This window comes from Extensimonas perlucida, from assembly GCF_007655255.1.
GTDB lineage: Bacteria > Pseudomonadota > Gammaproteobacteria > Burkholderiales > Burkholderiaceae_C > Extensimonas > Extensimonas perlucida.
In genome coordinates, this window is sequence record NZ_VMYE01000023.1 from 1 (window position 1) to 52,616 (window position 52,616).

Consider the following 52,616-nt stretch of genomic DNA (forward strand, 5'->3'; position numbering starts at 1 on the left):
GAGGCCACCATACCCGTTTACAAAGCGAACAGGAAAGTCAATGAAATCAACGGTCTACCCAGACCACCCCCGCGCCAGTGCTAGCTTTGCGTACCGTCACTTATTGCACTGAAAACGAGGAGACCCCCCGGTAGCGCTGCTGCTCGAAACTGCGGTCGCGGATTTCACCCAGGCGGTTGAAAAACACTGCCCTGGCCAGCGCATTGCGCGCCTCGCCCTTGTTCAGGCCGGCATGCACGCGGCGGCGCAGTTCCACGCTTTGCAGCCAGTCCAGGATGAACAGCGTGCGCTCGATGCGGCCCAGCTCGCGGAGCGCCACGGCCAGGCCGTTCTGGCGTGGGTAGCTGCCGAGCTTTCGGAGCATCAGGGAGGCCGTCACCGTGCCCTGCTTGATCGAGGTGGCCAGCCGCAGGATTTCGTCCCAATGGGCGCGGACGTGCTTGATGTTGAGCGTGCCGCCGATCATGGGTTTCAGCGCGTCATAGGCGGCGTCGCCCTTCGGGATGTAGAGCTTGGTGTCGCCCAGGTCGCGGATGCGCGGCGCGAAGCGGAAGCCCAGGAGGTGCATCAGGGCGAAGACGTGATCGGTGAAGCCCGCCGTGTCGGTGTAATGCTCCTCGATCCGCAAGTCGGACTCGTGGTACAGCAGGCCGTCGAGCACGTAGGTCGAATCGCGCACGCCGACGTTCACGACCTTGGTGTGAAATGGCGCGTACTGGTCAGAAATGTGGGTGTAGAACGTCCGCCCTGGGCTGCTCCCGTATTTCGGGTTGATGTGGCCGGTGCTCTCGGCCTTGCTGCCGGTGCGGAAGTTCTGGCCGTCCGACGATGAGGTGGTGCCGTCGCCCCAGTGCTCGGCGAAGGGATGGCGGAACTGTGCGTTGACCAGATCGGCCAGCGCCGCCCCGTAGGTTTCGTCGCGGATGTGCCAGGCTTGCAGCCAAGCCAGCTTGGCGTAGGTCGTGCCGGGGCAAGACTCCGCCATCTTGGTCAGGCCCAGGTTGATCGCGTCGGCGAGGATCGTGGTCAGCAACAGGTTCTTGTCTTTGGCCGGGTCGCCCGATTTCAGATGCGCGAAATGCCGAGTGAAGCCCGTCCATTCGTCCACCTCCAGCAGCAGTTCGGTGATCTTGACGTGCGGCAGGATCATTGCCGTCTGGTCGATCAGCGCTTGGGCGGTGTCGGGTACCGCCGCGTCGAGCGGCGTGATCTTCAAGCCTGACTCGGTGATGATGGCGTCCGGCAGCTCGTTGGCCGTCGCCATACGGTTGACGGTGGCAAGCTGTGTTTCCAGCAGCGTCAGCCGGTCGTTCAGGTACCGGTTGCAGTCGGTGGCCACGGCCAGCGGCAATTCGCTGGCCTGCTTGAGGCTGGCGAATTTCGCGGGCGGCACCAGGTAGTCCTCGAAGTCCTTGAACTGGCGCGACCCCTGCACCCAGATGTCGCCGGAACGCAACGCGTTCTTCATCTCCGACAGCGCGCACAGTTCGTAGTAGCGCCGGTCGATGCCGGTGTCGGTCATGACCAGCTTCTGCCAGCGCGGCTTGATGAACTCGGTCGGCGCGTCGGCGGGCACCTTGCGGGCGTTGTCGCTGTTCATGCCGCGCAGCACCTCGATGGCGTCGAGCACGTCCTTCGCGGCGGGAGCGGCCCGCAGCTTGAGCACGGCAAGGAATTCCGGCGCGTAGCGGCGCAGCGTGGCGTAGCTTTCGCCGATGCGGTGCAGGAAATCGAAGTCCTCGGGCTGCGCAAGCTTCTGCGCTTCGGTGACGCTCTCGGCGAAGGCATCCCAGGACATGACGGCCTCGATGGCGGCGAACGGATCGCGGCCCGCCTGCTTGGCCTCGATCAGCGCCTGGCCGATGCGGCCGAACAACCGCACCTTGGCGTTGATCGCCTTGCCGGACGCCTGGAATTGCTGCTGATGCTTGTTCTTGGCGGCGTTGAACAGCTTGCCCAGGATGCGGTCGTGCAGGTCGATGATTTCGTCGGTGACGGTGGCCATGCCCTCGATGGCAAGCGCCACCAGGGTGGCATAGCGTCGCTGCGCCTCGAACTTGGCCAGGTCGGCGGGCGTCATCTGGCCACCCTCACGGGCGATCTTGAGCAGGCGGTTCTGGTGCACCGACCGCTCGATGCCAGAAGGCAGGTCGAGCGCCTGCCACGCTTTGAGGCGTTCGATGTGTTCCAGCATGTGCCGCGAATTCGGTTTGACGGGCGATTGGCGCAGCCAGGCCAGCCAGGTCGTTTTGCCGTTGTCCCGACGCTTGAGCAGATCGTCGAGGCGGCGGCGATGCGCGTCCGACAGCGGTTCGGCCAAGGCATCGTAGATGCGCCGGTTGGCGCGGGTGATTGCTTCGGCGCTCGCCCGCTCGACGGCGTTGAGGGCAGGCAGAATGACCGACTGCTGCCGCAGGTGCTCGATCAAGGTGCTGGCCAGCACGATGCCCTTGTCGGTCTGCAAGGCCATCTCGGTCAGCAACTGGACGGCCTGCCGGTAGTGGCCCATGGTAAAGGGCTGGAAGCCGAACACCGTTTGCAGTTCGACCAGGTGCTCGCGCCGGGTCTGCTCCCGCTGCCCGTATTCGTCCCAGCTTTCGACGCTGACCTTGAGCTGGTCGGCGACCAGTTTCAACAAGGGCGGAAACGGCGGCTCATCGACGCCCAGGATGACACCAGGAAAGCGCAGGTAACAGAGCTGCACGGCGAAGCCCAGCCGGTTGGCCGGGCCGCGCCGCTGCCGGATGATGGAGAGGTCGGTTTCGCTGAACGTGTAGTGACGGATCAACTCATCCTTGGTGTCCGGCAACGCCAGCAGGCTTTCGCGCTCGGCGGCGGACAGGATTGAACGACGTGGCATATTTACTGATCCGTTCTCAAGTATTGATACAGGGTTTCGCGACTGATTCCGAATTCACGAGCCAGCTTGGTCTTTTGCTCGCCAGCCTCGACACGTTGGCGCAGTTCGGCAATACGCTCAGACGACAGGGATTTCTTCCTGCCACGGTAGGCCCCGCGCTGCTTGGCGAGCGCGATGCCCTCGCGCTGCCGCTCGCGGATCAAGGCGCGTTCGAACTCGGCGAACGCGCCCATTACCGACAGCATCAGGTTCGCCATCGGCGAGTCCTCGCCGGTGAAGGTCAAATGCTCCTTAAGGAACTCGATGCGTACGCCGCGCTGGGTGAGGCCCTGCACCAGGCGGCGCAGGTCGTCGAGGTTGCGCGCCAGACGATCCATGCTGTGCACCACGACCGTGTCGCCTTCGCGCACGAAGGCGAGCAGCCGTTCCAGTTCGGGCCGCCGTGTGTCCTTGCCCGACGCCTTGTCGGTGAACACTTTATCCACCTGGATCTGTTCGAGCTGCCGTTCTGGGTTCTGGTCGAAGCTGCTGACGCGGACGTAACCGATGCGCTGACCGTGCAAGGTATCCTCCTGAGGGAAATGTGTCAGGAAGAAATCTATGACCCTTGACGGCGCATGTCAATCAATTCGGAAGGCAACTCTATTCTGACGATTTAGCGCCGGATGGTCTGACGCCAAGTTAGGGTATGCCTCAATCTGACGGTAGCGAGTCGCAGGCGTTCGGATCGGCATCGGTTTCGTTCCCTGTCTTGGCACGCGCTTCGAAGCGTTGATAACACTCCAACCCGCAGAAGTGCTCGACGTATTCCGCGCCTTCCGGGGTGAAGGCGGCATCGAGCGGGATTTCCTTGCAGCACACGCAGCAACTGGTGGTGGTCGAGTCACTTGCATTCATGGTGGCACCCCTCCATTGACTGACGAAGACGGCGAATGCCGCCGCCGGCATTGGCTTCGCGAACAGGAAGCCTTGTCCTGTGTCGCAGTCCGCTTGTCGCAATAGATCAAGACTCGCCGATGTTTCCACGCCTTCAGCCACCACATCCATGCCCAGCCCGTGCGCAAGCTGAATCACGGTGTGCACGATGGTTTGGTCGCGGCGGTCGTTGGCGAGCCCGGCGACAAACGATTGGTCGATCTTGAGCGTGCTGATTGGGCAGCACTTCAGATGTTGCAGACAGGAATACCCCGTCCCGAAGTCATCGGCGGCGAAGCGCACACCGATCTGCCGCAAGGCGTCCAGGGCGGGGAAGATCGCCGGATCACCAAACGCGACCGATTCGGTCAGCTCGATTTCGAGATACTCGGCGGGCAACTCGGCATCAGCCAGCACGCCCTTTACCCACCCGTCGAAGTCCGGTCCCACTTGGCTCGCCGAAACATTGACGGCCAGCCGGAACGGTCGCCATGCCAGCATTCGCCAGTCACGCATCTGGCGGCAGGCTTCGCCCAGCACCCAAGCGCCGATTTCAGGCATCAGGCCGGACGATTCGACCACGGGCAGGAACTGGCCCGGTGGCAATAGTCCAAGCGTCGGATGACGCCAGCGCAACAGGGCTTCCGCGCCGACAATCCCACCACTGCGCAGATCGACGACGGGCTGGTAGTGCAGTTCAAGCTGCCCGCGCTCGACCGCTTGGGCCAGTTCCGGCGTCGTCCATCCATCCGGCCGGAAAGCGCTCATTCTCTTTCCCTGAATGCCCGCAACGCCCGCGACAGGGACAGAAGGAACAGGCCGGTCAAACCGAGCGCCGCGATGACCCAATGCTCGCCGAGGAAAGCACCGGCGGTTGTGCCGGCCAGCACGACAGCGAGGATGGGCAGGTGGCAGGGGCAAGTCAGCACAGCCAGTCCGCCCCACAGGTAGCCGGTGATCGGTTTGTGCGTCTCGGACGGCAAGCGCTCGGGGTTGTTCATGGCAGACTCTCCGCGTGCTGTGCCGGCTCGGTCGGCAGGGTGGCCAACTGCACTTCCAGATCGGCCAACGCTTCGCGCCGACGCTCGACGAACTGACGCAGCAGGGCAAGCTGCGCGGCCGCTTCGTCGCCGTCCGCCGCATCCAGCGCCCGGCACAGCCGCGCCAGCGCGTCGAGGCCGATGCCCGCCTCGAAGGCCGCCCGCACGAAGCACAGCCGTTGCAAGGCGGCGTCATCGAACAAGCCGTAGCCGCCTGGTGTGCACGCCACCGGGCGCAGCAATCCGCGCAGCAGGTAGTCGCGCACGATATGCACGCTCACCCCGGCATCAAGAGCCAGCCGGGACACCGTGTAGGCGTTCATTGAACACCTCCTTTTTCTCACCCGGCGCAGCAGGAAAGCTGCTTCACATCCTTGTTGAAGGTCTGCGCCGCGAGCTTCAACCCCTCGACCATCGTCAGGTAGGGGAACAACTGGTCGGCCAGTTCCTGCACCGTCATGCGGTTGCGAATGGCCAGAGCCGCCGTCTGGATCAGTTCACCCGCTTCCGGCGCGACCGCCTGTACGCCGATCAGCCGATGGCTGCCTTCCTCGATAACCAACTTGATGAAGCCGCGTGTGTCGAAGTTGGCGAGCGCACGCGGCACGTTGTCCAAGGTCAAGGTGCGGCTGTCGGTCTCGATCCCGTCGTGGTGGGCTTCCGCCTCGCTGTAGCCCACGGTCGCCACTTGCGGATCGGTGAACACCACGGCCGGCATTGCGGTCAGGTCGAGCGCCGCATCGCCGCCGGTCATGTTGATCGCGGCACGGGTGCCGGCCGCTGCCGCCACATAGACGAACTGCGGCTGGTCGGTGCAGTCGCCGGCCGCGTAGATGTTCGGGTTGCTCGTGCGCATGCCTTGGTCGATGGCGATGGCACCTTGCGCATTGACAGTGACCCCCGCTGCGTCCAGCGCGAGGCTGCGCGTGTTCGGTGTCCGACCGGTGGCAACCAGCAGTTTGTCGGCGCGCAATTCACCGTGCGTGGTGGTCAGCACGAATTCACCGTCCATATGGGCGACCTGGCTGGCTTGCGTGTGCTCCAGCACCTCGATGCCCTCGGCACGGAAAGCGGCTGTCACCGCCTCGCCGATGGCCGGGTCTTCACGGAAGAACAAGGTATTGCGCGCCAGGACCGTGACCTTGCTGCCCAGCCGGGCAAAGGCTTGCGCCAGCTCCAGCGCCACCACCGACGAGCCGATTACGGCAAGGCGTTCGGGAATGGTGTCGCTCGCCAGGGCCTCGGTGGAAGTCCAGTAGGGTGACTCTTTCAAGCCCGGAATCGGCGGGACCGCCGGGCTGGCACCCGTGGCGACCAGGCAGCGGTCGAACATCACGACGCGCTCGCCACCCTCGTTCAAACGGACGGTAAGGCTCTGGTCGTCCTTGAAGCGCGCCTCACCGTGCACAACGGTGATGGCCGGATTACCGCCCAGGATGCCTTCGTACTTGGCGTGCCGCAGTTCGTCGACGCGGGCCTGCTGCTGGGCCAGCAGCTTACTGCGGTCAATCGTAGGCACAGTTGCCGCAATACCGCCATCGAACGGGCTTTCCCGGCGCAGATGGGCGATGTGGGCGGCGCGGATCATGATCTTGGACGGCACACAGCCGACATTGACGCAGGTGCCGCCGATGGTGCCGCGCTCGATCAGCGTGACCTGCGCGCCTTGCTCGACGGCTTTCAGCGCCGCCGCCATCGCGGCTCCACCGCTGCCAATGACCGCTACCTGCACCGGGGGCTCGTTGCCACTGTGCTTTTCGGCGGCGGCCATCCATCCCCGCACCTTGTCGAGCAGTCCGACGCGGTTGTCCGCCAGTGGCGCATCGGCTAGCGTTGCCTTGTAGCCCAGTCCGGCCACGGCGGCAGTCAGCGCGTCCGGCGATGTGCCCGGCACGATGGCGAGTTGCGCTGTGCCCTTCGGATAGGACACCAGCGCCGACTGCACGCCTGGCACTTTTTCCAGCGCTTCCTTGACGTGCGCCGCGCACGAGTCGCAAGTCATGCCGGTGATTTTTAGATGGGTCATGCAACAGATCCTTTATCGTTTGTGGCGCCAGACAATGACGTCCGTTGTGCTGCGGTGCCGTTTTCAGTGACTCACTGCTTGACGCTGGACGGATAGCCCGCGTCTGCGGTTGCCTTGGTCAGCTTCTGCACGCTGGTCTTGGCATCGTCGAAGGTGACGACCGCTTGGCGTGTCTCGAAAGTCACGTCAACTTTGCTGACGCCTTCGACCTTGGAAATCGCCTTCTTGACAGTGATCGGGCAGGCGGAGCAGGTCATGCCCGGTACGGACAGCGTGACGGTCTGGGTGGCGGCCCAGACGGGGGCAACAACGGCGGCGAGGGCGAGGGAGGCAAACAGTTTCTTCATGGTGAACTCCGATCAGTAGAAAAATGGCATGACGTAGGGAAATCCGAGCGCGACCAGAACCAGCGCGGCCACGATCCAGAAAATGAGCTTGTAAGTAGCTCGCACTTGGGGAATCGCGCAGACCTCACCCGGTTTGCAGGCCGCTGCCTGCCGGTAGATGCGCCGCCAGGCGAAGAACAACGCCACCAGCGCCACGCCGATAAAGATGGGGCGATAGGGTTCCAACACCGCCAAGTTGCCGATCCAAGCGCCGCTGAACCCCAAGGCGATCAGAACCAACGGCCCGAGGCAGCAAGCCGAGGCGAGGATGGCGGCAAGCCCTCCAGTGAAGAGCGCGCCGCGCCCGGTTTTTGGTTCAGACATGCGCTTGTCCTTTCGAATTGAAATTGGATAGCGTAACCTTACTTCCGTACTCATGTACGGAGTCAAGCGATATGGAAAACAATTTGGAGAACCTGACCATTGGCGTTTTCGCCAAGGCGGCCGGGGTCAATGTGGAGACCATCCGTTTCTATCAGCGCAAGGGCTTGTTGCTGGAGCCTGACAAGCCCTATGGCAGCATCCGCCGCTATGGCGAGGCGGATGTAACGCGGGTGCGCTTCGTGAAATCAGCCCAGCGGCTGGGCTTCAGCCTGGATGAGATCGCCGAGCTGCTGCGGCTGGAGGATGGCACCCATTGCGAGGAAGCCAGCAGTCTGGCCGAGCACAAGCTCAAGGACGTGCGCGAGAAAATGGCTGACCTGGCGCGCATGGAGGCCGTGCTGTCTGAGTTGGTGTGCGCCTGCCATGCGCGAAGGGGGAACGTTTCCTGCCCGCTGATCGCGTCACTACAGGGTGGAGCAAGCTTGGCAGGTTCGGCTATGCCTTAGCGTGCTTTATTTTCCGTTTTCTGAGACGACCCCTGCCTCGCCGGAAGTGGCGATGCTCGAGAAAAAAAGCCGCCTCGATCTCGGGCGGCTCCAGGGGAGGGCAGGGGGGCGATCACCGCTTGCAATGCACCAGGTCGTCGTTCACCCACGCACTTTCGACCAGGCCGTTTTCGCGCAGCTCGTCGCACGCTTCGCCTACCTGCTCGCGCCACTTCTTCGGCCGGGTGGAATCCGAGCCGCACATCAGCCGGAACGTCTCCAGCTTGAGCGGGTACGGCTCCTTGTGGGTGGCGAAGTAGTCGAACATGCGCCGCGCGGTGGGCGACAGCTTGCGGTACTTCTCCCACACGAATTTCGTGTAGTGGTCGCCGGCGAACAGCACCACGATTTCGGCGTCGATCTCGACCTGGCAGCGCGACGTGCGCTTGCCGCGATCCAGGACGCGGAAGCGCCGGATCAGCGACACCGATTCGAGCCGGCCGATGCGTTGGGATGAGAACTGCATGGCCGACGCCTGGAGCCGCGTCAGGCATTCCTCGGCCCTTGTGTAGTACCGACCGTTGATTGACCAGTCCAAGTCCTGGCAAAGCTCGTAGAACGTGAAGGAAACCGGCTCTCCGAGCGCGGTGCGCTTCGCGTACTCCAGCACCTGGGCGAATACCAGCTCGTCGTCGTCGGCGCGCAGCTCGATCCCGGTGTAGGTGATCTCCACGTCTTTGTTGACGTGGTAGATCGACTGGCCTTGCAGCGCGGCGCGCGGCACCTTCTTGTTGCGGACGGTGAAGATCGCCGACCGCCCGAAGTCGTTGGGCAGTGCCCGCATGTGATCCGGCCAGGGAGCCAGGTCGAACAGCGAGAGCTGCATGTCCTTGATCTGCTGCTTCGTGTGCTTGAGCAAGGCCGTCTGCTTGGCCTCGCTGACCTTCTCGGCCAGCTCACCGCCGGCCGTTCGCTTCTTGGTCGCCATCGCACTACTCCGTTTGTCCTGGGCCAGCGCGCCGATCTGCTCGGCCATCTTGTTCACGGCGGTGCGCGGTTCGGGCGGCAGGCCCATCGTGCGCGCAAGCTCGGCCGATTCCTGCGCCATGCGCTCGGATCGCTCGACGGCGGCACTTGCCGGCGTCGGTAGCTTCGGCGGCAAAGCCGCCTCGTTGTCGCCGGCCGTGGCCGGCAGCTCGAAGAGGGAACCGGCGGGGCGGAAGGCCCCGCCGGCGCTGCCCGAGTCCCTGCGAGCGGCGGCGGTACGGGCGGCAAGGTCGGTGGCGTCGGCTTCGCTAAGCCCGCCCTCGATGAGCTTGCGCCTGTATTCCTGCTCGTTGAACTCGTTCTGCATCTAATCTCCCTCCTAGCATACTGCCCGGCCGTGGCCGGGCCTGGCCTTACTGGCCGCCGCCTGGCGCTTTGGTGTCCAGGTATTCGATTTCCTCGGCGATGAAATCGAAGCCGTATTCGGTCTTGCCGTCCTTCTCGTACTTCGTCGGCTCGATGCGGCCCTGGACGAACACCTTGGAGCCTTTGCCCAGGTACTTGCCCGCGTTCTCGGCCAGGCCGCCGAACGACTTGATGCGGAAGAAGTCCGTCTGCTCCTGCTTCGCACCGGCTGCGTTGCGCCACACGCGATTGACAGCCAGGTCGAAAACGGCGCGGGCGCTGTTTTCGCTATGGCGAACGTCGGTATCGCGGGTAAGATTACCGATAAACTGGAACAGGTTGTGGCTCATTCGTCATGCTCCTTTCGCTAATGGAGTCGTCAGTTTAGCTAAACCTGCGTCCGTGGTCAAGAACTTTAGCGGCTAAAATTTTCTGCCGCCCGCACCGAGAAGGCATACGGGCCTTGTACAACTACATCTTCTTCACGAACGTGCTCCGGCTGCTCGATGAGCGGCACATGACGAAAAAGGAGCTATCGGACAGGTCGGGGGTTTCGATCTCCTTCCTGTCCGATCTCACTACTGGCAAAGCCAACCCCTCCCTAAAGGTGATGGAGGACATTGCGCAGGCCCTTGAAACTCCCCTGCCGCTCCTGCTTGAATCGACCGACCTGGACAAAGAAGCCCTTGACACCCTGGCCGGCGGCAAGGCACCCCGAAGCCTGCCGCCAGGCTTCGAGCGCGTGGCGGCCGTGCTGCCAGAACACCAGGCGTTCATCGTCAAGAAGTGGGGCGAAGCGACAAGGAAGAAACTTAGAGGGAGTTGACGCCAGGATGTGAGAAGGGAAGGGAAGCGGCGCGGAACTGAGCCACAAGAGCCAGCCAAGTTTTAGCCGCTAAAGCCCGCCGGGGTGGCTCAACCCCCGGACAACCCATAACGCAAACGCCACGGGTTCGGCGCGAGGGCGCACGGAGCATGCGCCGCGTTGTCGCCTCTTTCGCCCCTGCAATCCGCGATGCAACGTCGCGGCCGAAGTCACCCTTGTGCGCTTCGGTGTTGCGGTCGAAATTAGTTCGGTATATCGTATGAACCTGTGTAGAATGCGCGAAACGCAACGGCATACAGGGCATACGGAATGACCGACCAGAAACCAGAACACAACAGCATCAAGGAACGGGCGAAGAAGAAGCTCGAACGCGACATGGGGCCGGAGCTGCTGGCCGCCCTCAACGATCCCAAGACCGTTGAAATCATGCTCAACGCGGACGGCAAGCTCTGGCTCGAACGCCTGGGCGAGCCGATGAAGTGCATCGGCACGCTGCGCGTCGCGCAGGCGCAAGCCATCATCGAAACCATCGCGGGCTACCACGGCAAGGAAGTCACGCGCTCCAAGCCGATCCTGGAAGGCGAGCTGCCCCTTGATGGCAGTCGCTTCGCCGGCCAGCTCCCGCCGGTTGTGCCCGCACCCACCTTCGCCATTCGGAAGAAGGCCGTCGCCATCTTCACGCTCGATCAGTACGTCGAACGCGGAATCATGACCGCGCCGCAGCGCGAGGCATTGATTGCAGCGGTGCGCGCGCACCGGAACATCCTTGTGATCGGCGGCACCGGCTCGGGCAAGACCACGCTGGTGAACGCGATCATCAACGAGATGGTGATTCAAGACCCGACCGAGCGGGTTTTCATCATCGAGGACACCGGCGAAATCCAGTGCGCCGCCGAGAACTACGTCCAGTACCACACCAGCATCGACGTGAACATGACGGCGCTGCTGAAAACCACCCTCCGCATGCGCCCCGACCGAATCCTGGTCGGCGAGGTGCGCGGCCCCGAAGCCCTTGATCTGTTGATGGCCTGGAACACCGGGCACGAAGGAGGTGCTGCAACCCTGCACGCAAACAACGCCAAAGCTGGATTGGATCGGCTCGCCATGCTCATCAGCATGCACCCCGATTCCCCGAAACCCATTGAACCGCTTATCGGCGAGGCGGTTCACGTGGTTGTTCATATCGCCCGCGTCGAAGGCTCGCGGCGCATCCAGGAAATCTTGGAGGTTTCCGGGTTCGCCAACGGCCAGTACATCACCAAAACCCTCTGACTAGGAGTTACGACCAATGCAAGCAACCTTCCCGGCATTCCGCCTCAACCGCAACGCCCTGTTCTACATGGGCCTCTTCGCCCTCCTGGCGTTCTTCCTGCTGGCCCCCCAGCACGCATTCGCCTCCGAGGGCACCGGCGGCTCTCTGCCGTATGAGAGCTGGCTGACCAACCTCCGCAACTCCGTCACCGGCCCGGTGGCCTTCGCGCTGTCGATCATCGGCATCGTGGTCGCCGGCGGCATCCTGATCTTCGGCGGCGAACTCAACGGCTTCTTCCGCACGTTGATCTTCATCGTCCTGGTCATGGCCCTGCTGGTCGGCGCGCAGAACATGATGAGCACGTTCTTCGGCCGTGGCGCGGAAATCGCCGCCCTGACCGATGGCGCGCTGCACCAGGTCAAGGTCGCCGCGCTGGACGTGGCCGGCTTCCCCGGCGAAGCCGTCATGCGCTGGGCCGAGCGCGGCCACATCGCGGGGTAAGTCATGGCTCTGCGCGCGATCCCCATCCGTAGGGCCGGCAACCGAGAAAACCTGTTCATGGGCGGGGATCGTGAGCTGGTGATGTTCTCGGGCCTGCTGGCCGGCGCGCTGATTTTCAGCGCCCAAGAAGTGAGGGCAACGGTGTTCGGCATCGCCTTGTGGTTCGGCGCGCTCTTCGCGCTGCGCCTCATGGCGAAGGCCGATCCGAAGCTGCGACACGTGTACCTGCGGCACCGCCGGTACAAGCCGTACTACCCGGCTCGCAGCACGCCCTTCCGTGACAACACGCCGAGTCAAGGGAAGCAATACAAATGATCGAAGCAATCGCAATTGCCATTGCTGTGCTCGGTGCGGTTCTGTTGCTCATCCTCTTTGCCCGCATCCGGGCTGTCGATGCCGAGCTGAAGCTCAAGAAGCATCGCGCCAAGGATGCCGGCCTGGCCGATCTGCTCAATTACGCCGCCGTGGTCGATGACGGCGTGATCGTGGGCAAGAACGGCTCCTTTATGGCCGCCTGGCTGTACAAGGGTGATGACAACGCCAGCAGCACCGAGGAACAGCGGGAAATGGTGTCGTTCCGCATCAACCAGGCCCTGGCGGGCCTGGGGAACGGCTGGATGGTGCATGTCGATGCTGTGCGTCGGCCTGCGCCGAACTACTCGGAGCGGGGCGTGTCATCGTTCCCCGACTCCGTTTCCTTCGCCATTGACGAGGAACGCCGGCGCTTGTTCGAGGGCCTGGGCGCGATGTTCGAGGGCTACTTTGTCCTGACCGTCACGTGGTTCCCGCCAGTGCTGGCCCAGCGCAAGTTTGTCGAACTCATGTTCGATGACGATGCGGTGGCTCCCGACCATACGGCGCGCACTACGGGCCTGATTGCGCAGTTCAAGCGCGAGATCACCAGCCTGGAATCGCGCCTGTCCTCGGCGGTCAAGATGACGCGCCTGCGCGGCCAAAAAGTCGTGTCGGAAGAGGGCAGGGAAGTCACGCACGATGACTTCCTGAGCTGGTTGCAGTTCTGCGTGACGGGCCTCCATCACCCGGTCATGCTGCCCAGCAATCCGATGTACCTCGATGCGGTAATCGGCGGGCAAGAGCTGTGGGGCGGCGTCGTGCCCAAGATCGGGCGCAAGTTCATCCAGGTGGTCGCCATCGAAGGCTTCCCCTTGGAGTCAACGCCTGGGGTGCTCTCGGCCCTGGCCGAGCTGCCCAGCGAATACCGCTGGTCGAGCCGCTTCATCTTCATGGATCAGCACGAGTCCTTGAAGCACCTGGACAAGTTCCGCAAGAAGTGGAAGCAGAAGATTCGCGGCTTCTTCGATCAGGTGTTCAACACGAATACCGGCTCGATCAACCAGGACGCGGCCGCGATGGTCGGCGACGCCGAGGCGGCCATCGCCGAGGTCAACAGCGGCTTGGTGGCGGCCGGCTACTACACCAGCGTAGTCGTGCTGATGGACGAGGATCGGGAGCGCCTGGCGGCCTCCGCGCTCCTGGTCGAGAAGGCCGTCAACCGCCTGGCCTTCGCGGCCCGTATCGAGACGATCAACACGCTCGATGCGTACCTGGGCAGCTTGCCCGGCCACGGCGTCGAGAACGTGCGCCGGCCGCTCATCAACACGATGAACCTGGCCGACCTGCTGCCGACAAGCTCGATCTGGACGGGCAGCGCCACGGCTCCGTGCCCGATGTACCCGCCGCTGTCGCCGGCGCTCATGCACTGCGTGACGGTGGGCGCTACGCCGTTCCGCCTGAACCTGCACGTGCGCGACCTGGGCCACACCTTCATGTTCGGCCCGACCGGCGCAGGCAAATCGACGCACCTGGGCATCATCGCCGCGCAGCTCCGTCGCTACGCCGGCATGTCGATCTACGCCTTCGACAAGGGCATGTCGATGTACCCACTCGCGGCCGGCATCCGCGCGGCCACGAAGGGCAAGAGCGGCCTGCATTTCACGGTGGCCGCCGACGATGACCGCCTGGCGTTCTGCCCGCTCCAGTTCCTCGAAACGAAGGGGGATAGGGCCTGGGCGATGGAGTGGATCGACACCATCCTGGCGTTGAACGGCGTCAACACCACGCCGGCGCAGCGCAACGAGATCGGCAACGCGATCATGAGCATGCACGCCAGCGGCGCGCGCACGCTCTCCGAGTTCTCGGTGACGATTCAGGACGAGGCGATCCGCGAGGCCATCAAGCAGTACACGGTGGACGGCTCGATGGGCCACCTGCTCGACGCCGAAGAGGACGGCCTGTCGCTGTCCGACTTCACGGTGTTCGAGATCGAAGAGCTGATGAACCTGGGCGAGAAGTTCGCGCTGCCGGTGCTGCTCTACCTGTTCCGCCGCATCGAGCGCGCACTGAAAGGCCAGCCCTCCGTCATCATCCTGGACGAAGCCTGGTTGATGCTGGGCCACCCCGCGTTCCGCGCCAAGATCAGGGAATGGCTCAAGGTGCTGCGCAAGGCCAACTGCCTTGTGCTGATGGCGACGCAAAGCCTCTCCGACGCGGCCAACTCGGGCATCTTGGACGTGATCGTGGAATCGACCGCGACCAAGATTTTCCTGCCTAACGTCTACGCCAGGGATGAGGACACATCGGCGCTCTATCGCCGTATGGGCCTCAACGCGCGTCAGATCGAAATCCTGGCGACTGCCATTCCGAAGCGTCAGTACTACTACGTCTCGGAGAACGGCCGCCGTCTCTATGACCTTGCCCTGGGGCCGATGGCCCTGGCCTTCGTCGGTGCGTCCGACAAGGAATCGGTCGCCACCATCAAGAGCCTCGAAGCCAAGTTCGGCCACGAATGGGTGCATGAGTGGCTGGCCGGCCGTGGGCTGAATCTCAACGACTACCTGGAGGCCGCATGAGCATCGCCGACACCCTCAAGGGCTTGATCTTCAAGAAGCCCGCCAACTCCGCCGAGCCGCGCGATCCGCGCCGCTCGAAGGAACCGCTCGCCGGCGGCCGCCGTGCGGGCGAGGCCGAGAACCCCTACCTGGCCGCGCGCCGCACCTGGAACGATCACGTGGGCGGCGTCGTCTCGCAGCGCCAAACCTGGCAGGTGATCGGCATCCTGTCGCTGTTGATCGCGCTGGCCGGCGTGGGTGGCGTGATCCACATCGGCAGCCAGTCGAAGTTCATCCCCTACGTGGTCGAGGTGGACAAGCTGGGCCAGACGGTGGCCGCCGGCCCGGTGCAGGCCGCAGGGAAGGCCGATCCGCGTGTCATCCACGCCGCCGTTGCGGACTGGATGAGCTGCGCGCGCATGGTGTCGCCTGACGTGGCCTTGCAGCGCAAGTGCGTGTTCAAGGCGTACTCGATGCTCGCCCCCAACGATCCGGCGACGCCAAAGATGAACGAGTGGTTGAACGGCACGCCCGATTCCAGCCCGTTCAAGCGCGCCGAGAAGGAAATGGTCAGCGTCGAGATCAAGACCGTCATCCCGCAAACGCCCGACACCTGGCAAGTCGAGTGGGTGGAAACCACGCGCGACCGCCAAGGCACGCTGAAAGGTCAGCCCGTCACCTGGCGCGCGCTCGTGACTACCTACATCGCCGAGGTCACGCCCAACACCACCGATGAGCAACTGCGGAACAACCCGTTGAGCATCTACGTGCGTGATTACTCCTGGTCCCGCATCCAATGAATTCGAGGTCATCCACCATGAAGAAAACCCTCTCCGCTTTGATCGTGGGCGCTGCTGTGGCGGTGCCCTCCCTGGCTCTGGCCGCCCCTGGCGACGACATTGCCGACAAGTATTTCAACAAGACCAACCCGACGCTGACCGCTCAAGAGCGCGCGGCGCTCGCCATCGCCAAACGGTGGGAAGCGGGGTCGGCGACGGGCATCAAGCCGGTGGCCGGCTCGGGCGGTGCCATCAAGTTCGTGTACGGCGCGCAGCAGCCGAGCATCGTTTGCGCGGTGCTCCAGGTGTGCGACGTGGCCTTGCAGCCCGGCGAACAAGTGAACTCGATCAACCTGGGCGACACGGCCAGGTGGACGGTGGAACCGGCCATCACCGGCAGCGGCGCGACCGAGGTTCAGCACCTCATCATCAAGCCGATGGACGTGGGCCTCGAAACCAGCCTGGTTGTGACCACGAACCGCCGCAGCTACCACTTCCGCCTGCGCTCGCATCGCACCGAGTACATGCCGCAAGTCTCGTTCACGTACCCCGAGGAAGCGCAAGCCAAGTGGGACGCGATCCAGCGCCGCGAGAAGCAGGAACGCACCGACAACACCCTGCCGGCGACGGGCGAGTACCTGGGCGATCTCTCGTTCGACTATGAGCTGTCCGGGTCGGCGAGCTGGAAGCCTGTGCGCGTCTACAACGATGGCCGCAAGACCATCATCGAAATGCCCGGCACGATGCAGCAGACCGAAGCGCCGACGCTCCTGGTCGTGCGCAAAGAGGGCGGCTTGTTCACCGACGACGAAACGGTGCTGGTCAATTACCGCGTGCAGGGCAATCGCTACATCGTGGACACGGTGTTTGACCGCGCGATCCTGATTGCCGGTGTTGGCAGTAGCCAAGACCGCGTGACCATCAGCCGGAGGAAGTGACCATGCGCAAGATCGTCTCTCTCGCGCTGCTCGCCCTCGCCCTGGGCCTCGGCGGCTGCGCAACCACCAGCCAGTACGGCAACTTCGTCCAGTCGGCCGCGCTCGATCAGCAGAAGCTCGCCACCGACGCGGTGCAGCAGCTCGCCACGCTGTACGCGCCGGCGCGCACGCGCCTGGAGCTGCAACAGCCGACGCCCGATCCGTTCGGCCAGGCGCTCGTCAAGTCGCTGCGCGACAAGGGCTATGCCCTCCTGGAGTACGCCCCGGCCGGCGCTTCCACGCAGGCCCCGGCCTCGGCGGCATCGCAGGCGAGCGCACCGGCCACCACGGCCGCGTCGGGCGGCCTGCCGTTGCGCTACGTGCTCGACCAGGCTGGCGACTCGAACCTGTACCGCCTGACCTTGATGGTCGGCAATCAATCCATCACCCGCCCTTACCTGGCGCAAAACGGCACGTTCGCGCCGGCCGGGTACTGGGTGCGCAAGGAGTGACGCCATGACAGAAAACGCCGATCAGATGGCACCTGACGCTTCGCCTGGCGAAGTGTCCAAGAAGGCGGGCGTCCGTCGCGTCAACAACATGCCCATGTACATCCTCGGCGGCGTCCTGCTGTCGTTCGTGCTGGTCATGGCCCTGGTCGCGGCGGATCGCGCGGCCAAGCAGAACGCGCCGGCGGACGGCCCCAAGGAGAAGGCCGGCAACACGTCGATGTTCGCCAAGGAGATCGCAGGCGACAAGACCGGCGGCTTGATCGAGCCGGCAAGCCCGCTCAAGGTGCCCGACATGCCGACCGGCCCGGCGTCGGCTCCGCTGGAGATCGCGCGGCCGTCCAACCCGGACGCGCCGCCGGCCCCGCCGGCCAACCCCGGCAACCCGGGCCAGCCGGTGAACGACGACGAGGCCCAGCGCATCCGCATGGCGAAGATGCAGATGTTCGGCGAAGCCGTGAAGGCCAAGACCACCGTGCGCGTGGATGCCCCGCGTAGCAACGGCTCCGCGCCGGGTGGCCCGAGCACCTACACCGGCACGCCGCAGACGCGCGATGAAATGCTGAACCGCATCGCAGCGGTGCAGCAGCAAATCGACGCGCAGCGCAGCAACGATCCGACCGCCGCCTATCAAGCACGCCTGGCGCAGATTCGCGGCATGGGCGTCGGTGGTGGCGGCGCGGCTCCGGCCGCCGGCGGCATGGGCGCGGGCGGTGCGCCGCAGCTCCTGCAAACCTCGACCAGCGGCGGCGGGCGCAACAGCATGGCGCAGTTCGGCCAAGGTGGGCAGGGCGACCGCTGGAAGCTGGATTCGCAGCCGGAAGCGCCGCGCACACCGTTCGAGCTGCGCGCGGGCTTCGTCGTGCCGGCCACGCTCATTTCGGGCATCAACTCCGATCTGCCGGGCCAAATCATGGCCCAGGTCGCGCAGGACGTGTACGACACACCGACCGGCAAGCACCTGTTGATCCCGCAGGGATCGCGCCTCGTCGGCTCGTATTCGAGCGACGTGGCCTACGGCCAAGCGCGCGTGCTGGTTGCGTGGCAACGCATCGTGTTCCCCGATGGCAAGGCGATGGACATTGGCGCGATGCCAGGCGCGGACAGCGCGGGATACGCGGGCTTCCACGACCAGGTGAACAACCACTATGTGCGCCTGTTCGGCTCGGCCTTCCTCATGTCCGGCGTGACAGCAGGCATCACCTACAGCCAACGCCAGAACCAGGCCACAAACACCTATGGCGCACCGAGCGCCAGCAGTGCCCTAAGCGAAGCCCTCGGCCAGCAGCTCGGCCAGGTTACGGCGCAACTCATCGCCAAGAACCTGAGCATTTCGCCGACGCTGGAAATTCGGCCGGGGTATCGCTTCAACGTCGTGGTCACGAAGGACATGACGTTTTCCAAGCCGTACCGTTCCTTCGATTACTAACGCCATAGGAGAAAAGCACCATGAAGCCGAAGTTTTTAGCCGCTAAATTGGCCCTCGTCATTGCTGTTTCGAGCACGCTGGCTGTCGTTTTCAGAAGACGGCTGCACTGAACGTCAGAAGCCGACTGCACTATAGCAGCGGAGGGGTTGGATCCATCAGGCAACGACGGGCTGCTGCCGGCCATCAGCGGACGCAGGGAGGACTTTCCGCAACCGGCCGTTCGATGCGGCACCGATGGCCTTCGCGCAGGGGTAGTGAATCCGCCAGGATTGACTTGCGCTGCCCTACCTCTCACTAGTGAGGGGCGGCAGCGCATCAAGCGGTGAGCGCACTCCGGCACCGCCAACTTTCAGCACATGCGTGTAAATCATCGTCGTAGAGACGTCGGAATGGCCGAGCAGATCCTGCACGGTTCGAATGTCGTAACCGCTGCGGAGCAAGGCCGTCGCGAACGAGTGGCGGAGGGTGTGCGGTGTGGCGGGCTTCGTGATGCCTGCTTGTTCTACGGCACGTTTGAAGGCGCGCTGAAAGGTCTGGTCATACATGTGATGGCGACGCACGACACCGCTCCGTGGATCGGTCGAATGCGTGTGCTGCGCAAAAACCCAGAACCACGGCCAGGAATGCCCGGCGCGCGGATACTTCCGCTCAAGGGCGTCGGGAAGCGCAACGCCGCTGCGGCCCTCGGCCTGGTCCTTCAGCCACCATGCCCGTGCACGCGACAGCTGCTCGCGCAGGCTGGGTGCCAAGCTCTCGGGTAACATCAAGGCCCGATCCTTGGAGCCCTTGCCCTCCCGCACGATGATCGTGCCGTGATCGAAATCCAGATCCTTGACCCGCAGTTGCAAACCCTCACTGATCCGCATGCCCGTTCCATACAGAAGCTGGGCGAACAAACGATGCTCGCCTTCCAGAAAACCGAGGATGCGAACCACTTCATCCGGGGTCAGCACCACCGGCAAGCGCCGCGACGGCCGAGGTCTTCCGATCTCCTGAAGCCAGGGCAGATCCGTGCACAGCACCTTGCCGTAGAAGAACAGCAAGGCCGCCAATGCCTGACGATGCGTGGAGACCGAAACCTTGCGCTCGTTCGCCAGCCAGGACAGAAATGCCTCGACTTCGCTGCTGCCCAAGGTTGCCGGGTGACGCACACCGTGGAAACGGATGAAGGCACGAACCCAGTGGACATAAGCCTGTTCGGTTCGTAAGCTGTAACCCCCTCTGTCAGGATAGATGTCGCGTCACTTGAATCACTTTAATCCATCCGGGGGCGGAGCAAAGACGCGCAGTGAATCAGTACCCAGCAGAACGCAAGGAAGCCATTCTTCGGCAAATGATGCCACCGGAGAACAGGCCGGTATCGGCCCTGGCGAAGGAGAGCGGCATCTCGGAACAGACACTTTATACTTGGCGACGAAATCTACAGTCTCAGGGAGTGCCGGTGCCGGGAAATGGAAAGAATGCGGTCGTGTGGTCGTCGGCCGACAAGTTTGGCGTGGTGCTGGAAACGGCACACATGAACGAGGCGGAACTGGCTCAATACTGTCGTGGCAAAGGCTTGTTCGTCGAGCAGGTTGCCGAATGGCGCGAGGCCTGCCAGCAGGCCAATGAAGCGCCGGCCGAGCGCAACCGCGAGCTGCGCGAGCAAAGCAAAAGTGACCGCAAAGAAATCAAGCAGTTGAAGAAGGATTTGCAGCGCAAAGAGAAGGCACTGGCAGAAGCAGCGGCGCTGATCATTCTCAGAAAAAAAGCCCAGGCGATCTGGGGGGAGCCCGAGGACGATTGATCGGCACTCCAGATCGCCAGCAGGTGATTGCATTGGTTGAAGAAGCCGTCGACGGCGGGTGTCGGCGTGCACAGGCCTGTAGCGCCTTGGAGATCAGCCTTCGCACCTATCAGCGCTGGATGCGCGACGGTGACGGCGATAAGGGCCAGGTTGACGGACGAAAAGGCAGCCGCCGCGTGGCGCCGGCCAACAAGCTGAGCGAAGACGAGCGCCAGCGAATTCTGGAGGTTGCCAACAGCCCTGAATTTGCCAGCAGTCCGCCTAGTCAGATCGTGCCGACCTTGGCTGATCGAGGCGAGTACTTGGCATCAGAATCGACTGTCTACCGGATCTTGAAAGACGAGAAGCAGCAGCATCACCGCGGCCGCGCAAAGAAGCCAAGCACAAGGGTCGTCACGAGCCACTGCGCAACCGAGCCGAACCGCTTGTGGGCGTGGGACATTACGTGGTTGCCGACCGGAGTGCGGGGCTTGTATTTTTACTGGTACATGGTGCTTGACGTCTACAGCCGCAAGATCGTCGGGCACGAAGTGAATGTCGCTGAGTCGGCGGAAATGGCATCGCTGCTGATGCACAAAGCCAGCTTGGCCGAGGGACTGGCCGGGCGTGAGGTGGTGCTCCACTCGGACAATGGCAGTTCGATGAAAGGCTCCACAATGTTGGCGACGTTAGAAAAGCTGGGGATCATGCCGTCGTTCAGCAGGCCTCGTGTGAGTAACGACAATGCCTACGCCGAGTCACTGTTCCGGACCTGCAAATACCGGCCGAACTATCCGAGCAAGCCGTTTGAAAGTATCGAAAAGGCGCGGCAATGGACGCTGTCATTTGTGCAGTGGTACAACCATCAGCACAAGCACAGCGGCCTGAAATTTGTGACGCCTGCGCAGCGCCATGACGGCAGGGACGCGGCGATCCTGAACCACCGCAAGCAGATCTACGAGGCTGCGAAGCAACGCCATCCGGAGCGCTGGAGTGGGGCTACTCGGGACTGGGAATTGAATGATGAAGTCTGGCTGAATCCGGAACGGAAACCGCCAGAGCAATTAAAAAAAGCCGCATGACTTGACGCGACATCTTTGTTGACAACTACCGGTAATGCAAGTAGCGTATGCGCTCACGCAACTGGTCCAGAACCTTGACCGAACGCAGCGGTGGTAACGGCGCAGTGGCGGTTTTCATGGCTTGTTATGACTGTTTTTTTGTACAGTCTATGCCTCGGGCATCCAAGCAGCAAGCGCGTTACGCCGTGGGTCGATGTTTGATGTTATGGAGCAGCAACGATGTTACGCAGCAGGGCAGTCGCCCTAAAACAAAGTTCGGCGCACGAGGGGCCACGGTCAAGGTTGACGCTACCGATGAACACGCAGCCGTCGTGCGGCTGTTCAGCCATGTGGTGAATGGGCAGAGAGCAAGTTGTGTAGGATTGACCGTTGCCGTACAGTCGCCGCGATGCTCAGCCAGTTTAGGCCCGTGTCGGCACGACTGGACGTTGTAAAGTTTTTTTATCGACAAGGAGGAAGAAGCATGAAATTTCAGCGATTGACCTCGGTACTAGTGTTCGTACTCGCCGGCAGCCTGTTTCTGACTGCATCCGTTGCCCCGGCCGGGCCGAAGGAGGACGTTGCCGCCGCGACCATGAAATGGGCCCAGACTTTTGGACAAAACGATCCTGACAAAGTTGTTCCTCTCTATGCCACTGATGGAGTTCTCTGGGGAACTATCTCTCCTACCGTGCGAGCGGATCGAGCGGCGTTGCGCGACTACTTCGTCACGGCATTCAAGGTCTTGCCCGGTCTCAAGGTCACATTCGGCGAGCAATTGATCCGCGTTTATGGCGGCACCGCTGTCAACACCGGCTACTACACGTTCTCGTATAACAAGGACGGCGAAGCCAAGACGCTGCCAGCGCGTTACAGCTTCACATTCGTGAAAGAGGGCGAGAACTGGATAATCGTGGACCATCACTCATCGGCGATGCCCGCCCCTCCTCGGTAGGCACACGCCTAGGGCCGGAGGGCCATGCTCGAACAGGATCGCGGATGACCTGGGATATGGCCGACAAGCGAACTTTTCGAGCCCCGCCGAACTTTAAATGCAGCGGACCGCCTTCGGCGGCCGCTGATTATCGACGTTGAACGACAGCTTTCCCAAAAGCTCTACGGCTGCTCTGGGTCGACACCGGTAATCGGATCGTTGCCGCACTGAACAGCGCCCCGTTCCAGGTCGCCTCCATTTATGCGGCTGAACCGAGGGAGAGCAGCTTTACGCCGTCTGGCCGCAGTTCGCCCTTGGGCGACACGTGCCGGTAGAGCGTCTGCCGGGTAATCCCGAGTTCTTCGCAGAGATCGCCCACCTTGGTTTCCGGTTGCCCCATGCTGGCCATCGCCAGGCGTAGCTTGGCGGCGGTCATCTTGAAGGGGCGCCCCCCTTTCCTGCCGCGAGCGCGCGCCGAGATAAGTCCAGCGACTGTTCGCTCGGAAATCAACTCACGCTCGAACTCGGCCAGCGCGGCAAAAATACCGAACACAAGCTTGCCGGCGGCAGTCGTCGTGTCGACCGCCGCACCGTGACCGGTCAGGACCTTCAGGCCCACGCTACGCGCAGTTAGGTCGTGCACGGTGTTGATCAGGTGGCGCAGATCACGGCCAAGCCGATCGAGCTTCCACACGATCAGCGTGTCCCCTTCACGAAGCGCCTTCAGGCAAGCAGCCAACCCTGGGCGATCATCGCGCCTGCCCGAGGCCAGATCCTCGTAAAGGTGCGCAAGGCTCACACCAGCGGCGATGAGCGCATCGCGTTGCAAATTGGTGGACTGGGATCCGTCCGCCTTCGATACCCGCATGTAGCCGATCAGCACCTTTTCACCCGTCACGTATACGTTCGATTATGTGACAGTGTGAGCCGGAAAATTCTGGCCGTCAAAATTTGTCACTTAACCCGTCATTCTGTCTAAGACATGCAAAGGGTCCATCAGGCTCGTAATGTGACAGAAATTCCGGGGGGATGCCTTCCTTTGCAAAGGTGGCTCGCAACTGTTCCAGGGAAGCTGGGTCGCGCCGACCATAGGAAGCCAAGGCGAACAGCGAGCGCGCCGTCTCGGGGTTGTGCCGCGCTTCAATGATCGCCTCACTGATAGCTTGGACCGCCCGTTGCCAGTGATTGACGGGTTCGGGCTTCGGCGCTTTCGCCGGCAGACCACTGGTGAACCCGGTTTGGGGCTCGGACCAGAACAGCTTTGCATGCTCGCCTGGCGGGCTTATATCCCTCACCTCAATCAAGCTGATTGCCGCTGCCGCTGCCTCCAGCATCTGCAACCGTACTGCCGGGTTCAGGGTTTCATACGGTCGCCACAGACTTTGCCCAGCACGCAGCGGATGCCCGCAGCCTTGCCAGACTTGGCGGAGATACCCCGCGTAGGTTCCGCACGCCGAAAGCGGGGTGTTCAGCTCATCGAGCAGCGTGCGTAGCAGCCGAAACCACAATCCAGCGTGGATGCGTCGGCGCGGCAGCTCCACATGGCCGGTCGTCAGTGCCTGCCAGGTACGCCGGTCCATCACTGCAATCGGGTCGCTGGCGGTGCGCGGCGCAGTGTCGGCGTTCTCCCAGCCGAGAAACCGCCCAGGCACGCCCCAATAGGATTCCAGCCAGCAGCCATGCAGCGGGCAGCTCAGCATCAAGGGCAGCTTCCATGCAAGCAGTACGGCTTGGTTTGCCGGGTCGTTCAGACAGAGCGGACAGGCGCGATGTATCGGCTGGCTGGGCAGCCAGGCACGCCAGCTCGTGATGGATCGCGTCCTACGGCGGAGTTTCGGCAGCAGCACCGAGAGCTGGAACGCATAGGTTTCCAATGCATCTGGAATCTGATCATCAAGACTGTCCAGTAGCCAAGGCACCCAGCCGGCGAAACTCATGCAACGCAGCCGATCCGGCTCGATGCCGCTCCGCAGGGAGAGCATCTCCAGCAGCGCCAGTGGTGGCGCGGTGTCCAGGTCATCAACCTGACCGTGACCAAGATCGTGCTCCAGCAGCTCGGACACCTCCATGTGATAGCAAAGGGCCACGCGGTTGAGCCACGAAGACAAGGCTTCGCCTTCCCTGGGAGCCGGATGCAGTGGCCAGCGTGGCGCTGGCTTCACATCAGTTCCCGCTCGAATTGCCGCCGCCGCTCGCTGGGACCGGTGTAATCGGCCATGCTGAGCGTGCGATGGTTGATCGCTTCCTCGCCGCTCTCCACGGCGACGATGGCCGCCGCCATCAGCAAGTGCGCCAGTTCCCCTATGGTGCCCTCGCTGCGTGTGAGCAGGTAGCGAGCCATGTCCAGCGTGGCAATTGGGGAAGGCCGGCGCAGCGGGAGCGAAGCGGCGAAGCTGGCCAGCAGTGAGCAGCAATCGTCGTTGGCCTCCCATACCGGCAGCATCATCGGCTCGAAGCGATTTTCCAACTGGTCATCGGAGCGGATGGCTAGGTAGGCGTCGCGCGTGCCTACCCCAACCAACGGGATGCGCAGTTCGTTGCCGAGGAAGCGCAGCAGGTTGAGGAATTCCCGGCGGTTGACGCTGTTGCCGGCCAGCACGTTGTGCAGCTCGTCGATCACCAGCATGCGCACGCCGACCTTGCGCAGCAGTGCCAGAGCCAGTTGCTCCATTTCCGGCAACCGTGGGCGTGGGCGCAGCGGCGCGCCCATCGCGGCGAGCAGCGCGACGTAGAAGCGGATCACGGACGGCTCGGACGGCATCTGCACGACCAACACCGGGATGTGCTCCTGGTCGGCGTCGGAGCTGGCCGGGTGGGTGCGGCGGAACTTCTCGACGATCATCGACTTGCCATTGTTGGTCGGGCCAACCAGCAGCAGGTTGGGCATGCGTTGCTTGTTTGGCCACGCATAAAGGGCTTCCAGCCGGTTCAGCGCCTCGACTGCGCGCGGATAGCCGATCCAGCGGTCGGCGCGAAGGCGCTGGATGCGCTCGTCCGCCGGAAGACGGGCCAAGCCCTGGGCCGCCGGCAGCAGGTGGGACAGGTCGATGATGGGATATTCGTCCACGGCTACCACTCCTCAATCTGGTCGAACGGTTTGGCGGGTGGCAAGTTGTCTGCCTGCGGGTCGGCAATATCCGTATCCGGCGGAACGGGCTTGTCCGGCCGAGCTGATGTCTTGAGGTGCTGGCGGCGATCCGCGTCACGCCGCGCCTTGCGTGTGGCCTTCTGCGCGCTGGTCACAATCTCACGCATCTGGCCGATCATGCGGAACAGCGCCGACTCATCCACCTGTTCGCGCCCTTGCTGCCGCAGTTTCGCCAGCGCCTGCCGTTGTTCCCAGAGGGTGACAGCCGGATGCGACAAGGTACGGTAGGGAATTTCCAGGTAATGCTGTCCCTCCGGTTCCAGGACCCAGATACGGCTGATGTCGCGCGGATCGCGCCGGATCAGAAAGGACGGCCAGCGTTCACGCCGCGCAATCCACGGCTTGAGCGCATCGGCGTAGTAGTGGATGTGGTCGATGACAAAGCCGGTGCGGGTCAGCGTGCGCCGGAGGATCGGCAGAAAATCGACCAGGAACGAAGTAGCGCGTGTGACGACGGCCGGTACGCCGACACGCGCCACGGCCTCGGCCCAGCGCGCGGCCGGCGGTTGGAGCAGGCCGTTGTGCACCGAACCGTGGTAGGTGCCGACCGCCAATGTGAGCCAGCGCTCTAGCTCGCGCAGCGTCAGGGCGGCCTTGTTTTCGGAATCGTAGTCGCCGCGCTGGTCAGGGTTGGAGAAGGTCGTTCCCGGCAGTTCGTCGTGAATCATCTGCATCGCCGTGCCGATGATCCGTTCCACGATGCCGCCATAGTGCGGCTGTCCCAGCGGGCGATAGTCCAGCCGGATGCCATGCTGCTCGCAACCCCGGCGCAGGGCCTCGCTCTTGAACTCGGCCGCGTTGTCTAGGTAGAGCAGCAAGGGCTTGCCGCTCATCTGCCAATCCATTTCCACGTTCAGTCCTTCCAGCCAAGGGCGCTTGTCGCAGGCGACATGCACGAGGCACAGGCCAACCGAAACGGCAGACGGCGCTTCCAGCGTGACGACCATGCCGAGCACGCAGCGGGTGAACACGTCGATGGCGAGGGTCAGGTACGGGCGGCCAATAGGTTGCCGGTCGCGGTCATCGACCACGATCAGGTCGATGACCGTATGGTCTATCTGCACCTGCTCCAGCGGCGCGGTCACGGCAGGAGGCTCGCCGCCCACACCTTGTAGGTCACGAGCGGCATCCTGGCCTTCCCGCCGGCGGATGACCTTGCGCGGGTCAAGGCTAGCGATCCGTAAGGCCACGGTATTGCGCGCCGGCACTCGCAGTTTTTGAGCCTTGCACACCTGAGTGACTTCGCGGTGAAAGGCCGCTAGGCTGCGCTTCTGCTTGGTCAGGAACCGCTTTTGCAGTAGCTCGTGGATGACGCGCTCGACCGGTTCCGGCAAGCGCCCCTTACCTTTACCTCCACCGGACTGGCCGGGCACCAGATCCGTCACGAGGCCGCTGCCTTGCCGGGCACGCCGGATCAGAACGTATACTTGGCGCCGAGACAAGCCCAGCGCCTGAGCCGCCATATCGGCCGCTTCGTGCCCGACCGTCTCCGACTGCGCCAACGGACTGATGATCTCCGCACGACGGCGCGCACGCTCCCAAGCCTCATCAGGCAGAGTGGCCACGCCTTGTTCTGGAATCCGTGGGGTGTCCGTCGCCATGCTCACCTCGCTTTGGTGCACACGAGTATTGAGCATAGTCGAGATTGGTGCAGATCACTTCTGATATTGAACTGTCAGGAGCTGGCTGCACAACAGCCATTACGCCCAATCAACTGGTGCAGTCGTCTTCTGAAAATGACATCCAGGGCAGGGCGGCCGCCATCGTCAGACCTGGCGATGGTCGACGCCGGCGCGCATCGTCGGATGTGGCGATGCGAGCTCGAGGTCGGTGGCCACCGCCGGCGACCTGGTGCCATCGTCGGCAATGGCGATGCTGCAGCTCGACGTGCGCGGCCTGGTCGTCTCGGCATCGTCGGATGCGGCGATGCTCGAGCGAGGCGAAAAAAAACCGCCTCGGGGTGTCCGAGGCGGCAAGTCTGCATGCGGTTCAGGGAGGAAGAAACCGCGCCGGCGATCAGGGAGGAAAACCGCGCGGCCTGATGTGCAGCTCGGCCACTTTAGCCGGATTTTTCGACTTATCCGATGCGAGCGGCCCGCCGTGGGCGCTGCTCGATCTGCTGTTGCTTTTTCTCGACGTGCTTCTGCTCCTGGTGCTGCTGCTCGTCGCGCTGCACCTGGCTGATGGCCGCGCCGATCTGCCGCTTCACGCCCTCGATGCCCAGCTCGCTCTTGTGCGCCAAGTCGTTGAAGTCGGTGTGCTGCTTCATCGTGGACAGCGCCGCGATCTGCGCGCCGCTCAACATCGACGCCTTGAGCTTGGCCGCCTCGTCGCCGGCCAGCTCGACCTTGCCGGCGGCGGCGTCGGCAAGGCGCTGCTCGGCGCGCAGGTGGGTCTTGAAGCTGTCGGGCGTGATGGCGGGCAAGTCGCGCGGGTAGGTGTTCTCGGCCGGCGCGAAGATCGGGAAGATCGCCTTGCCGCCCACGGCCTGGGCGGCCGCCTCGGCCTTCTCCCGGCCGGGGTTGTTGCCGTGGGTCATGACCAGGTGCCGGTCGTCGTCGCCGGCGATGATGACCGGCTTGTCCGGGAACTTGGCGTGCAGCGCCTTCGCCACGGCCTCAAGGTTGCCGCTGTCGAAGGCGGCGACCGTGGCGTGGCCCACGGCCTCGGCCACCTGGGCCGCCGTGGCGTAGCCCTCCGAGATCACCAGCGCCGGCGCGGCCGCCAGGGCGTCCATGCCGCCGACCGGGTGGAAGCATCCTTCCTTCTTCGAGTCCTTGGCGAACCGCTTAGTGCCGTCCTCCTGGATGTATTGCATCGTCCATTGCTTGCCCTCTGCGTCGAAGGCCGGGATGTAGGTCTTCTGGCCTTCGCGGTCGGTCATCACGCCGGCCTGCGCCTGGATGCCTTTGGCTTGCAGGTAGGGCGTCGGCTGCTCGATGGGCACGAGGTCGGCCATCTGCCGACCGACGCGCTGCGCGGTGGCCTCCTGGGCCTTGTCCTGCTCGACGGCTCGCTGTGCCAGCTTCTCGGCCGCCTCGGCCTGGAGCTTGGCCTTCTCCTGGTCGCTCAAGGCGTAGCCCTTGCTCTTCCAGGTAATGTCCGTGCCGGTCTTGTTGTTGATGATCCGCCCGGCCGGGTGCCCGTCCAGGTGGCCCACGTAGAAGCCATCGAGCGCGCCCTTCTTGCCGCCCTCGACCGGCACGCGGTGCCGCTTGCCATCCATGATCGGGTGATCGCCCTGGGCGTTGCTGCCGGTGAACAGGCCGGCGCTGCGCATGGCCTCGGCGAACTCTTCCCTTGGCGTCATCGCTGGCCCTTGCTGGGCCTGCACGTTCTCGGGCTTCCAGCGTTCGAGCTTCGCCGCGTCGGCGCGCGGGCCGACATACCAGGACTTCGCGGCCTTGTCCCAAAGCGCGCCGGCGGCCTTGGCCGCGTTGCGCTGCTCGTAGGGCACGGCCAGGTACTGGCGGGCCTGCTGGGCCTGCTGCGCGGGCTTCTGCGCCTCGCCCTGGGCTTCGGGTGCCGGCTGGGCCGAACGCGGCTCTACGGCCGCTGTAGCGGCTCCCTGCGCCCATTTGGCGAAGGGAGCGGCATCGGTGCCCGGCGGCACGTACCAGGACTGTTGCTGCCGATCCCAACGCGCCCCGAGGCTCTTGGCCTCGTCCTTCTCCTTGTACGGCACGTTGATGTACTGCCGTTCGGGCTTCTCGGCCTGCGGCTGCGCCTGCTGCCGCTCGCGTTCCTGGCGCTCCAGCTCGGCCGCGCGGCGCTGCGCGTCGCTGTCGTTGAGCATGGCCGACGCCTCGGCGGTCTTGCGTGCCTCTTTAGCGGCTGAAATGTCCTCTTCGGTCGCGTTGGGGTCGCGCCGTACACGCTCTTCCTGCACGCGGGCCAGCTTGGCGGCGCGCTCGTGCTGGTTGTCGGTGCCCAGCGCATCGACCAGGTGCAGGCGCTCGGCCAGAGCCTCGGCCTGGCCCTCGGTGCGGGTGCCGGCGACGAAGGCAAAGGCGTCCTCGCCGAACTGCGCATCGGCCTTGCGCGCGTAGACCTGGAACGCCTGCGGCTCGATGCCGGCCTGGGCGGCATCGACGGTCTGGCCGTCCTGCTCGGCCACGCCGACGATGCGCAGCTCTCCGCTCCAGTCGGGCGGCAGCTCAACGCCAAGGTGTTGACGGGTCGCGTCGGCGAACGCCTGGCCGTCGATCTCGCCGGCGGCGAGCTGCCGGCGCGCGGCGGCGGCCTGCTCGATGCCCTGCACCGCGTCGGCAGGATGGGCGGCCAGCAGGGCGGCCGCCTGGTCGTTGGTCGGTGGGGTCATGTTCGCCTCCTGGTCTGCGACGGCCGCTTGCTGCTGGGTCAGCGCCGGCAGGGCCATCAACTGGTCGGGCGCGTAGTTGTTCAGCTCGTCCAGGCTGCGAACCTGGTGGGGTTCACCGTCCTGGTCGTGGAACGCAAAGATGCGCTGGCCGTCGCTCCACCTGGCTTCGGCGTCGATGCTCGACACGATCTGTTCGCCGTGCTGCTGGAGCTGCTGCGCGAGGTGGAGCTGTTCGGCCATGTTGGCGAACTCTTGCGCCAAGCCCTTGCGCTCCAGGTAGGCGTTGTCGGTGTCGGTGTGGCTCGGGTCGATGCCGAACACCGGCGACAGCCGGTCATGCGCGACCGCGTAGAACTGCTCGGGATCGGTGCCGGTGATGCTGCCCACGGTTTCGAGGCCACGGCTGCGCAAGGCGTCTTCCAGGGTGTCGCCCTGGAATGCCTGGTAGTGGCTGAAAGACACGTCCGGGTTGTCCAGGACTTCGGCAATGTCCACGGCCAGGGCCTGGGCCACGGCTTCGTCCTGGGCCTGGCTCTGCTGCTGGTCTTGCTCCTGAACCTGCTTCTGCTCGAAGGCCAGCACGTAGTCGTGAATCTTCTCGGCATCGGCGGCCGCGCGGAACACCTCCAGCGGCTCGTCTTGCAGCGCCTTGATCCACGAACCCACATAGGCGGCGTGCTGGCCCGGATCGTGGCCGATGCCCAGCTCGTCGCCGACGATCATGGAAGCGATCTCGGCGCGCAGCTCTTCCTTGGCGTACCCCTCGCTCCCGAACGGGTGCGCCAGGTCGCGGTCAAGGCGCGAAGCGTGGCCCGTCCAGTGGCCCAGCTCGTGCAGCGCGGTCGCGTAGTAGCGGTCGGAGCTGGGGAACTGGCCGCGCTCCGGCAGGGTGATGCTGTCGGTCGAAGGGCGGTAGAACGCCCGATCACCGGCGGCGTGGGTGATCGTCGCGCCCGAGGCTTTCAGGATGTGCTCGGCGCGCTCGACGGCGTTCCAAGTCTGTTCCTTCTTCGGCTGGAGCGGCGGCAGGCCGTCGATCTGCTCGCCGTTGAACACGGTCGCAAAGAACACGCGCGGCCGCTCCAGCATGACGGTTTCCTTGACCGGCTGGCCCTTCGCATCGAGGACGGGCCGGCCGCTGTCGTCCAGCTTGTCTTGCTCTTCGCTGAACTTCCAGTATTGAACCGGCGTGCCTTTCTCGCCCTTGCGAACCTGCGCGCCCACGGCGGCGGCCTGCTTGTAGGTCATCCAGCGCGCATCGCTGCGGCCCTGGGCCATCAGGTGGATGGCGTTGATCCCTTTGTACCGCTTGCCGGTGGTCGGGTTCATCGGCAGGTAGGCGTTGGGTTCGCCCGGCTCCCACGGCTTTTGCCACGGTGCGGTGCCGGCCTTGAGCTGCTCGATCAGCTTTTCGGCCACGACTTCGTGAAACGGCTTCTTCGGCTCCATGTTCTCGTCCCTTCGGAATAGCTCGTTGAACTGAGGGAAGTTCTGCTGTGTCCGGGAACGGTCGCGCAGGCCCTGGGCGACCATGCACACGATGTTGTGCAGGTCGTCGGCCTGCATGGGCCGCACGCGGGCGATGCAGGTTTCCGTGAATGACTGTTGGCCGCGCTGCTGCACCTGGTCGGCGACCTGGTGCTGGCTCGGCTCGATGCCCTCGCAGTGCAGGGCAAACACTTCCTCGGCGCGCACGTCCAGGGACTGGCCGGCATAGCGCCGGTTCACGTCATCCCATAGCGGCTTGAGGGTGGGTTCGTTGCGGGCGGCCGCCAGGCCGTCCAGCAAGGCGCGCTTCTCGCCCGGCGCGAAGGTGTTGGCCCCGTAGTGGCCTAGCACCTCGTGCCGCAGCGTCATCAGTAGGTCGCTGGCGCTCTCGACGTTCTGCAAGGGCACGTCCACGCGGCCACGGTAGGCGCGGCCGGCGTGCAGCGTCTCCTTGGGCACGTAGCCGCCCTTCATGTCGGCCGGCACCTCGGCCGCTCGCGGCCCGTACAGCTCGGCCGCGTCCTCGCGGAACTTGTAGGCCAGCTCCAGCGCGCCGGGGTAGTCGCGGACGAAAGCCCGCGTCACCCCTTGCGCCTCGGCTTTCGTGATCGGCATGGGTCAGCCCTCCGACGCCTTGCGCGCGGCGGCCTGGGCAACCGTCTCGCCGGGCCGCAGGTCGTACAGCTCGCGGGCGTTCGTGGTGGTGATGAACGGCGGGATGTCGGCGCTCGGGCCTTCGTCGTCCAGGAATGCCGGCTCCAGCGCGCCATCGACTTCCACCAGGTCGTCGCCGCTCGCGGCGGCGTCCTGCTCGGACAGCGCGTCCTCCACGAACGCGCCCACGCGCTCGGCTTCGTCGGGGTCGAACTCGACCTGGAAGCCGGGCGTCAGCGCGTCGGCCATCTTCTCGCGCACGGCCTCGCGGCCGGCGGCGTCGTCGTCAACCGGCGGCAGGACGGCCAGCGGCTCGTCGTGGGCGGCGGTGTTGGTGGTGGTTTGCTCGTTCATGGTCGATCTCCTTCGCTGTGGTCATTCGGATGCCTGGCCGTTGCGGCCCTTGCTGTAGTCGGGCCGACCCTTGAGGTCGGGGTAGGTCTGCTTGCATGTGGGGAAGTTGCTGCAACCCCACCAGAATTGCCCCTTCTTCTTGCTCGGCCGGCGCGACAAGCCGCTGCCGCAGGCCATGCACTTGTGAAGGGATGACACCGGCGCGGCTTCCTTGCCGCCGGCGATGGTCACGGCTCCGCTGTTGGCCTTCGCCACCTGGTCGCGGATGAACGTCTCTTGCTTCGTGATGAAGGCGTCCAGGGCGGCCGTGCCCTGCTCGACGCCTTTCAGCATCCGCTCGTAGAGCGCGGTCAGCACCGGGCTTTTCACAACCTCGGGCAGCGCGTCGATGACGCTGCGGCCGAGGGTCGTGCTGATGATCTGCTTGCCTTTGACGGCCAGGAACTCGCGCCGCTTCAACTCGGAAATGATCGACGCGCGGGTGGCCGACGTGCCGATGCCGTCGCCCTCGCGCAGCATCTTCTTGTGCTCGGCATCGCTGACGAACTTGTGGATGTTCTCCATCGCGCGGATCAGCGTGCCCTCGGTAAAGCGCGCTGGCGGCTTCGTCTTGGCGTCCTTGCGGGTGGCGTCCGTGCAGGTCACGGCGTCGCCCTGGGCCATCGACGGCAGGGCCTGCGTGCCGCTGTCGTCGTCCTCGTCCTTCTCGCCTTCCTCGTCGGCCTGGCTGTACACGTCACGCCAGCCGTTGCGCGTGACTACCTTGCCGCTCGCGGCGAAGTTCTCGCCCGCGATCTCGACGCCCACGGTGGTCTGCATGTACTCGTGCAGCGGGTAGAACTGCGCCAGGTAGGCGCGCACGATCAGGTCGTAGATGTTGCGCTCGCGCTCGCTGAGGGCGGCCTTGCTGCCCTTCTGCATGGTCGGCACGATGCCGTGGTGCGCGGTGATCTTCGAGTCGTCCCACGTCTTGGACTTGATACGCGGATCGGCACCATCGACCAGGCCGGCCAGTTCGGGGTTGACGTGCTTGATCGCCTCCAGCACGCGCGGCGCGTCGGCGTGCTGCGACTCCGGCAGGTAGGCGCAGTCGGTGCGCGGGTACGAGGTCAGCTTGTGCGTCTCGTAGAGCGCCTGGCAGGTGTTCAGCACGTCCTCGGCGCTGTAGCCGAACTTGGCCGAGGCCAGTGCCGTAATGTCGGACAGGGCGAAGGCCAGCGGCTGGTTCTGCTTCTTGGCCTCCTGTTTGTACGCGGCGATGGTGCCCGGCTGGCCCTTGACGGCGGCCACCAGGGCGTCGGCGACGGCGGTATCGACAAGGCGGCCTTCGCTGTCCAGGCCGGCTTGATCCTCCTTCGCCTTCCATGCGGCGGCGAAGCTGCCGCCGGCGTGCTGCACCACCGCCCGGATGGTGTGGTACGGCACGGCCTTGAATGCCTCGATCTCGCGGTCGCGGGCGACCACGAGGGCCAGCGTCGGCGTCTGCACGCGGCCCACGGTCAGCAGGGCGCGCGAGCCGCCGCGCTGCGCGCGCAGCGTGTACGCGCGGCTGAGGTTCATGCCGATCAGCCAGTCGGCGCGCTGCCGCCCGCGTGCAGCGTCGGCCCAGCCTGCATAGGTGGTGTTCTCCTTCAACGCGGCCAGGCCGCGCTTGACGGAAACGGAGTCCTGCGCGCTCACCCAAAAGCGGCGCACCGGCTTGCTGTTGCGGAAGTGCTCCAGCACTTCGTCAACCAGCAACTGGCCTTCGCGGTCGGGGTCGCCGGCGTTGACGATCTCCTTGGCCTCCTTGAGCAGCTTGCCGATCACGGCGAGCTGCTTCTTCGCGTCGTCCTTGGGCTTGAGAATCCAGCTCTCGGGGATGATGGGCAGCTCATCGACGCGCCAGACCTTCTTGCCGGACTGGCCGCGCGGCACGTCATCGGGCGTGTACTCGTCGGGGTCGGCCTGTTCGAGCATGTGCCCGAAGCACCAGGTCACTTTGTCGGTGCCGCACTCGATGAAGCCGTCGCCCTTGCCGGTCGCGCCCAGCTCGCCGGCGATGGCCTTGGCGACGGACGGCTTTTCTGCGATGAAAAGGCGCATGGTGTGTCTCCCTACCAGGTGATGACCGGACGGATCACGGTCTTGATTTGCGAACGATTGATCGGGCCGAAGTAGCGGCCGTCGAAGGATGTGGCGCTCACGTCCGACATAAGCAGCACCTCGGAATTGCCGAGCGTGTAGCTGTTGGACTGATAGCGCGGCAGCGGCCGACCGGCCTTGTCGGCCTTGATCGGCGCGCTGAGGGGCAGCAGCTCGCCGTTGACGCGCACGCCGTCATCGGCGACGGCGACGGCATCGTCTTTAGCGGCTAAAACGCGCTTCATCATGTAGCCGTAGCCGCCCTGGCAGAAGCCGGCCCCGATGTAGCCCCTCTCCTTGGCGTCATCGAACACGCCGAGCTGCGGCGGGCAGAAGAGGACGTAGGCCCCCTTCTCCACCGGCGCGCTGCTCGTCCAGTACAGGCCGACCGGAATGCTCTTGGTGGTGTTCACGCGGGCACCGGCGGCATAGCCGCCGGCGGCCAGCAGCAGGGCGGCCACGCCCGCGATGACGACGCCTGCCGCGATACGTTTCAGGATGCGGCTCATATCGTGATGCCCTCCCCTTCCGTCTCGGCCTGTGCGACGGCGCGCAGGCGGTCGCTGACCTTGGGCGCAGGGATCGCGGCGCGTGCCGAGAACACTGGGTCTTTGAAGTACAGGGGTTGCTTGCCGTAGATCGCCGGGTAGCCCGCGACGTAGATCACCATGTCGCCGGCTTCTTCGATCTCGCCCTGGGCGTTCTTCTTTGGCCCCGGCATGCGCAGGCATTCGTCGGGCGTCAGCAAGGGCCGCTGCACTTCCTGGTAAGTGCGCGACACCTGGCCCAGCATCGCCGCCGTGCGGCGGCCGCTGGTCGTGATCTGCTCCTTCACCACGGTGGTCTGCCCGGTGAGGCGGGACAGGTGTTCGGCCGTCTCGACGCGGTTGGGCGGGTAGGCGTTCTGCACGTGGCAGTTCGACGTGATGCTTTCGTCGTGGCCGTAGCCCGTCTCGCGGCTCTTGAGCTGGTTAATGTCCTGGCAGATGAGGTAGCACTTGATGCCGTAGCCGGCCACGAAGGCCAGCGACTCTTGCATGATCTCCAGCTTCCCGAGGCTCGGGAACTCGTCCAGCATCATCAAGAGCCGGTGCTTGTAGTGCGCCACCGGCCGGCCGCCCTCGAAGTCCATCTTGTCGGCCAGCAGGCGCACGATCATGTTCACCATGACGCGCACCAGCGGCCGCAGGCGGGCCTTATCGTTGGGCTGGGTGACGATGTAGAGGCTTACCGGGTCGTCCTCGTGCATCAACTGCTTGATGCGGAAGTCCGACCGGCTGACGTTGCGGGCCACCACGGGGTCGCGGTACAGGGCCAGGTACGACTTGGCCGTGGACAGCACCGATCCGGCTTCTTCCTCGGGCCGATCCATCATGTCGCGGGCCGCCGAGCCGATGGCGTGATGGTTCTGGCCGTCTACGTGCCCGTAGGTCGCCATTTCCATCCAAAGCTCGCCAATGTCCCGGTTCGGGTCGGCCAGCATCGCATCGACGGACGGCAGCGTGGCGGTGCCGCCATCGTCCTTGGCCTTGTACAGCGCGTGCAGGATCACGCCGACCAGGAGCGCGAAGGCGGTCTTCTGCCAGTGCGAGTCCAGGCCCTTGCCGTCCGGGTCAACGATCAGCGTGGCAAGGTTCTGCACGTCACCCACCTCGTATTCGGTGCCGAGGCGGATTTCGTCCAGCGGATTCCAGCAGACGCCGCCCGAGGTGCTGGCCGGCTCGAAGCGCAGCACCTTGTTCTTGGCGTGCTTCTGCCGCCAGCCGGCGGTCAAGGCCCACAACTCGCCCTTCAAGTCGGTGATGACGCTGCTCGCGCCCCACGACAGCAGCGTGGGCACCACCAGGCCGACGCCCTTGCCCGAGCGCGTGGGCGCGTAGGTCAGCACGTGCTCGGGGCCGCTGTGCCGCAGGTAGAAGAAATTGCCGTCCTTGTCCTGCCAGCCGCCCACGTACACGCCGGTAGCCGTGGGTGCGGCCTTGCCGGTGACGATCTCCAGGACGTTGCGCTCGCGTGGCAGCAGGCCGGCCGCCTGAATGTCCTTCTTCTCGGCCCAGCGGGCCGAGCCGTGCAGGTACTCGTTCGCCTTCGAGCTGTTGGACGTGACGACCTTCGCCACGGCCACGCCCAGCAGGCCCACGGTCGAAACCAGCATCCCCATGCTGCCGGCCTTCATGATCTCGTCCGGGTACTGGCTGTACCACTTGTACGTCCAGTGCAGGATCGACCAGGGCGCGTACACGTGGCCCACGTTGGGGCCGAGGGTCGCGTGATAGGCGAACGTGTGGGCGAAGAACTGCGTCGCGGCCTGGAGGCCGCCGACCATCGAGGCCGCGCCCAGCACCGGCAGCAGCTTGCTCGGCTTCGGTTTGGCGGTTCGGACTTGCGGCCCTACCGCGTTGTTCATCTTGATCTTCATCTACTCCTTCCTTTCGACGTTTTGATGGAGCCTTTCGCGGTGATCGAGACGGCATCGCCGACCGCGATGCGCGTCAAGCGCCGGGCCGTGGCCTGGTCGATGGGCATAACCATGACCTCATCACCTCGTTTCAAGAGGGCCAGCGCCTGGCCCTCGATAGTCCTGGTGCCCTGGAACGTGAGCGCACCATCACCGGCAGTATATCGGGAATGCTTCGGTATATCGAAACCTTTTAGGCGCTTTGCCTCGCGTTCGGCGATGTACTTGTCGGCGGCGGCGACGCCCGGCGGCGTCTGGCCTACTCCTGTTCCTGGCCGAGAAATTCCCCGTCGCAGTGCGTGATCTGGTTGGGTTCCTTGCTGCTCCACGTGACGAGGAACATCACGCGGCAATAGCACTTCACTTCCGCCGGCGATGCGAACCACACCGAGTTCGGACAGTGCTCGCAAACGGTGCTGGCTTTGGGGCGGCGGTTTTCTTCCAAGGCGTCCAACGTCGGGCTTCCGGTGGACGGTGGCGGCGTGAAGGCCGGCGTCGGCGCGGTCGCCTCGGCCGGCGGCTGGCCGGCCGTCGCCTGCTCGGGCGACGGCTGCGGCTCCGGTAGCGTGCTGGTCGGCAGCGGGCCGCTGTCCAGGGCCGCCAGCGCCGCGTCCAGTTCGTCCTCGATGCTCTGGTCTTTCGGTTCGCTCATGGGTGTTCTCCTTGTTCAAAAGCGCCTGCCGCCGGCTCTCAAGAGCCGGATCGGTGAAGGTGATGGGTAGCTGGGAATCGACGGCGGCGCGGATCATCTGCGCCTTGAACTCCACCGTGCCGTTGACGGTGATGCGGTTGCCGTAGCGTTGCATCGCCAGGCGCAGGGCTTCTTGCAGCCCTTCGCGCGTGGCCTCGCGGGAGACTTGCAGGCGGTCACCGTCATCGCGCACGGCGCTCATGCCGGCGCGGAAGATGATCGTCCCCTTCTTCGTGATGTTGTCCACCGCCGGCGCGTGGCCGGGCTTCGCCTGGCCCTCGCCCCGGATGGTGTTGCCCTTGAGGCCCTGGGCCGCCTCGCGGGCGCGCAGGGCGGCCAGGGCGTCGGCGCCGCCGTGCTGCGCCTCCTTCTTGAGCCAGTCGGCCCACGTGCGCCGGCTGTGCTCGGCGTAGAGGGCCGTGCGCTCCTGCTGGAACTGCTTGTTGATCGCCTGGAGTTCGCTGCGCAGGGCCTTGCTCGCCTGGGCGTACAGCAGCTTCTTGTTCGCGCGGCCCTCGCCGACCACCTTAATCGTGGCGCGGCGCAGGCGGTTCGACCTCTTGGCCGCCTCGATCAGCCGATCCTTGCGATGCCGGGCGCGCTCCAGGGCCTGGGCGCGCGCCGTGGTCAAGCTCTGCTGCTCGGCCTTGTACTTCGCGTACAGCTCCACGGTGTTGACGCGAAGGCGGATGGGGTCTTTGCGGTACTGCCGCTTCGCGGTGGTTTGCGCCTGCCGTTCGGGCGAAGCCTCGAACGGGCCAAGCCGCGCCTCCAGGCTCGGCTTGGAAAGGTCGCGGGCTACTGTGCTCGCCTTCACCATCGTTCCGTCGCCGGCCTCGAACACGAGGCCATTGGCGCGGACGCGCAGCTCCATTCCGTTGTCCCGCATGACCTGGTGCAGTTCCTGCCAGGACTGCGCGCCCTTGATCTCGTCCAGGCACTCGCGCTTGATCCAGCCGACCAGGCTTTCAACGCCGGCATGCCGCTCCATGTCGGCGGCCCGGCCCTCCGCGCCGCGCTTGCGCGGCTCGTGGTTGTCGCGCTCCAGGCCGTAGTCGCGCTCCAGGGCCGTGCAGAGTTCCGCCAGCGCCCGGTGCGGGTAGTACGGCTCGTGCATCGTGTGCCGCGTCGGGTGAATCTTGTTGATGGCGATGTGGATGTGCAGGTTGTCGGTGTCGTTGTGGACGGCACTGATTCGCTGATGCTCGCCATAACCCAGCCCGACGCAGATGCGTTCCTCAATCGCGCGCAAGGTGTCGGCGCTGGGCTGCTCGCCGGCCCGGAAGCTGACGATCAGGTGGTAGGTCTTGTCGCCCTTCGCGCGGGTGTTCGTGTGCTGGGTCGCCAGCACCTCCGTGATGGCGTCCTGGATGGAACCGGCTTCGCAGTTCGTCGCCTGCACGTGGCCCAGCCGGTGGTCTTTGCTTTGGGCGTCGGTGATGTAGTTCGCCAGGCCCGCGAAGTCGCTCTTGCCAAGCGAGCGCATCGGCACGTGCTTGGCGATCATGGCCGCCCCTCCGGCTTTTTAGCCGCTAAAGAAGTCAAGGCTCGGCCCTCGGCTGAACCACGGCCTTCATGATCCGGCTCATTTCGTCCTGGGTGGCCTCGATCCGGCCCAGCAGGGCCAGGATGGTCGCCTCGCCGAACTGGAGCGTTCGCACGTCATCGGTCAGCCAGAGCTTGAGCAGGCCGCCAAGGCGGCCAAGGTCGCCGTTGACGCGCACCAGCTCGCGCACGTGCTGGTAGTCCATGACGCCCTTGATCTGGTAGCCCTGGCCCACGTCGCGCAGATAGCGCGCCACGCTGACGCCCGCCCTCTTGGCGTTCGCCTCGATCTCGTCTTTCTCTTCGGGGAACACCGGCACCCGCAGGTGCTGCCGCCGCCGGCGGCCGTGTTCCTTTTCGTCGTTCTCCATGCCTCGCCTCGTCTCTCATGCCGGCGGTAGCCGGCTGCCTCGCAGAGCAGGATGACCCGTTGAGCGCCCCCGGCGCGAATAAGGGACAGTGAAGATAGATAACCGGCTCGCCGGTTAGCTAACTTCACACATCCTGCCCGCCTTACGGCGTTAATAACACCAAGGAAAGTCTACACCAGCCATTACGATTTATCCGCAACTATCGCGCTATCAGGCCGCAAAAGCAGCAACGGATATAGCGAAAACCGCCACAATGGCCCATAATGCCGCTATCGAAGCGTGCCAATGCACGCCGATAGCGGACTTTTTGCGTTTCCGTAGCGCCGCTTAGTAGCGTTACATTTGCGATGAGAGGATTAGATGGACGAACACGATGCCAAAGACCTACCCCGAAGAGCTGGCTGAATGGGTGAAGGGACGGGAAGCCAAGAAGCCGCGCCAGGACAAGCACGTGGTCGCGTTCCTGGCCGTCAAGAGCGACGTTCAAGCGGCGCTCGATGCGGGCTATGCGATGAAAACGATCTGGGAGCACATGAAGGAAACCGGCCGGCTGCGCTGTCGGTACGAAACCTTCACCCAGCACGTGAAGCGGTACATCAAGGCCGCGCCGGTAGCTTCCCCGCCGCCTCCCGCCACTCCCCCGGACAGCCAGCCCAAGGGCGCGAAGCCCGAGCCGAAGGCCGCCCCGCCGGCCTCGGAATCCAAGAGTGAGCCGCCCAAGATCGGCGGCTTCACGTTTGATGCGACTCCAAAGAAAGAGGATTTACTGTAATGGCGAAAATTCACATGGTTCTGCAAGGCAAGGGCGGCGTCGGCAAGTCGATGATCGCGGCCACCATCGCGCAGTACAAAGCCGGCAAGGGACAGAAGCCGCTTTGCATCGACACCGATCCGGTGAACGCGACGTTCGAGGGCTACAAAGCCCTCAACGTGCGCCGGCTCAACATCATGGACGGCGACGAGATCAACACCCGGAATTTCGACGCCCTGGTCGAGATGATCGCGTCGGCCGAGGGCGACGTCATCATCGACAACGGGGCCAGCTCGTTCGTGCCGCTGTCGCACTACCTCATCAGCAACCAGGTGCCGGCGCTGCTCCAGGACATGGGCCACGAACTCGTGGTGCATACGGTCGTCACCGGCGGCCAGGCCCTGGTGGACACGGTGAGCGGCTTCGCCCAGCTCGCCAGCCAGTTCCCGGCCGAATGCCTGTTCGTGGTCTGGCTGAACCCGTATTGGGGGCCAATCGAGCACGAGGGCAAGGGGTTCGAGCAGTTGAAGGCGTACACGACCAACAAGGGCCGTGTGTCCGCCATCATCCAGATTCCGGCGCTGAAAGAGGAAACCTACGGCCGCGACTTCGCCGAAATGCTCCAGGATCGGCGCACCTTCGATGAGGCCCTGGCCGATTCGGCGCTCACGATCATGACGCGGCAGCGGCTCAAGATCGTGAAAACCCAGCTCTTCGCCCAGCTCGAAAACGCGGCGGTGCTCTGATGGCGGCCGACGACAAGATCGAGGAGCTGATACGGGAGATCGCGGCCAAGCACGGCATCGCCGTGGGCCGCGACGATCCGATCTTGATCCTCCAGACCATCAACATGAAGCTGATGCAGGACAGCGCATCGGCCCAGCAGGAAATCTTGGACGCCTTCAAGTCGGAACTGGAGTCCATCGCCCACCGATGGGGTGATGACGCCAAGGGAAAGGCGGAAAGGACGCTCAACGCGGCGTTGGCGGCCAGCAAGGACGCCATGACGCGGGGAATGCAGGAGGGCGCGAAGGCGGCCGCCGAGGCCGTGCGGCGTGAGGTTGAGGCGGTGACGGCGCAGCTCGTCGCGCCGATCCGCGAGGCGCGGCGCGTCGCCATGATGAACATGGTCGCGGCCGGCATGGCGGTCGTGGCCGCCGGCCTGGCCCTGTGGGCCTCGCTGTAGATGGCGATGCGGGATCTCATCGTCAGAACTGGCGATGGTCGACCGCGCCGGCGGCATCGCCAGGTTCGGCGATGCTGGCCAGCTCCCGGCATCGTCGCTTGTGACGATGCTGCAGGATGATTCCACCAGGCCCTCGGCGGGCCTCCCTCGCCAGAAATGGCGATGCTCGAGAAAAAAGCCCGGCGACCGCCGGGCTTCGTTTTTATGCGGGCCTGGCTGACAGGCCCAAGGACTGCGATCTCCCTGGCCGCTCCTGGGCCTGGGATTGCTTGCGCTCCTGCTCCTGCTTGCGCATCAGCAGCTCATGCCGGCGGGCGGCCTCGCGCATGGCATCCCAATCGGAAGCCAGCTCGGGGTTCTCGGCGCGCATCTTGCGCGTCGCCAGCTCTTCGATCTTCGGCGAGTGCAGGCCCATGCCTTCCTTGATCTCGCGGACGGCCTCCAGGCGCGCGTGAAGCGTCTGCAAGCGGGCCTGCTGCTGCGCCTGCTGGTTCTGCCAGGCTCGCTTAGAGCCGGGCAAGGAAAGCCGGCCAGGCGCGGACGCCTGGGTCTGCTGCAAACGGGCCTGCTGCCGGTCGATCAGGTTTTCTAGCCTGTCCTCGATGTGCTCCACCTGGTCGTGCTTGGCCTGCACGTAGAGCGCCAGGGTTTCGGGGTAGGACTGCTCGACCGGGGCCGCCTCTAGGGTGGCCTGCTGCTCGATCTCGGCCGCCTGGGCGGCCTCCAGCAAGTCGGCTCCGGTGTCCTCGCGCGAAGCGCCGAAGGCGGCACCGCCGAGGGTGGCCGGCGCGCTGACGCGGGCCGGCTTGGTGGCGCGGCTCTCGGTGCCGCTGCCGGGGATGGTGAGTCGTTTCAAGGGCGTGCCTCCTTTTTAGCCGCTAAAGCTACATGGAGCGCCCCCGCGTCAGTTTCGGGGCCTCTGCGGCGACTGCCGCCTTGCCCTGGGCGTTGTAGCTGATGCTCTTTGCGCTCCCAATTTCAGGTACTTTATCGAAATCTGACCGAGCGTGCATGACAAAGTTCTTGCCGATCTGCTGGTACACGTTGGTGGCGTCGGCATGAACGATCACGCCGGCGTGGGTCTGCTTCTTGTCGGCCGCTTGGGCCGTGTACAGGTTGTAGATGCCGGGCTTCAACGCGCCCGCCTTGTCTACTTTCTGATTCGTCCAAGCGCCGTCCTTTTCGGCCTGAACGATGCGTTGACCGTTCATGACCAAGAGGCGTTCTTTCATCGGGCACTCCTATGGTTGCCGTAGTTCTCAAAAGGGTGATGGTGGCCCCATGCAAGCCGCGCTCCAACAAAAAAGCCGACCTCGGCAAAGAGAGGCCGGCTCTTCCCAGCGGCCGGGTTGTGCGTTTTGTCAGGGTTCCAGGGTAATTTTAAGGAAAACCAACCGATTTATCAGGTCTTTTTGCGTCCGCCGCTGGTCGGATCGGCCGCCCGGCCTTGCGCCATGACGGTTTCCAGGGCCTCCAGCCGGCCGCGAAGCCCGGCCGCTTCCTCGCGGGCCTGGGCAGCGTCGCGCTTCGCCTGGTCGCGCTCGCCCTGGGCGGCGGTCAGCCGCTCGGCCTGGCGGTGTGCCTCGGCCGCCATCGCCTTGCGCTGCTCCTGGTGGGCCTGCTCGGCCGCCTCGGCCTTGGCCTGCACCTTCACCAGCTCCGCGCGCACCTGGTCGCGCTCGGCGGCGGCCGCCTCGGTGGCCTTCCGCTGCTCGGCCTGAGCGGCGCGCGCCTGGTCGGTCGCCTGGTTCGCCCGCTCCAGGTCGGCACGCAGCTCGCCGGCGCGGCGCTCGATCTCGGCGGTACGGCTGTTCGCGGCCGCGAGGTCGGCCCGCAGGGCCTCCACCTGGTCGGCGCTGGCCGTGGCCCTCTCCTGGGCCTTGTCGCGCTCTGCGCGCGCCTGGCGGGCTTCCTGATGGGCGTGATCCAGCTCCGTGCGCAGCTCGCCGGCCCTGGCCTCGGCCGTGGCCGCGCGCTCGCTGGTCGCCGCGAGCTTGCCGCGCAGCTCGTCGGCCTCGCCCTTGGAGGCCGCCTCGACGGCCTCCAGGGCCGCGATGCGGGCCTTGGCCTCGTCCAGCTCGCCGGTGAGCTGGTCGGCCAGCTCTGCGGCTTCCTGGCGCGCTGCTTCCGTCTCCTGGCGCACGGCCTCCAGCGCCTCGCGCTCGGCGGCCAGGCGGTTGTTCGCCATTTCCAGCGCCACGGCCCACAAGTCGCCGCCCAGCTCGGCCAGCTTGTCAGTGATCGCCTGCGGTGCCGGCTCGCGGATCGGGGCGGCCTGGCTGGCCTTGCGTGCGCGCCACTCGTTCATCGCCTCGCTGATGGTGGTGAAGCTGCCGCTGCCGAGCTGCTTGCGCACGTTCGCCAGCGTGGGGTTCTGGCCGGCCGCGTCCAGTTCGTCGGCCACCGCAAATATCTGCTCCTTCGAGATCGCCATGTCGGGCCTCCTTTGGCCGGTTGTATGTTGTAGCGTGAAGCATACTACAACATACAACACTACGCAAGCGGTTTAGCTGAACTTTTTTTAGCGGCTAAAACGCGGGCAAAAAAAGCCCCGCTCGATGGCGGGGCGATGGGTGGGGGTCGGTGGTCGGCGATGCCCGGCGCTGGGCGTGTCAGCCCTCCAGCAGCGCGACAAGCTGCACGGTGCCAAGGTCGGCCTCGAACTCCTGGCCGTCATCCTCGTATTTGAGCCAGGCCCAGCCCTCGGCCGGGGGCCGGCGGTTGAGGATCAGCCGTGCCGGCCGGTCGTCGTGCTTGACCTGGATGATGGCCTTCTTGAGCTTGTCGGGGTCGGCCTCCTTCGGCTCCTTCTTCCCCTTGGCGTCATCATCCTGCGGCCCCTGCTCGCCGTCGCCGGCCTCGGCGTCGGTCTTGCCGGTCAGCGCATCGACGGTGTTGGGATCACGGTCGCCGTCCTCGTGACTGCGCTTGTCCTCCAGGAACTCGCGCAGCAGCTTCACCGAGCCGCGCGTCAGCTCCTGGCTGTCGTCGGCCAGCCAGGCGGCCACCTCGTCGGGGTTCTTCTTGTAGGCCGTCACCAGCTCGTTGATGACAGTCACGTCCTTGCCCCGGCCGCTATTGAACGCCTCGGCAATGGGTTCGGGCAAGTCCAGCAGCGTGACGTGCTGCGTGACGAAGGCCGGCGACTTGCCGATCTCCTTGGCGATCTCGCCCTTCTTCTTGCCCTTCGCCAGCTCGCGGCCGATGAAGTCGGCGATCTCACGCGCCGTCAGCTCGTTGCGTTGCAGGTTCTCGATAACCTGGTCGGCCTCGTTGTAGTCGTTGTCGATGAAGGCCGGGATCGTGGTCTTGTGCGCCCACTTCGAGCCGCGATAGCGCCGCGCGCCGTGGTTGATGAGGTAGCGCCCCGGTGCGTCCGGGTTCTCGCGCACGCTGATGGGCGACTTCACGCCGCGCGCTTTGATCGTCTCGCCGATCTCCGCGATGCTCTCCGGCGAGAAGCCGGGGTTGTCGGCCGTGCGCGGCTGGTGCGGGTCTTCGTCGATCAGGTCAAGCGGCAGCTCCTGCGGGCCTGCGCCGCCGGCGTTGGCCGCCGGCTGCTCGTTCAGCAGGCCGGCCAGGTCGCCCAGCCCGTCCAGGCCCAGCCCGGACGATTGCGGCTTGTCCTGCTCCTTCTTCTTGGCGTTGGTCTTGGCGCTCATTGCGCGATCTCCATCTTCGTGAACACGTAATCCGCCAGCGCACGCACCTCCTGGGTGGCCTTCCGCGCGGCGGTCTTCTTGATCTTCCACACCGGCATCTGCTCGCCCAGCGCCTCGGCGATGCTGTCACGCGCGCCGATGCTGAACGGCAAGATGAGCTGCGGGTATGCCTGCTGCAACGTCGCCAGGTTGTTGACGTGGCGCGGCTTCCGCGCGTCCACCTTGTTCGGCACCATGCCGAGGAAGCGCAGCTTGGGGTTCTGCTTGCGCAGGTTGCTGATGACCGCGACCATCTTCTTCATGCCCTGCAAGCTGTACGCCTCCATTTCGATGGGCGACAGCATGTAGTCGGCCGTCAGCACGGCCGCCGTCATGGCGACGCCAAGGGAGGGGGCCGTGTCGATCAGGCACACGTCGAAGAACTCGCCCAGCGCGGCCACACTGGCCCGCAGCGCGGCGGCCGCCTGGGAAAGCTCCATCTTGTCCAGGTTCGCCAGGTTGGCGTCTGCCGCGATCAGCGCCAGGCCGTCATCCTCCCGGTCAGCGAACCAGGCGCGCAGCTCGTCGCCGCCGGCGGTGAACATGCGACTGGCGGGATAGCCCGAGTCGTGGCCGGCCAGCGTCCAGCTCGCATTGCCCTGGGTGTCCAGGTCGATCACTGCAACCCGAAGGCCGCGCTCCTGGAAGTCGAACGCCAGGTGGCAGGTTGCGAACGTCTTGCCTTGACCGCCTTTCTGAATTGCCGTGACCAGTGTTTTCATGAGTTGGGTTCCTGTTTCCTCTTTCCCTTGGCGTCGGCTTCCCAACGCTTGACGATGAACGCTTGATGCTCCGGCAGTACCGCCGTCACCCGCTCGAAGCCCTGCGGGAGCACTTCCCCCGCCACTGCCCACACGCGGCTGACCGCTTGCGATACCGCCCCCTTGGTCAGCCCCAGCGAGGCCACAAACTCGGCCTGGGGCCTTCCATCGACCAGCACGCCGCGCGCTATGTCGATGGTCTGTTGCCCGATCTCCAGGCCCTTGATCGCCGCCTGGAATTGGGCTTCGGTTAGCCGTTTCTTCATGGAGAACACCCATATAAACTCCACACCCGGTTGTTGAACAAAAGGCGGTGCCAGCCGCCGACCATGTGCAGAAGTTTAGCTAAACTCGCCGCCCGCGTCAAGCGTTTTAGCGGCTAAAAATGGGCGCGTGATCTTCTTTCTTGGCGTTCAACCTGGCCGCGTCAGCGGCACTCATGAAGAACGTCATCAGCGGGCCGACCGTGCGGCTCGAACCGTTGGCAAAGCACACGTCGAACTGACCGCCGGCGGTGTGCGGATCGACGCCTTCCACCAGTCGCCAGGGGTCAAGGCCCCATTCCTCGGATTGCGCGCTGTACCAATAGGCCGGCGCATCGCCGTTCAAGTCGCTGGCCGCGTACTCGCGCACCAGGACGGCCACCCGGCCGGTGTTCGGCTCCACGAATCCCGGCGGGTAGGGTAGGGTCTGTTTTTTCATGTCAAAGCCCCTTCGGCTTGTAGATCGAAACGAAGTAGGTGATCGCGGTCAGCACCGCGAAGTACGCCAGGAACGACCAACCGGCATACACGCCAGGCGTGTTCCAGTGGTAGAGCATCCGCACGAACTGGAAGAAGGTGGCAATCGACAGCACCCACTTGAGGATCGGCCAGACCAGCACGGTCGCCACCCATACGAACTTGACCAGGCCGGCCAGCAGGCCAGCACCGGGGGCCTTGTTGGGGGCAGCAGACGCGGCGGCAGGCTCCACCGGCGCGGGCGCGGCGGGCTGCTCGATCTCCTTGGGGAACTTGATGATGTTGGACATAGCTTGACCCTCCACGCGCTTACGTGTTGAATGCTGGGTGCTCCCACTCGGAAGCATGGTTACGGTGTGCCAGCACCAGGCCAAGCGCCCCGGATCACTCCGGGGCGTTCCTCCACCTGGGGCCGCCCTTGATCTTGCCTCGGCTCACGCAATACTCCTTCTTGGCGTCCTCGATAGGCCCGGCCGTTGCCGACCGGGCCATGTGCTCTTACCAGCCGGCCCGGCGCTTGGCCTGCTCGACGGCTTCCATCGACCAATGGCCCTTGGCCTGCCCCTCCAGGGAGCATCCGGCGAAGTACGCCTTGCCGCGCAGTTCCTCGGCTTTGCACACCAGCTCGGCCGCCTCGGCCATCATGGCCGCGATCTCGTCACGGCGGGCCGGGAAGTCGGTCGCTGCCGCGCCCTCCAGCTCGTCAATCCAGGGCATAATCTTGTTGTCGCTCATCGGACTTTCTCCGGTAGTTGACCTGGGCAATGTGCCCGGCCTTCAAGTGCTATATTAGGGCAAAATGCCCTAACCTGTCAAGCACTTTAGCTAAACTTTTTTCGCTTTACCGGAATCCGAAGGCTAAACTTTAGCCGCTAAAACCTTTCCCTTGGCGTCAATCCTCTTTCCAGATCACGCCCAGCCCGGCCTGGTCGCACAGGATCGCCCATGCCGCATAGGGAATCGGGGTGTCCTCGCCGATCCAGCGGCGGATCGTGCGGTCGCCCTTCGCGCCCAGCCCCAGCGCCTTCGCGGCCTTGCTGCCGCTGAACCCGGCCAGGCGCAGCACCTCTCGGACTTCCTCGCCGGTCGGTTGCGCCCAGCGTTCGGCCGGCTTCAAGCACTCCAGCCGGATATTGGCGTCGTTCGTCATTCGTTCGTTCTCCTGGTCAAGTGATAAGCCGCAACTGGTCGAAGCCGTAGATCGACTGGATGCAGCTCGGGTCTGAATCGACCACGCGCCGGCCTGCGCGATTGGTCTTGTACGTTACCGGCCTGTCGTCGTGCGCCCACACCTGGCGGGTGTCGGGATGCACCTTCACGATGATGATGCGCTTGCCGATGTAGCGGTCGAAAACCGGGTGATGGACGCTCACGATCTCGCACCGCTGGCCGGGCTTGAACTCCACCAGGTCGGCCGGGCCTCCATCGCCATTCCTGGCGATGCTGCAGGTTGCCGCGCTCGCTCGCGGCATCGTTGTTTCCGGCGATACAGGCCCGCCCTCGCCCGGCTCGGCATCGTCGGCTTTGACGATGCTGCAGGTCATCGTCGTTTCTGGCGATGCGGGATCTCGCTCCGGGCCTGCGCCGGTGATTTTTCCCTTGGCGTCCAACCCGGCGGCCCTGGCCGCCTTGATCCTGGTCGCGGCCTCGGCCGCCCAGCGCCTGGCGATGAAGGCCCGATGCGAGGGCAGCACCACATCGACCAGGACGAACCCCGGCGGCACCAGGACGGTCGCCGGTGCGCGCCGCGCCGGCGGCTCCAAGCCGGCCAGCCAAGCGGGCAGGGGAGCATCGGCCAGGCGGTCGCGGTAGCTGGCCTCGACCATCACCGGGCGCTTCTTCTCGGCTCGCTGCGCAGCCAGGATGCCGCGCGCAACCTCGTCCACCGTCATGCAGCCCTGCGCCGTGTCGAAGTGCGAGCGGTAGCCCGTTTCGGAGATAAACGGCCTGTCCAGGTCGATGACGTGGAACTGGAAGTGGGCACCCAGCGGCCCGCCGTAGCCGGCCTCGTACTCCACCAGGGCGCGCATGTCGCCATCCGCGACCAGGAACTGGCCGCGCTGGCCCCACAAGGGCACGTCGCCAGGCACCGCCGCGCAATGGCGCTCGATGACCTGGCCGGGCGCGTCGTGGTCGGCCATGCTGCCCACGTGCGTTCCGCCGTTCATCTTCCAGATGACGGCCTCGTATCGGTCGCTGGCCGCCTCGGCGGCCGCACCGTCACCGCGCATGATCGCCGCGTCGATCTCCACCACGGCCGCCACGGCGGCGGCCAGCAGCTCGTCGCGGTCGGTGGGCAGCTCGGCCAGCAGCTCGGCCGCCGGCGCGTTCCAGTCCTGGCCCGGCTGGGCCGGCGTCTTGCGTTTCTTCGCCATCGGCCGGCCCCTCAAGTGTCAGCACGCCGCCACGCGATCACGTCGCGGGCTTCGTAGCCGTGGCGCTTGCAGTCGTCGCAGAATCCCGAGCTGAACCCCTTGTGGTTCGTGCCGATCCATGCGGCCGGCTTGCCGCATTCGTGGCCGTAGGTGCCCGGCTCGGCGTTGTGGCACTTGCCGTCCGTCGCGTAGCTGTTCGTCGGTGCCTGGGGAGCGTTGTTCCTGGTCATGGTCGCCTCCTGGAAGCCCCGGCCGAAGCCGGGGCCGCCCCTCATCAGTCAATAGCCCGGTAGATCGCGGCCGCCTCGGCGTGGCTGGCTGCGAAGCCGCGCAGGAAGTGATAGCGGTCGATCAGGGCATCGCCGGCGTCCGTGTCGGCGGCCTCGGCCGCGAGCTGACCCAGCGCGAACAGGGTTGCGACAATGCCGGCGGCGTCGGCCGACAACTCGCCTCGGAAGCCGTTGCCGTCCACCTCGATCTCCAGGCGGTCGGCCAGGTCGGGGGCCATGTAAAAACCGCCGTCCGACAAGGTGTAGTAGTGCCAATACGCGCCGCTGTAGCGTTCGCAGAGCCGGCGAAGCCAGGCATACACCAGGGCCTCGCCGCGCATCATCAGACGCGGGCCGAAGTAGGCGGGCAGGAAGTCGAGGCGCTGGGCCTCGGCGACCAGGGAAGCGGTAACGGGTTGCTCTTGGGTGTTCATCGGACTTTCTCCGGTAGTTGACCTGGGCGAAATGCCCGGCCTTCAAGTGCTATATTAGGGCAAAATGTCCTAATCGTCAAGCACTTTAGCTAAACGTTTTAGCCGCTAAACCTTGCCCTTTCCCTTGGCGTGCATTACAATGTAATTCACGAACCCAACCGGAGAACCAATCATGGCTGCAAACCAGCTCGTACAAACGCGCATCGACGGCGCGATCAAGGAAGAAGCGGCGGCCGTCCTGGCCGCGATGGGCCTTACCGTGTCCGACGCGGTGCGGCTGCTGCTCACGAAGGTGGCCCAGGACAAGGCGCTGCCCTTCGAGCCGCTGATTCCGAACGCCACCACCATCGAGGCGATGAAGGAAGCCCGCAAGGGCAAGCTGCCGCGCTTCGCCACCGTCAACGATCTGATGGCCGATCTGCATGCGGCAGATTGAGCGCACCGGCCAGTTCAAGCGCGACTACAAGCGCGAGGCGAAAGGGCAGCACCGGGCCACGCTCGACGCCGACCTGGTGCCCGTCCTGGTCGCGCTCGCCGACGACCAGCCGCTGGAACCTCGGCACCGCGACCACGCGCTGACCGGGGACTGGAAGGATCACCGGGATTGCCACGTCAAGCCCGACCTGGTGCTGATCTACCAGAAGCCCGACGCCGACACGCTGCGCCTGGTGCGCCTCGGCTCTCACTCCGAACTCGGCTTGTGATCGGCGCGGGCCTGGCCCCGCGTCTCACGTTTCATTGACACTTGAGGGGCGCTTTCCGCGCCACCGGCCGAGCTGGCCGACCCCCTTCCTTGGCGTAAAACCTGCGGCGGTGGAGCTGCTGCGATGCTTGAGGATCGCGCGGCCGGTCGAACCGCGGCGACCTGGTTGGGGAGTGTGAGGGGGCTTTGCCCCCTCGCAAGCTCTCGAACTTACTGCCTTCCGCCAGGCGCTTGCGCCTGGCTCTCCTAAGCCGTAGCGCCGAAGGCGCTCCATTGTGGGGTGAGGCCGCAAGGCGGCCGAGGGGCGTAGCCCCTGGGGGGATGGGAGGCCGCTTGCGGCCGGGTGGGATCGAGAAGGGGGGTTTCCCCCCTTCGGCGGCCGGTCATGCTGCGCGGTAGCTTGGGCCGTGTTGCCGTTTTTTTCGCCAGCCTCTGGTTAAAACTACCTGGTTATATAAAAAGGTTATAAAGACGGTTAAAAACCTGGTTAGCATGACCGAAAAACGCGCGTAAACCGTTGTCACGCCAAGGAAAAGCGCGAAGAGGCCGCCCCTCAAGTGTCAATGGATAAGCCCCCCATGTGTCAATACGCTGCCCCTCAAGTGTCAAGAACCGCGCCCCTCAAGTGTCAGTAGGGCCGCCCCTCAAGTGTCAATACCGGGGCAGGGTTCCTAACAGGGTTATCCACAACTTCGGTGGATAACTCCATGCCGATCAGGCACTTAGGCCGCCTCGGCGGCCGCCTGGACGGCTCGACCAGGCCGAAATCGGCCGCTGCCCCCCAAGTGTCAACATCGCGCCGGCCCCGCTGCCCCTCAAGTGTCAACGTCAGGGCTGCGCCGGCCGGCCTCGGCCGACTTGTCCCGAAACTGTCCACAACGGCCGCGCCGGTGGGGCAGGGCAGGGAAGGCCCCGGAAACGGGCCAGGAAGGCCCGTCAGGGCCGCAAAGCCCAGCGGCGAGGGCCACCGGCCCGGTGAGGGGTCTCCTCGTTTTCAGTGCAATAAGTGACGGTACGAAAAGCTAGCACTGGCGCGGAGGTGGTGTTGGTAGATCGTTGATTTCATTGACTTTCCTGTTCACTTTCAAATCTGCGATTCGTGGCGTCAAACCGTGGTCGGTTTCATCCATTGGTGCCAGTTATCGATGCATTTGGCCGCGAAGGCAGGATTTGGTCAGCATAGCGGTCAACCGGGAAGCGAAACACACCCCGCAAGTTGATGCTCTCCAGCCTGGTGGGCGCAATCTTCCCGATCAGTTCCGGTGGAATGACCTGGCGGCGGTTCGACCAGCGATCCAGGACCGCCTGCATCTGTGAGGTATTCCACGCCATCACGATGTTGGCCATCAGGCTCAACGCATCGGCCACAGCCTGCATTTCATCGACACGTTTGGCCTGCGCCGGGCTGATCCGGCCGGTATAAATGGCGCGCTTGAGGGCGTTAACAGCCTCGCCCCGATTGAGCACCCGGCGCAACTCGTTCCTGAAAGCGTCCTTGACAAAGTAGTCAGCCAAAAACGCCGTACGCAGCAACCGCCCCAATTGCACGCCAGCCTCATAGATTGGATCGCCCTGGGCGGCAGAACCGAACCGCGCAAGAGCTGCCACCGCACTGGCATGTCCGCTCATGACCGAGGCTGCCAGGTGCACCAGACTATCCCAATGCTTTTCGATCAAAGCGACGTCGACATTGGCTTCGCACACCGCAGCGATTTCTGCGGGCACTTTGGTGCCGCGTGGCACAAAGAGGTGGCGCTGTTTGAGTTCCTTCAACCGCGGGCAAAGATCAAAACCAAGCAAACGGGCATGTGACATGGCAAAGTCGGTGTAGCCATGGGTATCCACAGCAAGCTGGCTGGTCTCCAGCTTTTCTTGGCGGATGACACCTTCAATGGCCACGCCCGCCTGGCGCTCATTGAGCACAAAGGGCTGCGCATGGAAGATGCCCCACCGGTCTTTTACATGGGAGTAGATTCCAATGGAAGGTGTGTTGCGCCGAGGATCAAGCCGGGCTTGCCACACCCGTTTGGTGGTCTCCATGGTCATCATGTCAGAAGATGCCAAATCGGACCGCCCCCAGGTGGCGGCAATCGGGTGTCGCTGCATGAATTCCAGCACAGCCTGGCAGGCCTGGCTCAGACGCCGTTCGTCCCGCGCCCAGCGCATGGCCTGGCGAATGCTGGTGGCAGACAATTGCGGAATCATGCGCGCGCATTCGACCGCAGTCAGACTGGTGCCGTGGGCCATGATGCCGGCATAGACCATCAGCAGCTCGTCGGTAGAGCGCGGCTC

Annotated in this window: 50 protein-coding genes and 4 pseudogenes; 17 read left to right on the forward strand and 37 right to left on the reverse strand. The window is 64.7% G+C overall.

All coding sequences use genetic code 11. From position 1 onward, the window contains the following. Positions 1-127: 127 nt before the first annotated feature. The 8 genes and pseudogenes from FK527_RS14600 to merT all read right to left on the reverse strand — a co-directional run. Positions 128-2,860 (reverse strand): annotated as a pseudogene (locus FK527_RS14600) (Tn3 family transposase); the annotation flags it as partial. A 2-nt stretch (positions 2,861-2,862) separates the two neighbouring features. Beyond that, a complete protein-coding gene (locus tag FK527_RS14605; RefSeq protein ID WP_003124096.1) occupies positions 2,863-3,423 on the reverse strand; it encodes a recombinase family protein in 561 nt (186 codons plus the stop codon). A gap of 130 nt (positions 3,424-3,553) precedes the next feature. Continuing rightward, on the reverse strand, positions 3,554-4,543 hold the full coding sequence (locus FK527_RS17630) for a DUF3330 domain-containing protein (RefSeq protein WP_003132006.1): 990 nt from the start codon (positions 4,541-4,543) through the stop codon (positions 3,554-3,556). Then, positions 4,540-4,776 (reverse strand): broad-spectrum mercury transporter MerE, encoded by a 237-nt coding sequence (gene merE / locus FK527_RS14615; RefSeq protein WP_003132004.1) that lies wholly within the window; start codon positions 4,774-4,776, stop codon positions 4,540-4,542. Before merE ends, FK527_RS17630 begins: the two co-directional genes overlap by 4 nt. Next, complete coding sequence (merD, locus tag FK527_RS14620; RefSeq protein WP_000995360.1) at positions 4,773-5,138, reverse strand: mercury resistance co-regulator MerD; 366 nt, start codon at positions 5,136-5,138, stop codon at positions 4,773-4,775. The genes merE and merD overlap by 4 nt, the downstream gene beginning before the upstream one ends. Positions 5,139-5,155: 17 nt before the next feature. After that, a complete protein-coding gene (gene merA, locus FK527_RS14625; protein ID WP_003158917.1) occupies positions 5,156-6,841 on the reverse strand; it encodes a mercury(II) reductase in 1,686 nt (561 codons plus the stop codon). Between the two features lie 71 nt (positions 6,842-6,912). Further along, entirely contained in the window at positions 6,913-7,188 is a 276-nt protein-coding gene (gene merP / locus FK527_RS14630) for a mercury resistance system periplasmic binding protein MerP (RefSeq protein WP_003131987.1), read from the reverse strand. A 12-nt stretch (positions 7,189-7,200) separates the two neighbouring features. Further along, positions 7,201-7,551 (reverse strand): mercuric ion transporter MerT, encoded by a 351-nt coding sequence (merT, locus tag FK527_RS14635; RefSeq protein ID WP_003131974.1) that lies wholly within the window; start codon positions 7,549-7,551, stop codon positions 7,201-7,203. 71 nt (positions 7,552-7,622) lie between these two features. Here merT and FK527_RS14640 point away from each other — a divergent pair, with 71 nt between their 5' ends. After that, on the forward strand, positions 7,623-8,057 hold the full coding sequence (locus FK527_RS14640; protein WP_003131969.1) for a mercury resistance transcriptional regulator MerR: 435 nt from the start codon (positions 7,623-7,625) through the stop codon (positions 8,055-8,057). Positions 8,058-8,169: 112 nt separating this feature from the next. Here FK527_RS14640 and trfA read toward each other — a convergent pair whose 3' ends face one another. After that, on the reverse strand, positions 8,170-9,390 hold the full coding sequence (gene trfA, locus FK527_RS14645; RefSeq protein ID WP_011114072.1) for a plasmid replication initiator TrfA: 1,221 nt from the start codon (positions 9,388-9,390) through the stop codon (positions 8,170-8,172). Positions 9,391-9,436: 46 nt separating this feature from the next. Then, entirely contained in the window at positions 9,437-9,778 is a 342-nt protein-coding gene (locus FK527_RS14650) for a single-stranded DNA-binding protein (protein WP_000019167.1), read from the reverse strand. Positions 9,779-9,891: 113 nt separating this feature from the next. Here FK527_RS14650 and FK527_RS14655 point away from each other — a divergent pair, with 113 nt between their 5' ends. From FK527_RS14655 to FK527_RS14695, 9 genes are all read left to right on the forward strand, one after another. Then, positions 9,892-10,254 (forward strand): transcriptional regulator, encoded by a 363-nt coding sequence (locus FK527_RS14655; protein ID WP_011114045.1) that lies wholly within the window; start codon positions 9,892-9,894, stop codon positions 10,252-10,254. A 309-nt stretch (positions 10,255-10,563) separates the two neighbouring features. Continuing rightward, a complete protein-coding gene (trbB, locus tag FK527_RS14660) occupies positions 10,564-11,526 on the forward strand; it encodes a P-type conjugative transfer ATPase TrbB (protein WP_000132020.1) in 963 nt (320 codons plus the stop codon). Positions 11,527-11,542: 16 nt separating this feature from the next. After that, positions 11,543-12,007, forward strand: coding sequence for a conjugal transfer system pilin TrbC (gene trbC / locus FK527_RS14665; RefSeq protein WP_011114046.1), 465 nt, complete (start codon positions 11,543-11,545; stop codon positions 12,005-12,007). 3 nt (positions 12,008-12,010) lie between these two features. After that, positions 12,011-12,322, forward strand: coding sequence for a conjugal transfer protein TrbD (locus tag FK527_RS14670; protein ID WP_001207961.1), 312 nt, complete (start codon positions 12,011-12,013; stop codon positions 12,320-12,322). Continuing rightward, positions 12,319-14,877, forward strand: a complete 2,559-nt coding sequence (locus tag FK527_RS14675) for a VirB4 family type IV secretion/conjugal transfer ATPase (protein WP_011114047.1) — start codon at positions 12,319-12,321, stop codon at positions 14,875-14,877. The genes FK527_RS14670 and FK527_RS14675 overlap by 4 nt, the downstream gene beginning before the upstream one ends. Beyond that, positions 14,874-15,656 (forward strand): conjugal transfer protein TrbF, encoded by a 783-nt coding sequence (locus FK527_RS14680; RefSeq protein ID WP_006122481.1) that lies wholly within the window; start codon positions 14,874-14,876, stop codon positions 15,654-15,656. The genes FK527_RS14675 and FK527_RS14680 overlap by 4 nt, the downstream gene beginning before the upstream one ends. A gap of 17 nt (positions 15,657-15,673) precedes the next feature. Beyond that, positions 15,674-16,573, forward strand: a complete 900-nt coding sequence (gene trbG / locus FK527_RS14685) for a P-type conjugative transfer protein TrbG (protein ID WP_006122480.1) — start codon at positions 15,674-15,676, stop codon at positions 16,571-16,573. A gap of 2 nt (positions 16,574-16,575) precedes the next feature. Further along, complete coding sequence (locus FK527_RS14690) at positions 16,576-17,064, forward strand: conjugal transfer protein TrbH (RefSeq protein WP_006122479.1); 489 nt, start codon at positions 16,576-16,578, stop codon at positions 17,062-17,064. A 4-nt stretch (positions 17,065-17,068) separates the two neighbouring features. After that, positions 17,069-18,490 (forward strand): TrbI/VirB10 family protein, encoded by a 1,422-nt coding sequence (locus FK527_RS14695; RefSeq protein ID WP_011114050.1) that lies wholly within the window; start codon positions 17,069-17,071, stop codon positions 18,488-18,490. Between the two features lie 284 nt (positions 18,491-18,774). Here the strand turns inward: FK527_RS14695 and intI1 are convergent. Then, positions 18,775-19,704 (reverse strand): annotated as a pseudogene (gene intI1, locus FK527_RS14705) (class 1 integron integrase IntI1); the annotation flags it as partial. A gap of 74 nt (positions 19,705-19,778) precedes the next feature. On the opposite strand from intI1, the gene FK527_RS14710 reads away from it, so the two are divergent. Further along, a protein-coding gene (locus tag FK527_RS14710; protein WP_246072833.1) for an IS3 family transposase occupies positions 19,779-21,337 on the forward strand; the annotation gives its coding sequence in 2 pieces (ribosomal slippage) (positions 19,779-20,241 and positions 20,241-21,337; 1,560 coding nt in all). A gap of 31 nt (positions 21,338-21,368) precedes the next feature. On the opposite strand, the pseudogene FK527_RS17820 reads toward FK527_RS14710, so the two are convergent. Continuing rightward, positions 21,369-21,455, reverse strand: a pseudogene (locus tag FK527_RS17820) (phage integrase N-terminal SAM-like domain-containing protein); the annotation flags it as partial. 345 nt (positions 21,456-21,800) lie between these two features. Between FK527_RS17820 and FK527_RS14715 the strand changes: the two are divergent. Beyond that, positions 21,801-22,271 (forward strand): SgcJ/EcaC family oxidoreductase, encoded by a 471-nt coding sequence (locus FK527_RS14715; RefSeq protein ID WP_186298448.1) that lies wholly within the window; start codon positions 21,801-21,803, stop codon positions 22,269-22,271. A gap of 238 nt (positions 22,272-22,509) precedes the next feature. Here the strand turns inward: FK527_RS14715 and FK527_RS14720 are convergent, their stop codons facing one another. The 11 genes from FK527_RS14720 to traJ form a co-directional block, all read right to left on the reverse strand. Beyond that, positions 22,510-23,118: a recombinase family protein gene (locus FK527_RS14720; RefSeq protein ID WP_152960984.1), complete on the reverse strand. Its 609-nt coding sequence runs from the start codon at positions 23,116-23,118 to the stop codon at positions 22,510-22,512. Between the two features lie 76 nt (positions 23,119-23,194). After that, positions 23,195-24,412, reverse strand: a complete 1,218-nt coding sequence (locus FK527_RS14725) for a TniQ family protein (RefSeq protein WP_069602319.1) — start codon at positions 24,410-24,412, stop codon at positions 23,195-23,197. Continuing rightward, a complete protein-coding gene (locus FK527_RS14730) occupies positions 24,409-25,317 on the reverse strand; it encodes a TniB family NTP-binding protein (protein WP_144735300.1) in 909 nt (302 codons plus the stop codon). The genes FK527_RS14725 and FK527_RS14730 overlap by 4 nt, the downstream gene beginning before the upstream one ends. A 2-nt stretch (positions 25,318-25,319) precedes the next feature. After that, entirely contained in the window at positions 25,320-27,035 is a 1,716-nt protein-coding gene (locus FK527_RS14735) for a Mu transposase C-terminal domain-containing protein (protein ID WP_000935451.1), read from the reverse strand. 440 nt (positions 27,036-27,475) lie between these two features. Further along, on the reverse strand, positions 27,476-31,822 hold the full coding sequence (locus FK527_RS14750) for a zincin-like metallopeptidase domain-containing protein (protein ID WP_011117147.1): 4,347 nt from the start codon (positions 31,820-31,822) through the stop codon (positions 27,476-27,478). Positions 31,823-31,825: 3 nt separating this feature from the next. Continuing rightward, positions 31,826-32,215, reverse strand: a complete 390-nt coding sequence (locus tag FK527_RS14755; protein WP_006122510.1) for a protein TraD — start codon at positions 32,213-32,215, stop codon at positions 31,826-31,828. Positions 32,216-32,236: 21 nt separating this feature from the next. After that, positions 32,237-34,300: a DNA topoisomerase III gene (locus FK527_RS14760; RefSeq protein WP_006122511.1), complete on the reverse strand. Its 2,064-nt coding sequence runs from the start codon at positions 34,298-34,300 to the stop codon at positions 32,237-32,239. Positions 34,301-34,311: 11 nt separating this feature from the next. Further along, positions 34,312-34,848 (reverse strand): conjugative transfer signal peptidase TraF, encoded by a 537-nt coding sequence (traF, locus tag FK527_RS14765; protein WP_006122512.1) that lies wholly within the window; start codon positions 34,846-34,848, stop codon positions 34,312-34,314. Then, positions 34,845-36,758: a type IV secretory system conjugative DNA transfer family protein gene (locus tag FK527_RS14770; RefSeq protein ID WP_000694765.1), complete on the reverse strand. Its 1,914-nt coding sequence runs from the start codon at positions 36,756-36,758 to the stop codon at positions 34,845-34,847. Before FK527_RS14770 ends, traF begins: the two co-directional genes overlap by 4 nt. After that, positions 36,755-38,995, reverse strand: a complete 2,241-nt coding sequence (gene traI / locus FK527_RS14775) for a TraI/MobA(P) family conjugative relaxase (RefSeq protein ID WP_011114057.1) — start codon at positions 38,993-38,995, stop codon at positions 36,755-36,757. Before traI ends, FK527_RS14770 begins: the two co-directional genes overlap by 4 nt. 34 nt (positions 38,996-39,029) lie before the next feature. Then, the gene (traJ, locus tag FK527_RS14780) at positions 39,030-39,404 is read right to left on the reverse strand and encodes a conjugal transfer transcriptional regulator TraJ (RefSeq protein ID WP_000426567.1); all 375 of its coding nucleotides are present in this window, start codon (positions 39,402-39,404) and stop codon (positions 39,030-39,032) included. 373 nt (positions 39,405-39,777) lie between these two features. Between traJ and FK527_RS14785 the strand changes: the two genes are divergently transcribed. The 3 genes from FK527_RS14785 to FK527_RS14795 are packed head-to-tail and all read left to right on the forward strand — an operon-like array spanning position 39,778 to position 41,341. Further along, complete coding sequence (locus FK527_RS14785; protein ID WP_001127128.1) at positions 39,778-40,176, forward strand: TraK family protein; 399 nt, start codon at positions 39,778-39,780, stop codon at positions 40,174-40,176. Beyond that, a complete protein-coding gene (locus FK527_RS14790) occupies positions 40,176-40,901 on the forward strand; it encodes a nucleotide-binding protein (protein ID WP_011114058.1) in 726 nt (241 codons plus the stop codon). The genes FK527_RS14785 and FK527_RS14790 overlap by 1 nt, the downstream gene beginning before the upstream one ends. Then, a complete protein-coding gene (locus FK527_RS14795; RefSeq protein WP_000718516.1) occupies positions 40,901-41,341 on the forward strand; it encodes a conjugal transfer protein TraM in 441 nt (146 codons plus the stop codon). The genes FK527_RS14790 and FK527_RS14795 overlap by 1 nt, the downstream gene beginning before the upstream one ends. Positions 41,342-41,543: 202 nt before the next feature. On the opposite strand, the gene kfrC is transcribed toward FK527_RS14795, so the two are convergent. The 13 genes from kfrC to FK527_RS14860 all read right to left on the reverse strand — a co-directional run bounded on the left by kfrC (position 41,544) and on the right by FK527_RS14860 (position 49,621). Further along, the gene (kfrC, locus tag FK527_RS14800) at positions 41,544-42,197 is read right to left on the reverse strand and encodes an IncP plasmid survival protein KfrC (protein WP_000826922.1); all 654 of its coding nucleotides are present in this window, start codon (positions 42,195-42,197) and stop codon (positions 41,544-41,546) included. A 28-nt stretch (positions 42,198-42,225) separates the two neighbouring features. Next, complete coding sequence (kfrB, locus tag FK527_RS14805) at positions 42,226-42,573, reverse strand: IncP plasmid survival protein KfrB (protein ID WP_000664557.1); 348 nt, start codon at positions 42,571-42,573, stop codon at positions 42,226-42,228. Positions 42,574-42,743: 170 nt separating this feature from the next. After that, positions 42,744-43,775, reverse strand: a complete 1,032-nt coding sequence (locus FK527_RS14810; RefSeq protein WP_144735302.1) for a DNA-binding protein — start codon at positions 43,773-43,775, stop codon at positions 42,744-42,746. Positions 43,776-43,953: 178 nt separating this feature from the next. Further along, a complete protein-coding gene (locus FK527_RS14815) occupies positions 43,954-45,003 on the reverse strand; it encodes a transcriptional repressor gene korB (RefSeq protein WP_011114060.1) in 1,050 nt (349 codons plus the stop codon). Then, entirely contained in the window at positions 45,000-45,764 is a 765-nt protein-coding gene (locus tag FK527_RS14820; RefSeq protein ID WP_011114061.1) for a ParA family protein, read from the reverse strand. Before FK527_RS14820 ends, FK527_RS14815 begins: the two co-directional genes overlap by 4 nt. Next, positions 45,761-46,069: a transcriptional regulator KorA gene (locus FK527_RS14825; RefSeq protein WP_011114062.1), complete on the reverse strand. Its 309-nt coding sequence runs from the start codon at positions 46,067-46,069 to the stop codon at positions 45,761-45,763. Before FK527_RS14825 ends, FK527_RS14820 begins: the two co-directional genes overlap by 4 nt. 106 nt (positions 46,070-46,175) lie before the next feature. Continuing rightward, positions 46,176-46,505: a DUF2761 domain-containing protein gene (locus FK527_RS14830; RefSeq protein WP_011114064.1), complete on the reverse strand. Its 330-nt coding sequence runs from the start codon at positions 46,503-46,505 to the stop codon at positions 46,176-46,178. Between the two features lies 1 nt (position 46,506). Then, the gene (gene kleE / locus FK527_RS14835; RefSeq protein ID WP_011114065.1) at positions 46,507-46,833 is read right to left on the reverse strand and encodes a KleE stable inheritance protein; all 327 of its coding nucleotides are present in this window, start codon (positions 46,831-46,833) and stop codon (positions 46,507-46,509) included. Between the two features lie 208 nt (positions 46,834-47,041). Beyond that, entirely contained in the window at positions 47,042-47,278 is a 237-nt protein-coding gene (kleA, locus tag FK527_RS14840) for a stable inheritance protein KleA (RefSeq protein ID WP_011114066.1), read from the reverse strand. A gap of 157 nt (positions 47,279-47,435) precedes the next feature. Further along, the gene (korC, locus tag FK527_RS14845; RefSeq protein WP_011114067.1) at positions 47,436-47,693 is read right to left on the reverse strand and encodes a transcriptional repressor KorC; all 258 of its coding nucleotides are present in this window, start codon (positions 47,691-47,693) and stop codon (positions 47,436-47,438) included. A gap of 16 nt (positions 47,694-47,709) precedes the next feature. Continuing rightward, positions 47,710-48,918: a hypothetical protein gene (locus FK527_RS14850; protein WP_011114068.1), complete on the reverse strand. Its 1,209-nt coding sequence runs from the start codon at positions 48,916-48,918 to the stop codon at positions 47,710-47,712. Positions 48,919-48,929: 11 nt separating this feature from the next. Next, positions 48,930-49,148, reverse strand: coding sequence for a hypothetical protein (locus tag FK527_RS14855; RefSeq protein WP_012478187.1), 219 nt, complete (start codon positions 49,146-49,148; stop codon positions 48,930-48,932). Positions 49,149-49,192: 44 nt separating this feature from the next. After that, the gene (locus FK527_RS14860) at positions 49,193-49,621 is read right to left on the reverse strand and encodes an antirestriction protein (RefSeq protein WP_011114069.1); all 429 of its coding nucleotides are present in this window, start codon (positions 49,619-49,621) and stop codon (positions 49,193-49,195) included. Positions 49,622-49,793: 172 nt separating this feature from the next. Between FK527_RS14860 and FK527_RS14865 the strand changes: the two genes are divergently transcribed. Both FK527_RS14865 and FK527_RS14870 read left to right on the forward strand, forming a co-directional pair. After that, positions 49,794-50,057, forward strand: a complete 264-nt coding sequence (locus tag FK527_RS14865; RefSeq protein WP_011114070.1) for a type II toxin-antitoxin system RelB/DinJ family antitoxin — start codon at positions 49,794-49,796, stop codon at positions 50,055-50,057. Further along, entirely contained in the window at positions 50,044-50,325 is a 282-nt protein-coding gene (locus FK527_RS14870; protein WP_011114071.1) for a type II toxin-antitoxin system YafQ family toxin, read from the forward strand. Before FK527_RS14865 ends, FK527_RS14870 begins: the two co-directional genes overlap by 14 nt. Positions 50,326-51,446: 1,121 nt before the next feature. On the opposite strand, the pseudogene FK527_RS14890 reads toward FK527_RS14870, so the two are convergent. Further along, positions 51,447-52,616 (reverse strand): annotated as a pseudogene (locus FK527_RS14890) (Tn3-like element IS1071 family transposase); the annotation flags it as partial.

Coding starts and splice junctions, on each gene's coding strand:
- FK527_RS14680 (WP_006122481.1), top strand. CDS start 14,874: ATGAGCATCGCCGACACCCTCAAGGGCTTGATCTTCAAGAAGCCCGCC.
- FK527_RS14860 (WP_011114069.1), bottom strand. CDS start 49,621: ATGAACACCCAAGAGCAACCCGTTACCGCTTCCCTGGTCGCCGAGGCC.
- FK527_RS14750 (WP_011117147.1), bottom strand. CDS start 31,822: ATGCCGATCACGAAAGCCGAGGCGCAAGGGGTGACGCGGGCTTTCGTC.
- FK527_RS14720 (WP_152960984.1), bottom strand. CDS start 23,118: ATGCGGGTATCGAAGGCGGACGGATCCCAGTCCACCAATTTGCAACGC.
- FK527_RS14690 (WP_006122479.1), top strand. CDS start 16,576: ATGCGCAAGATCGTCTCTCTCGCGCTGCTCGCCCTCGCCCTGGGCCTC.
- trbC (WP_011114046.1), top strand. CDS start 11,543: ATGCAAGCAACCTTCCCGGCATTCCGCCTCAACCGCAACGCCCTGTTC.
- FK527_RS14785 (WP_001127128.1), top strand. CDS start 39,778: ATGCCAAAGACCTACCCCGAAGAGCTGGCTGAATGGGTGAAGGGACGG.
- FK527_RS14820 (WP_011114061.1), bottom strand. CDS start 45,764: ATGAAAACACTGGTCACGGCAATTCAGAAAGGCGGTCAAGGCAAGACG.
- trfA (WP_011114072.1), bottom strand. CDS start 9,390: ATGCAGAACGAGTTCAACGAGCAGGAATACAGGCGCAAGCTCATCGAG.
- FK527_RS14755 (WP_006122510.1), bottom strand. CDS start 32,215: ATGAACGAGCAAACCACCACCAACACCGCCGCCCACGACGAGCCGCTG.
- merE (WP_003132004.1), bottom strand. CDS start 4,776: ATGAACAACCCCGAGCGCTTGCCGTCCGAGACGCACAAACCGATCACC.
- FK527_RS14825 (WP_011114062.1), bottom strand. CDS start 46,069: ATGAAGAAACGGCTAACCGAAGCCCAATTCCAGGCGGCGATCAAGGGC.
- FK527_RS14830 (WP_011114064.1), bottom strand. CDS start 46,505: ATGAAAAAACAGACCCTACCCTACCCGCCGGGATTCGTGGAGCCGAAC.
- FK527_RS14795 (WP_000718516.1), top strand. CDS start 40,901: ATGGCGGCCGACGACAAGATCGAGGAGCTGATACGGGAGATCGCGGCC.
- FK527_RS14850 (WP_011114068.1), bottom strand. CDS start 48,918: ATGGCGAAGAAACGCAAGACGCCGGCCCAGCCGGGCCAGGACTGGAAC.
- traI (WP_011114057.1), bottom strand. CDS start 38,995: ATGATCGCCAAGCACGTGCCGATGCGCTCGCTTGGCAAGAGCGACTTC.
- merD (WP_000995360.1), bottom strand. CDS start 5,138: ATGAACGCCTACACGGTGTCCCGGCTGGCTCTTGATGCCGGGGTGAGC.
- kleA (WP_011114066.1), bottom strand. CDS start 47,278: ATGAGCGACAACAAGATTATGCCCTGGATTGACGAGCTGGAGGGCGCG.
- FK527_RS14675 (WP_011114047.1), top strand. CDS start 12,319: ATGATCGAAGCAATCGCAATTGCCATTGCTGTGCTCGGTGCGGTTCTG.
- FK527_RS14865 (WP_011114070.1), top strand. CDS start 49,794: ATGGCTGCAAACCAGCTCGTACAAACGCGCATCGACGGCGCGATCAAG.
- kfrB (WP_000664557.1), bottom strand. CDS start 42,573: ATGAAAGAACGCCTCTTGGTCATGAACGGTCAACGCATCGTTCAGGCC.
- FK527_RS14670 (WP_001207961.1), top strand. CDS start 12,011: ATGGCTCTGCGCGCGATCCCCATCCGTAGGGCCGGCAACCGAGAAAAC.
- korC (WP_011114067.1), bottom strand. CDS start 47,693: ATGACGAACGACGCCAATATCCGGCTGGAGTGCTTGAAGCCGGCCGAA.
- FK527_RS14810 (WP_144735302.1), bottom strand. CDS start 43,775: ATGGCGATCTCGAAGGAGCAGATATTTGCGGTGGCCGACGAACTGGAC.
- FK527_RS14790 (WP_011114058.1), top strand. CDS start 40,176: ATGGCGAAAATTCACATGGTTCTGCAAGGCAAGGGCGGCGTCGGCAAG.
- merA (WP_003158917.1), bottom strand. CDS start 6,841: ATGACCCATCTAAAAATCACCGGCATGACTTGCGACTCGTGCGCGGCG.
- merT (WP_003131974.1), bottom strand. CDS start 7,551: ATGTCTGAACCAAAAACCGGGCGCGGCGCGCTCTTCACTGGAGGGCTT.
- FK527_RS14650 (WP_000019167.1), bottom strand. CDS start 9,778: ATGAGCCACAACCTGTTCCAGTTTATCGGTAATCTTACCCGCGATACC.
- FK527_RS14855 (WP_012478187.1), bottom strand. CDS start 49,148: ATGACCAGGAACAACGCTCCCCAGGCACCGACGAACAGCTACGCGACG.
- FK527_RS14870 (WP_011114071.1), top strand. CDS start 50,044: ATGCGGCAGATTGAGCGCACCGGCCAGTTCAAGCGCGACTACAAGCGC.
- traJ (WP_000426567.1), bottom strand. CDS start 39,404: ATGGAGAACGACGAAAAGGAACACGGCCGCCGGCGGCGGCAGCACCTG.
- FK527_RS14695 (WP_011114050.1), top strand. CDS start 17,069: ATGACAGAAAACGCCGATCAGATGGCACCTGACGCTTCGCCTGGCGAA.
- trbB (WP_000132020.1), top strand. CDS start 10,564: ATGACCGACCAGAAACCAGAACACAACAGCATCAAGGAACGGGCGAAG.
- traF (WP_006122512.1), bottom strand. CDS start 34,848: ATGAGCCGCATCCTGAAACGTATCGCGGCAGGCGTCGTCATCGCGGGC.
- FK527_RS14815 (WP_011114060.1), bottom strand. CDS start 45,003: ATGAGCGCCAAGACCAACGCCAAGAAGAAGGAGCAGGACAAGCCGCAA.
- FK527_RS17630 (WP_003132006.1), bottom strand. CDS start 4,543: ATGAGCGCTTTCCGGCCGGATGGATGGACGACGCCGGAACTGGCCCAA.
- FK527_RS14715 (WP_186298448.1), top strand. CDS start 21,801: ATGAAATTTCAGCGATTGACCTCGGTACTAGTGTTCGTACTCGCCGGC.
- merP (WP_003131987.1), bottom strand. CDS start 7,188: ATGAAGAAACTGTTTGCCTCCCTCGCCCTCGCCGCCGTTGTTGCCCCC.
- FK527_RS14770 (WP_000694765.1), bottom strand. CDS start 36,758: ATGAAGATCAAGATGAACAACGCGGTAGGGCCGCAAGTCCGAACCGCC.
- FK527_RS14735 (WP_000935451.1), bottom strand. CDS start 27,035: ATGCTCAATACTCGTGTGCACCAAAGCGAGGTGAGCATGGCGACGGAC.
- FK527_RS14760 (WP_006122511.1), bottom strand. CDS start 34,300: ATGCGCCTTTTCATCGCAGAAAAGCCGTCCGTCGCCAAGGCCATCGCC.
- kleE (WP_011114065.1), bottom strand. CDS start 46,833: ATGTCCAACATCATCAAGTTCCCCAAGGAGATCGAGCAGCCCGCCGCG.
- FK527_RS14640 (WP_003131969.1), top strand. CDS start 7,623: ATGGAAAACAATTTGGAGAACCTGACCATTGGCGTTTTCGCCAAGGCG.
- trbG (WP_006122480.1), top strand. CDS start 15,674: ATGAAGAAAACCCTCTCCGCTTTGATCGTGGGCGCTGCTGTGGCGGTG.